The organism is Kitasatospora sp. NPDC033851, assembly GCF_055576085.1.
Genome location: NZ_JBVIRL010000009.1, coordinates 111,843 through 167,212 on the forward strand (window position 1 = coordinate 111,843; position 55,370 = coordinate 167,212).

A 55,370-nucleotide genomic window follows, 5' to 3' on the forward strand; every position below is an offset into this window, starting at 1 on the left:
CGAGGAGGACGAGCGTGCGCCGGTCGGCGAGCAGGGTGCGGTAGAGCGCGGAGCGCTCGTCGAGGGAGGCCGGGATCTCGCGGGGGTCGGCGCCGAGGGCGCGCAGGAAGGCGGCCAGGACGCGGGCGGGGTCGGCGGGCGACTCGTCCACCCCGCGCAGGTCCGCGTACAGCCGGCCGTCCGGGTAGTCGGCGGCGGCGCGGTGGGCGGCGCGGACGGCCAGCGCCGTCTTGCCGATGCCGCCCATGCCGGCGATCACCGGCACCCGGCCGGCCGCCAGGGCGTCCAGGACGAGCCGCACCTGATCGTCGCGGCCGGTGAAGTCGGTTACGTCTCGCGGTAGTTGGGAGGGCACCACGCGGGACCGCTCGGGGTCGGTACGGGCGCCGTCGCGGTCGTGGGCCAGCAGCGCCAGGAAGACGTTCTGAACCTGCTCGCCCGGCTCGATCCCGAGTTCCTCGGACAGGCGTCGGCGCAGCGACTGGAAGCGGCGCAGCGCCTCGGCCGCCCGACCGTCCGCCGCCAGGAGCTCCAGCAGGGCCGCGTGCACGGGCTCGTCGTACGGATACTCCTCGGCGAGCGCCGTCACGGGGGGAACGGCGGCCCGGGCCGCTCCGGCGGCTCCGGAGGCTCCCGCTGCTCCGGACGTTCCGGCGGCTCCGGACGTTCCGGCGGCCAAGGCGGCCCGGGCCAGGGCCAGGACCGTGGCGCGCACCGCGCCCTCCACGGACGTCACCAGCGGGTCGTCCCTGTTCACGCGCTCCAGCCCGGCCAGCACCGGGCCGCGCCGCAGATCGATCGCCGCGGCCGGGTCCCCGTCGGCGGCAAGCCCGCGGAACCGTCCGAGGTCGACCGCGTCCGGCCCGGTCACCAGCCGGTACCCCTGCGCGTCGGACTCCAGCGCCACCGCCTCGTCCCCGAACCGCCCGAGCCAGGTGCGCAGCCGCGACATCCCGGTGTGCACCGAGCCCCGGCCGATCCGGTCCGCCTGCTCCGCCCACACGAGTTCCAGCAGCCGCCCGACCGGCAGCCACTCCCCCTCCGCGAGCAGCAGGGCCCCCAGCAACCCGCGCAGGACGGTGGCCCTCGGCAGCGGCTGGGGCTCGGAGTCCACGGCGACCGTCAGAGGGCCCAGCACGCCGAACGTCATCGTCATCCGCTTCAGCCCCCAGAAGTCACGTCCGCGCCGGTCCCGGCTGTGCCGCCCGGTCGGGTGGGGACCGCGGCCGCGGCACGACCATGACACTAGTACGGGCACTGAGCGACGACGGCCACCGGCCCTGCACGGTGTCGTCCCGTCGGCGCTGTGGGCTCTCAGGATCGTCTCCCGGAGCGACTCCCCGGATGCCACCGGCACGTTCGGATCGCGTCGCGGCGGACCGCGTCGAGGTCGATGTGTTGATGGGGATGTGTCGAGGTGGATGTGTCGATCACTTTGGCTCGACCGAAGTGGCGGCCGGCGCGGTTGTCGCGGCCTCAGCTGCTCTGCACCTGGTAGCCCAGCACACGGGCCTGCGTGGCGACGGTGTCGAAGTTCGCGGTGGCCGACAGCGCGGCAACCGCACGGCGGTCGAGCGGGGCGCCCTTCAGCACGGCCGCCACCGCTTCCCCGTCGACGGAGCGCTGGTGGTCGTCCTCGGCGAAGCCGGCGAACGCTCGCGCGCCGTCGGCTTCGGTGAGGAGTTCGAACAGCCAGTCGGCGCCGTCCGTCTCGCCGTCGGCGAATTCGACCGGTCCGCACTGCCACGAGGTGGAACCGGTCTCGTACCAGGCGCACACGGTCGCGTCGAAGAAGTCGAGGAATTGGAACTCGGGCACCTGCGCGTAGTGCGCGAGCGAGGCGGGCAGACCGTCGAGCAGGCCGGGCCAGTGCGCGCGGTCCTCCTCCCGCCACGGGGTGGCGTCGCTCTCGTGGTCGAACCCGTAGAGAAACACGCCGGCCGGGTCGACGACGACCGCGTACTGGTCACCGGAGCCGTTCTCCATGAAGGCCAGCTCGACGCCCGGACGCCAGTCGGTCACGAAGGTGTGGCTCGGGGCGAAGGGAGCGGAGACGATCGAGTCCAGCAGCGCCAGCGCACGGCAGCGGGCCCGAAGTTCGCTGGGCGCGGGCAGGGAAGCGACGAGTTCGTGGACGGTCATGCCGCACACTCAACAACACGCCTCTGACAGTCCGGCCGCCGGTCACGGCTGACCTGGGCCGGGGAGAGGTTCGAAGGGTTCACCGTCCGGCCCCCGCAGACTGAGTTCGCGGGCCGGCCCGATCAATGCGCCTTGGTGGTTCCCAGGGCGGTCGGCGGAGGCGTACTCGTCCGCGACGGTGAACACGGCGGCGCAGCACGGGCATTCGGCCTTGCCGAAGAGATGGGAGATCCCGTCGGCGAGTCGCTCCTGCTCGTCGCGGACAGCGGTCTCGTACATCCACCGCCCCGTGCCGGCGAGTTCCTCGCTGGGCGCCGGCCGAGGGAACGCGGCGAAGCTCGCGAGGAAGACGAGGTCGCTCGCGAGGAGACAGCCGGAAGCCCAACTCCTGCCACGCCTCGGCGTTGTCCTCGTGTTCCACCTCTTCCTGAAGCCGAGGGACTCGGTGGACATCGCGGTAAATGACGGTCTGTGCCTCGGCGTTGTGGGTGTCGATGAACGAGGCGTGCCGTGGCCGTTGGCAGCGGCCACGGAAGAGACTCGATTTTCTGCGGAAAATCCGCGTCGCACTCCCACCCACGGCGCCGCGCGCTCCCGCAGCGAGAAGGGCATCCGTTGGGGCGGACGTCCCCTCGCCGATGCGGCTTGACCGGCCCGGCGACCTTGCCGGCCTGGTCCTAGTCCCGTGCTTCGCAGGTCGTTGATTCGGATGGATCGTGGCTCGTGGTGGTGTCCCCGGCGTGGGCATTGAGTGGGTGTGTCGATGACTTCCCGGTCCCCGCGGTTCCTGATGGTCGCGGACTCCAAGCTGGTGTCCTACCCGAACGTGTCCGCCTTCCTGAAGGCCGAGGTGCCGTTCATCGCGCCGGTCCCGGCCGCCCAGGTCAAGGACGAGGTCTACGCCGCCCTCGACCTCCAGCAGGCGCAGGCCGTGGACTGGGTGCCACAGCGGGATGCGGGCAAGCAGCCCGCCGAGCGAGACGTCTACCGGGTGCTCGAAGACGTCCACACCCTCAACAACCCTCGCAAGAGCGACCCCGTGCTGAGGCTGCGCCGGATCCTGGTGGCGGATGGTTGGTACGCACTGATCACCCCCTTGACCGCCGAGCAGGCCGACCCCGGGCAGGTCCTGATCCGGTACAAGGGCCAAGGCTCGGTGGAGCGCCGCCATGCGGACTTCAAGGGCCCGCTCGCGGTCGCCGCGGTGTTCGTCCAGCACAACCGCCGCGTCGCCGCTCTGATCCAGGTGATCTGCCTGGCCCTGCTCGTCTTCTGCCTGATCGAACGCCAGGCCGGACGCTCGCTCGGCCCGGAACGGCCCATGGTCGGCCTGTATCCCGACAACCGCAGCGTCCGACCCACCGGCCGCATGATCCTCTACCACCTCGGCGAACTCACCCTGCGCGTCGGCAGCATCGCCGACCGGCCGCCAGTGCAGATCGCCCGCTGCGTCCAACTTCACCTCCTCGAACTCCTCGGCGTCGACGTCACCCAAACCCGCTGGCCACAGACCTGAAACCGTGACCCCTGCAGTGCAGGTCCAGCACTCGGGGCCGGCCCCGTACGATCAGATGCCGTGATCACGACCAGGGCAGACGGCCTCACCCTTGATACCGACCCCGCGCGCATCGATCTCGACCGCGTGCACCACTGGCTTTCCACTGACGCCTTCTGGGCCCTGGGCCGCAGCCGAGAGACCGTGGCGCGATCGATCGAGCACTCACTCGTCTTCGGTGTCTACACCCCGGACACCGCCGAGCAAGTCGCATTCGCCCGAATCGTCACGGACTACGCCACCTTCGGCTGGCTCTGCGACGTCTACGTCGCCCGCGAGTCACGCGGCCGGGGCATCGGCACCTGGCTGGCGGAGTCGGTCGTCGCGGCGCTGGCTCCCTACCGGCTGAAGCGGTTGATGCTCTCCACCGCGGACGCGCACGAGGTCTACGCACGTGTCGGCTTCTCGGCCGTGTCCGAACCGGAGAAGCTGATGTTGATCACCGCGCCGGCCCCTTCGGCAGTTCCGACCGGCCCGGCAACCGGAGGCGTCAAGCCACTGGCCACAGACCTGAAACGGTGACCCGCGAAGTACGGGCCTAGCAGTAGCCGTCCACCCTGGCGCCGGCTGGAGCGAGGTTGGGCCAGGGATGCCCTGCGTCGACCTCGCGGCCGGCCCGCCTCGTGTTCTGCAAACCCGGAACTCCGGGGGTCAGCAGTCACGTGTCTTGTTCGGCGCTTGGCTACTGCTGCAGCGTCGGATCTCGGCAGGGCGGCCGATGCCTGTTCCCTTTGCTGTTCCCCTTACTGTTCCGGGCCGGTTGTCAGGGTCGGCGGCCAGGGTCTTGTCCGCGGCACCGGCCCGGGGGACCCCGTCGACGGCGACGCAGATACCGAAGACGCGGTCGTGATGGGTCCAGCCGTTGATGCGGCCCCGGTTGTTGCTGATCTGCACTCGTTTCCTGGCCGGATCGATGGACGACACCAGATGCAGGTACACGGTTCCGGCGACACGGGCGAGGACGATGTCCCCGGGCTCGAGCCTTGACGGGTCGACCGGGGCGACGACCACCGACTGCCGACTGCGTATCAGTGGGACCATCGACGAACCGCTGGGCCGGAACTCAACGGTGGCCCCTCCGGCGACCCCGGCCGACACCGCATCCAATGCTCCCATCCGGCGATCGTGGCAGATCCCGCTGGGCCGCCCCACCGATTTCCTGCCCCGCGTCCGTGACCGGGGTTGGAGTAGCCCATCAGGAAGACCGGCCCTCAGCTCGTCGCTGTGGCAGCGGATCGCAGCAGGCTACGGTCGCCAGATGACTACACCGTCACGTACCACCAGCGGCTCGGCCTGGCGTGATTCATGGAATCGGATCCATCCCAGGTCGACGCTGCCGTCGAAGCGACGGTGACAATCGCCGGCCTTGGTGGCGAGCCAGCCGAGTAGTTCACCACGTGTCCACCACGCCATGCTCGGCATCGGCCGCCTGCACAATCTCGTCCTCACCGGTTGGGACCAGGCGGGATGTACCTGGTCAGCCCAGCTTTATCATCCCGCCCAAGGGAGTTCGGCGTGGCGACACCTTGCGATGGCTGATCCGCCAGCCGTCAGCGGTGCGCACGACGGTGTCGTCGTAGGAGACGGAACCGCAGGAGCCGTCCGCTTTGATGCCAAGCCCTTTGGAACGGACCTGCACCCGGCCATCCGCCGACGCCGTGACGACGACGTTGGTGACGTGATGTGCGACAGGGTTGGCCGCTCCCAGTGCCCATGCCGCTTCTCGGATAGCTGCCACCCCGGACAGTGGCTCCTGGCCGAAGTCGGTGAGGTCGTAGACCACATCGGTGGTGAACAACTCCTCCAACCGGTCAAGGCTTCCGTCGTCAACGAGGTGGCCGTGCAACGAGACCAGTTCGGTGATGGCCAAGCGATCTTCAAGAGCGAGCGACACACGCGTCCTCTCCGGCCGGCGCGGAAAGCGCCAGACCGAGCATCGATCCGATGTCAGCACGGCACCACCACCGCGCAACGCATCCAGGCGCGTCCGGCAAGAGCAGGGCCATGCACGTCGTGATCGTCTCGTACCGACGGTCAGCCTGCCACCAATTTGTCGACCTGTGCCCTGTCACCGTCAGCCGAAGCACGGCCTACGGGACAGCCTTAGCTGGGTCTGCGCTACTGCATGATCGTGCGCGGTAGGTGGGACGGCGTGCTGACGCAGTTGTAGAACTGCAGGGTGTAGCCGCGTCCGATGGTCACCATCGTTGGTTCCCGCAGGGTCCGGTACGGATGCCCAGCCGGCTTCTCCGCGTCCTCGCCCGTCTCGATCGGACGCCAGCTGCCAGTGGCTCCGTCCCACTCGGTGCCGTCGATGGTGAGCAGCGCCTCCACCGGCCCGCCGCACTCGCCGCACGGCAGTTCGTCGGAGTCCGCCGGATCGCGGAAGGTGAAGTTCGCCGGCCACCCACCTGCCTTCCATCCGGGAGCGACGGACAGGTCGCTTCGGTAACTCACCGACTGCTGCGCGCACCAGTGGTCCAAGCGCTCCGCGAGTTTCTCGTCAAGGTTCTGATGGGGAGGGAACTCACGCACCGGCTCCGGGTGGAGTCGGCATGGCTCCGGCACGTGGTCACTGCACTCGACATAGGCGGGCTCAGGAGGACTGGTCAGGACTTCCCGGACCCCCGAAGCCAGCCGCCACCTCAGCTGCACGGCTTCGGAGCACCCTTCAATCTCCGCGGACGGCTCCCACAACACCTGCAGCAGGTCAGTCCCCTCCGGGAACGGCAATCCGGGCACGTCCCGGGCGTAGAGCTGCACGAGCGGAATCAGCGGCAGCGGCCCCGGAGGCAGCATCTCCGGGGCATGCTTGGCATGGATCCGGTCCACCGCTTCCTTCTCCTGCGCAGCCAGGAGGTTCTCCCGGGGCCCCCGAGGTCGGGACCATGCCTGGGTGAGCAGGGCCCGCAGCGCGCGAACATCCGCAAGCGTCGTCATCGGCCGGTAGGGCGGGTACTCCGACCCGTACTCCGGCCAGGGCTCGTCCGCCGGCCACAGCAGCGGCCCGCCCACCGAACTGTCATGGACGGTTGGTGCACCCGGGCTTGGGTGCAGACGGGTGGCCGTCTTTGCCAGGCTGGCCAGCTCCGGAAACGCCATCTCGACATCCAGCGGCCGCGGCGGTGTCGTACGCGTCATGTCTTCCCCTTTTCCGACGCCGGTGCCGTATCCAAGCACAGGGCACTGACAGCCTCCTCAGGAGCCTTCGCTACGACGGAGTGGCCCCCTGAAGAGGGCGGAGATGGCGGACGGATGCAGGCGGCTGCTGTTCCAGCATGAGCGCCTGAAGCTCGGCGATCCGTTCACGGAGTCCGGGAGGGCTGACAGCACGAATCCGCCGGTCTCTGGTGACCGTATGGGGCCAGGGACCAACGGGTTCGCGGGATTCCCGCCGGCGATCTGACGCCTGCTCAGCTGCCGCAGGCGCATGCTGCCGCGGCAGTGGCCGACTCGGCGGCGGCCACCGCGGCGGCGGCCGGCTCGGCATCCTGCCCGCTGCTGGTGCAGCAGGCGTGGCCGCCGGTGGTGGCGCTCTTGCCGAGGGTGCCGGCGTCGGCTTTAACGACGTAGACCTCCCAGGGCTCCTTGCCGGGGCCGTGCACCCAGGTCTTGTCCTGGAGGGCGTAGCAGCAGGACGTGTCGTTCTCCTCGAAGGTGGCCAGGCCGGCGTCCTGCAGTCGGGCGGTGGCGGCGGTGACCTGCTCGGTGTTCTCGACCTCGATGCCGAGGTGGTCCAGGCGGGTGTCCTCGCCGGCCTCGCCCTCGATGAGGACGAGCTTGAGCGGGGGCTCGGTGATGGCGAAGTTGGCGTAGCCGGGGCGGCGCTTGGCCGGCTCGGTGCCGAACAGTTTGGAGTAGAAGGCGATGGAGCCTTCGAGGTCGGCGACGCGCAGGGCGAGCTGAACGCGGGACATGGGCGGTTCTCCCCGATCCGGGTCCTTGATTCGACGGTTATCGATATGGATGACGTTGCCACTGGATTAGATGACTGTCAACATAGACACATGTCGAATCTGGAACTGCCGGTGCTCGGCCAGGACGACGCGGCCGCGTGCTGCTCGCCGATGGTCCGCGAGCCGCTGGGCGAGGAAGCCGCTGTTGATCTGGCCAGGATGTTCAAGGCCCTCTCCGACCCGGTGCGGCTGCGGCTGCTGTCACTGATCGCCTCGCACGAGGGCGGCGAGGCCTGCGTCTGCGACCTGACCGGCCCGTTCGACGTGTCCCAGCCGACGATCTCCCACCACCTGAAGGTGCTGCGTGAAGCCGGGCTGGTCGGTTCCGAGCGCCGGGGGACCTGGGTCTACTACTGGGTGCTGCCCGCAGCCCTGGCCCGTCTCTCCTCGCTCCTCGAGGCTCCGGCAGGCGCGAGATGACCGAGCTCGCCCCGCTGGGCCGCCGGACGGCCGTCGAGTTCGTCGGGACCGGCGCGCTGGTCGCGATCGTGGTCGGCTCCGGCATCCAGGCCACCAAACTGTCCCAGGACGTCGGCGTGCAGCTGCTGGCCAACTCCCTCGCGACCGTGTTCGGCCTCGGCGTACTGATCGCCCTGCTCGGCCCGGTCTCCGGCGCCCACTTCAACCCTGTGGTCACCCTGGCCGCCTGGTGGACCGGCCGCCGCAGCGGGGAAGGGCCCGGCCTGCGCGAGGTCGCGGCCTACGCCCTGGCCCAGGTCTCCGGCGCGATCGGCGGGGCGGTGCTCGCGGACGCGATGTTCGCCGAGCCGCTCGTGCACTGGTCGACCCATGCCCGGTGGGCACCGCACCTGTGGCTGGGCGAGGTCGTGGCGACCGCCGGTCTGGTCCTGCTGATCTTCGGCCTGGCCCGGGCCGGTCGCGCGCACTTCGCCCCGGTCGCGGTCGCCGCGTTCATCGGCTCGGCGTACTGGTTCACGTCCTCGACCAGCTTCGCCAACCCGGCGGTGACGATCGGCCGGGCCTTCACCGACACCTTCGCCGGGATCGCCCCCGCCTCGGTGCTGCCGTTCATCGCCGCCCAGCTGGTCGGCCTGGTGGCCGGCATCACACTGGTCGCGCTGCTGTTCGGCCGCCCGACCCCGGCCGCCGAGGACGTCGTCGTCCCGCATGGCGACCATCACCCGGCCGCCTCCGGCCGCTGAGCACTGCCCGCCCCGACGTTCCCGTCGTTCCGACATCCCCGCTGTTCCCGCTGTTCCCGACGTTCCCGATCAAGGACATCCTGTGAGTGATCCCGCCGTCCCCTCCGTGTTGTTCGTCTGCGTGCACAACGCCGGCCGCTCCCAGATGGCCGCCGCCTTCCTCACCCGCCTCGGCGGCGAGCGGGTCGAGGTCCGCTCGGCCGGCTCCGCCCCCGCCGGAACCGTGAACCCGGCCGTGGTCGAGGCCCTGCGCGAGGTCGGCATCGACATCTCCGCCGAGACCCCGAAGATCCTCACCACCGAGGCGGTGCAGGCCTCCGACGTGGTGATCACCATGGGCTGCGGCGACGCCTGCCCGTACTTCCCCGGCAAGAAGTACCTGGACTGGAAGCTGGAGGATCCGGCCGGCCAGGGCGTCGAGGCCGTCCGCCCGATCCGCGACGAGATCGAGCGCCGCATCCGCGGCCTGCTCAGCGACCTCGGCATCCAGGCCCAGCCGTGACGGCCGCCGGGCCGGTGCGGATCACCGGCATGCTGCCCGAGCACGCCGACCAGGTCCTGGCGATCTACCAGCTCGGCATCGACGGCGGCGACGCGACGTTCGAGACCACCGCCCCCACCTGGGAGACGTTCGACAGCGCCCGCCTGCCCGACCACCGCCTGGTCGCCCTCGACCAGGACGGCGGGGTACTGGGTTGGGCGGCGGTCGCGCCGGTCTCCGACCGATGCGCGTATGCCGGCGTGGTCGAGCACTCCGTCTATGTCCATCCCGACGCCCGCGGCCGAGGCGTCGGCGCCGCCCTCCTTCAGGCACTGATCGCCTCGACCGAGCAGGCGGGGATCTGGACCCTCCAATCCGGGATCTTCCCGGAGAACACCGCCAGCCTCGTCCTGCACGCCAAGGCCGGGTTCCGGGTCATCGGGACCCGCGAGCGACTCGGCCGACACCACGGCCTCTGGCGCGACGTCGTCCTCGTCGAGCGCCGCAGCCCGATCGTGCGCTGATCGCTGCAGTCCGACCACGAGCCGACCGGGTCGGGGCCGATGTTGGCGGCGCAAGCGGGATGCGCGCGGGATACGCGGGTGCGCGAGGTGCGCGTCGCCAACGGGGCCTGGCAAACGGGCGTCGACCGGGTGCCAGCCGGCTGCCAGCCAGGGGCCGACCGTGGGTCAGGGTGTGGGTCAGGGTGTGGGTGCGGCGGCTTCGAGGGCGTCGACGGTGCCGGACAGACGTCAGGAGTAGAGCGACGTCCCATGGTGTCTCGCACGCTGCCACCGTTCGACCGCTTCGCCCGGCCCGCACCGGGCGAAGCCGCAGCCCGCACGGGCTGCCTTTGGGGTGCCGGAACGGCCGGGTGAGGCCGCCGGTGTCGCCGCCCGTGCACCGGATTTTCGGCGGAAAATCCGAGCGCCTCCCCGAGACAGAGAGTGGGCTTACAGGATTCGGGCATCCGCCTGCGGTCGCCACTCCCCCGGTCTGTCAGCCCGCTGTCGGTACCGCCCGGCTGTGGTGCCCAGCTCTGATCAGGAGCCGGGCAGCGGGGACACAAGGTAGGGCCGGGTCGCGTGGATGTAGTAGGCGTTCAGCCCTGGGCCGGGTAATGCAGCTCTGGCTGGTCGTGGCCACCAAGGCAGGTGGTGACCTCCCCGGGCTTTAGTGGGGCGCTCGTGCCCAGACGTGGGACGTACCGGCGCCGAGTGTGTCGTCCTCGGCGCCGCCCCGGAAGCCGACCACACCGAGGCGGGACCCTGCTCGCAGGCTTCCCGGACCAAACGGAAGATGTCGGTGCGGGGCAGTAAGCCGTCACAGCATCGCTCTCCCGGGGGTCACCGAGTCCAGGAGCGCGGGACAGCTCCCGTTTTCGATCGCCCGTCGTCAGCACCACCACGCCCAGCATGACGCCCATCCGCAAAGCCCTTACCACCGAGGAAAGCGTTTGCCGTCGCCCCGGTCGGTCGGGGAGACGATCCATGCCCAGCAGATCCGCGTGAACAACGACTGTGGAACGGAAAGGTCACGCCTGTCCTGGGGCGGGCTTCGGTCGCTCTCCGGATGCCAGCGACCGAGAGCGACCGAGAGCGACCAAGAGCGACCGAAGGGCAACGGATCCGGGCTCACTGAGTTCGGTCGCTTCTTTCCTCGGCACGGTGAGGGGCACGTTTCCCCGGGTCAGACGCCTAGGGCCGCTACGCGGCCTGTCCCCCTGCAGGGCAAAAGCGCTCCTGCAGTGGGGCAGCAGTCCAACCCCGGGGCAGAGTCGCTTCGGTCGCTGCCGGCGTCAGGTGCCCGGCGCCGAGACGGTGGAAGCCTGGCGCCACGCGCGTTCCAGCCGATCTCCCCGCCCGGCTTGGGGGGAGCTACCGAAGCGACTCAAGCGACTCAAGGAAGGGACTTCTCCGCGCAGCAAGCGCGGGAGGGTCGAGAGGACTCCACGACAGGGCTCCGCCACTCCCCCATTGACCGGGAGCTACCGAAGCGACTCAAGCGACCGAACTCCGGACCTTCAGACAGTCCTGACACGCGCGACACGCCGAGCGACCGGGCGCGAGAGACTCGGTAGCTACGGTCGCTGGGCTTCAGTCGCTGGACAAAATCCCAGGTCAGAGGCGTTGTACCCACCCAAGAAGCGACTGAAGCGACTCAAGGTTGGGTATATGAAGACATTCCCGTGTGCGTGTGCGCGTTATAGACCCGAGCTACAGTCGCTTCAGTCGCTGTTTGGCTTGAAAACCGGTTTTGACCTGCGAAAACGTCGGCGGACCGAAAACAGCGACCAAAGCGACTCGGTCGCTGCCCCAGGGTTCGGTCGCTGAGTTTCCGCGTAAGGTCCGCCACTCCGGGTGCGTACGTCCTCGCTCCGATAGTCTGTGTGAGCTATCTTCTGGACTTCGGTCGCTTCAGTCGCTGATCCGGCGTTTGCCAGTGCCCTGACCTGGCTTTTTGCCCTCAGCTACTGAACGAGCGACCGAAAGTCGGGCAGCTACCGAGCGACTGAAGCAGCTGAAGCAGCTACTGAACCAAGGGGGAGGGACCAGCGTGACGGCGCCGCAGGCCGTGGGGAGCGACCGAACGGGCCGCCAGCCGGATGCGCTGGCCGTTGCCCGGTGGTGCGCTTCCCAGGGCTGGCCGGTCCATCCGCTGGCTCCGGGGCGCAAAACGCCGCCCGCCAACTGTCAGCCGTGCCAGGAATCCCCGCACTCTCCCGCCGAGTGCGCCTGTTCCCGGTTCGGTCGCTGGTGCCACGGCTTCCATGCCGCCACCCTCGACCAGGACGTCATCACCGCCTGGTGGCAGACCAACCCCGACTTCGGCATCGGTGTCGCCTGTGGCCCTGCGGGCCTGGTCGTCATCGACGTCGACAGTCACCCCGGTGCCGTGCCTGCCCGGGACCGGATCCTGCCGGGGATCCCGATCCACGAGCACGTCGACCTGGAGGGCCTGGAGAACGGCTACCACACGCTCGCGCTGCTCGCGGCCCTCCGTCGCTCCCCCGCCCCCGCCGAGGACACGTCCACGCTGCGTGTGCGCACGCCCTCCGGCGGCCTGCACATCTGGTACCTGGATGACGCCAACCACCGCTTCACCTGCTCAACCGGCTCCTCCACCGGGCGGGCCCTGGCCTGGCAGGTCGACGTCCGTGCCCACGGCGGCTACATCGTCGCTCCCGGCACCACGACGAGCGCCGGCACCTACACGGTCCTGCCCGGAGCCAGAACCCCCGCCCCGCTCCCCCGGTGGCTCGGCGAGGAACTAGTCCGCACCGGGCACCTCAAGGACAAGCAGGAGCCCAAGCCGGCGGCCGTCCCGGCCCCCGTACCCGACCGTGCCCGCCAGGCCGTCGTGGCCGCCGGCGGCGGTAAGCGCGGAGCCGAACGCGTCCTCGACACCGTTCTGCAGGACGTCACCGACTGCGCCACCACCCCCGAGGGCGCAGGCTTCACCGGCAAGCTCAACCGCGCCGCCTACACCGTCGGAGGCCTCGTCTCCGCCGGGCACCTGACGCACACCACCGCCGAGCGGCTCCTCCTCGACGCCGCCCGCACCGCCCGTCCCACCCAGGACCGGCAAAGCTCCGCCGTCATCCGTTCCGGCCTCGCCGCCGGCGCCCGGCAGCCCCTGCACATCGGGAAGGCCCGCGGATGACCGACAGCACCCGCAAGAGGACGGTCTTCGACCCCGTGGCCGCAGCCCAGCAGATCCTGGAATACCCGCCGGTCCCCGGCCCCTCGCAGGCCCCCTGGCACGGCGCCGCCGTCCAGGAAAGCCTCCTGGACGCCCCCGCCGAGGCCTCCCAGGCGCCCGCCCAGCCGACCCAGCCCTTCCACACCACACACACCACACACACCACACAGAGCGCAGCGGTAGCCCAGCCCGTCCAGCCCGTCCAGCCCGCCGAGGCCCTCATGGGCCCCCAAGCGGGCTCCCAGACGGGCCCCCATGCGGGACCGCAGGCGAGTGCCCACGGCCTGCTGCCCGACTCGCTTTCCGACCGCGGCAACGCCAAGCTCTTCGTCCACCTCTACGGGCGCGACTACCGTCACGTCCCCGGCATCGGCTGGTACCGCTGGTCCACCCACCGCTGGCAGCTCGACGAGGACGACACCGTCCTGTGGGCCGCCGGCGAGATGGCGGAGAGCGTCGCGACCCACGACCCGCGCGGCGTCTACACCAACACCGACCTGCGCCGGCACCGCCGCCGCGCCCTGTCCACCTCCGGCATGAACGCCATGCTCGCCCAGGCCAAGTCCGCCCCCGGCATGGTCCTCAACGCCGCCCTCCTCGACGCCGACGCCTACGCCCTGTGCACCCCCGGCGGCGTGGTCGACCTGCGCACCGGTGCCATCGCGCCGCCCGACCCGCAGGTCCACCACCACTCCCGCTCCACCACCCTCGCCCCCGCCCGGATGCCCACCCCGCGCTGGAACCGCTTCCTCACCGACACCTTCGGTGACGACCAGGAAGGCCGCCAGACCCGCGACTTCCTCCACCTGCTGCTCGGCTACTCCATCAGCGGCGACGTCGGCGCCCAGGTCATGCCCTTCCTCTACGGCCAGGGCAAGAACGGCAAGTCCGTCCTCCTCGACGTCATGATCCAGCTCCTCGGCGACTACGCGGACGCGGCCCCGCCCGGCTTCCTCATGGCCAAGACCTTCGACGGCCACCCCACCGACCTTGCCGAGCTCCACGGCCGCCGCATCATCGTCTGCTCCGAGCTCAAGCCCGGCGACCGCTTCGACGAGGCCCGGGTCAAGCTCCTCACCGGCGGCGACAAGATCAAGGCCCGCCGGATGCGCCAGGACTTCTTCTCCTTCGAGCCCACCCACAAGCTCTGGCTGCTCGGCAACCACCGCCCCGAGGTCGGTACCGGCGGCTTCGCCTTCTGGCGGCGCATGCGCCTGATCCCGTTCGAACGGGTCGTCCCCGAGGAACGCAAGATCGACAACCTGGCGCACGTCCTCGTCGCCGAGGAGGGCCCCGGCATCCTCGCCTGGCTCATCGACGGCGCCCGCCGCTACTTCGCCGGTGAGAAGGACCTCGCCGGCCCCCAACGCGTCCAGGTCGCCACCACCGCCTACGCGGAGACCGAGGACCACGTCGGCCGCTTCCTCAAGGAGGCGTGCGTCACCGGCGAGGGCATGCGCGCCGAACAATCCCAGCTCTTCGGCGCCTACACCCGTTGGTGCGGGTTCGAGGGCGCCAATCCCGTATCCGGGCGTGCCTTCGCCGCACGAGTCCGCGAGACACTGGGTATGACCTCTCCCAAGGAGATGGTCCTGTCCAACAGCCGCAAGTACTACCCGGGCATCGGCCTGATCACCGACGACACAGAGGAGCAGAACGCGTGAGCGCGCTGATCGACCCGGCCGAGCTCGCCCACGAAACCGACCTCGTCTGGCTGGAGGACACCTCCGACCTCGACTACGTCCGTCAGTCGCTGGACCGCCTCACGACCCGCCGCGGCCGCCCCGCGTACCACCGCGACGGCCGCATGGTCGGCTACGCCATCCTCGGCCCCGACGCGAAGTCCTCCCGCGCCTCCGGCACCTTCCGCCGGCGCGTCTTCTGGCTCCTCCCCCACGACCGCGACCAGGACCCGGACGGCCTGTACTCCACCGGCGCCCCCTCCGAGGCCGTCGACCCGCGTACCGTCGCCCCGGGCGTCAAGGGCTACAAGACCGAGCGCTCCGAGGGCGGCCCGGCCTCCCCGGCGATGCTCGAGTTGGGGATAACGCTTCCGAAGGCCTGAGTCCTGCCGAGCGGCGGTGGGGGCTGCCCGTGTTTTCGGGTAGCCCCCACCGCCGTAGTGCTCAGCGGCCCTCCGGGCGCCGTTCCTCCTGGAGGACCGCCTGGCCTGCCAGGAGGCTCTCCAGGAACCGGCTGTGCTGGACGAGCGTGCTGCTCCGGCTTTCCGGAGTCCGGGCGTGGGCCCGCAGCACCCGGGTCTGCTCGGGGTCTTGCTCGGGTTTTTGCTCGCGGGTCTGCTCGGCCTGGTCGGAGACCATGACGCCGACGGCGTCGGCGAGGCAGGTCATCGACTGGCGCGGCTCGATCCGGTCCGTGGAGACGACGTCCGGCACCCGGGTGCGGTCGTTCGCGGAGGAGCCGTCAGCCGCAGTGGAGCGGGCCTCCGTACCGTCCTGGCCGGGCGCCGCTGTCGCCGTTGGTGTCGCGGTCGTCACTGTCGTCGCTGTCTCTGCCGGCGACGTTGTCGTCGTCGCGCGCCTCGTCTTCGCAGGCCTCGTCTTCGTGTGCGTTGCCGCAGACTCCTCGCGCAGACGCCCGACCTCCGCCTCCAGCGCCGCCACCCGCGCCCGCAGCTCCTCCAGCTCGCCCATCGTCTCCACTGCCCATAACCTCCCCCGGCCGCCGCTCACGGCCATTGACGTGCGGCTTTAGCCTAGCCGGGGGACTGCCCGCGCCCGAGGGCGTCCACCTGCTCGGCGCCACGCGCGACGAACCGCCACATCGGCGAGACCGGCGCCCCTGGTCCGGGCCAACCAAGACGTACGGCGGCTTCTCCACGTCCGGGTCGTGCGCGACGGCGACGACCACGACCACCCCCCGCATGACGGCGCCCTCGTGCCCCGTCCCGGCCCACGACGCGGGGCTGGGAGCGCCTTGCTCAGCTCGACGACCCAGGCTTCAAGCGACTCGACGTGCATCGCTGGAAGCAACAGACGTCACCCTCGTCGATGCGCTGGGACTACCGCCTCGGAGGGCCTGCGGTGGCTGAATCAGGTTGCCGGTCAGGTGGGAGAAGCAGAGCCTGTGAAGGGCCGGCACCGAGGTTCCGTTGCTGGGCATCTGCGACAGCGCGGCGGCCAACCCTGCCCCCGGGATTCCGTCGCGGAGTGACGGGCCCCGGCTGTCCGATCCGGCCACTACGATCCCCCGGTGACCGATGACGAGATCGTCGAAGCCTGCCGGAGGATCGCACGAGACCGGCAGGCTCCCCCGCCCGCCCCGCACGAGGCGGTTGCCGAGGCGGAACGTGTCATCGGATTCGTCTGTCCCCCGCTTCTGCGGCGCCTGTACACCGAGGTGTCCAACGGCGGCTTCGGCCCCCTGGACGGGGTACTGCCGGTCGACGTGGGGCAGCGGGACGAGCACATTGCGGAGTCCTATGAGCACGGACCGGACCCCACCGGTGGAGTGCCTGCCGGAGTGGTGCCGCTCTACGACTGGGGCTGCACGATGTGGTCGATGATCGACTTCCGCGACCCGGACGGCGCGATGTGGTCCAACGCCGAAGGTGACTGCCGGCCCCAGGGCGTCAACCTGGCCCAGTGGTTGGCTGCCGCGATGGACGGCGAACTGCGCTTCGCCTGGCCGGACGGTGTGCCCTCGGACAGCGAATGGCCTCGGCCCCGGACACATTGATCAGCAGTCAGAAATCGACGGTTCGGATCGCCAATGGGACGGGACGTGGTGCCCACCGCGGTGAACCTGAGAGGCGGGTACGGCGACTTCGCCGAGCCGCAGGAAGCCTTGCGAGACCTTCATGCCCGAGGTCACGGCCGGGTCTACCGCGAGACCCGCCGGATCCCAGCCGAGCTGCTGGCCGAGGAGAGACTGCGGCTGCCACCGGTGCCCGAGCAGCCGTTCACCGCCGCGTTCGGCGAAAGCCGACGGGTGGGCAAGGACTCCACGATCTCGGTCAACTCGGTGCGCTACTCGGTGCCACACAAGCTTGTCGAGGACAGCGTCCGGGTCCGTTTTCACGGCGAGGACCTGATCGTGACCGCCGTGGTCGCGGGGCAGCGTGGTCCGGGTCGCCCGCCACGCCCGACCCACCCCGGGCAACCCGCGGATCGCCGACGAGCACTACCCTGACGCCCCGCGCGGCGAGCGCACGCCGAAGCCGACCAACCCGGCCGCGGCTCAGTTCCTGGCCATCGGCCCGGGAGCGGCGTGACTGATCGAGGTCGCGGGGGCTGACACCCGCCGGATCGGGCGAAGATGGCCAACGCCATCGCGCTGGTCATACGGCACGGCAGCGCCGACGTCGACCGAGCGCTCGGTATGGCGGCGACTCTGCCGCTTCGCCGAGGGCAACCTCCTGTCGATCCTGGGCCACCGGGGCGAGCACGCCACAGCGAGACACCCAGCCAGCAGCCGGGCACCTCCGCCTGGTCCGGGTTCGGGGCGAACGGAGCCGCGGCTGGCTCGACCCGACCAGGTTCAGACCTCGTCCGCGACCAGGCCGCAGGCGGAGGGGAATGACTCCAGGAACTCCCGCCGCTGCGGGTTCGGCTCGGCTTCGGCGAGGTTCGTGAGCGTCCGTAGGAACCGGTCGCGTTGGTCGTGCGGAAGTTGCTGCAGCACTCCGGCCACGCTCTCCATCGTCTTCACCGCGGAGTCGGGGTCCACCTCGTCGTCCTCGCAGCTGTCGAGGAACCAGACGGTGTCGATGACCAGCCCGGCGAGGATGGGCACCAGCGGGTCCATGGCAGTCATCCAGGCAACCTATCCGACCCCCATGACAGCACGAACACCCACTCGGTCGGCGCGGGAATCCGCGCGGGCTGCGATCAGGAAGAGCACCACCGTCATGAATGACAGCGCCACCGACCATGCGTCGGCACGGCACAGATCGCAGGCCCCGGCCGGCGGTCGCCGCGACCTCGGGCGCCGCGTTTGACGAGGCACCGTGGGGTCATCAGGGGTGCGTCTCGTAGCCTTCGGGACGCCGGTATGGCTTCGCCGCATTCGGTATCAACGGCCCATCCACGTCCACCAGCAGTATCGGCGGCACCAGATCGCCCCCGAAGATCGTCCCCGTACGGTACTGGCTGGTCTGGTGCCGACCCAGGGGTGTCTGGCCTGCGCCCGCCGGTTCCCGAGCAGCGGAGCCGAACCATGCTGTGCTCGGCGTTGGACGCCCTGGGGTTGCTTCCCCGGGCCACTCCCCCGTCGTCTACCGGGATCGTTCTAGGATCTGGCCGGACGATTTTCCGCGGAAAATTCCGTGGCCTGGGACGGTCGGCATCACCGGTGTCCAGGCCGTCCAACCGGCCGCCCGAGGAGAGGAAGCCGCACCCCGCGGACTCACTCGGCTCCTGGTACGGCCCGTGTGGACTACGGGCCGTACGGACTTCGGGTTGTCAGGGGCTAGGGGGATGATCTCGGGATGCTTGTGATGCGAAGTGGCGCGGTCGTGCTGGTCGAGCGCCCGTCGGAGTCAGCGATCAGCTCGACGGTGGCCAACCTTCAACGTGGCGGTTCCTTGATTCTTGAGCGCCTCGATGAGGAGTCCGGCGACTGGTATGTCCAGGTCTGGATGCGTGAGGACAACACGTTCCAGCTGGAGTACCGGGACGGGATTCCAGCAGAGCACCATCAGACCCGAACGGTCTCGCGTGACAGGGTCATCGCGGCCATGCTCGGCTGGGCGAAGAGGGAGCCCAGCTGGAAGAACGACTTCATGTTGAACAACATCGGGTCGTGGTTCGAGGCGGACGGCTGAGCAATCGACCAAACCGCTGATCACGACCCGGTGCTCTCAGGATTCGGGGCAGGTGAACATGGAGGTGCTCGACCTCGGCCTGGGGGCGCGACGGCTTTGGCACAACGCTGAGTACGTCGTCGGCAAGACCGTGGACGGTTTCGAGCAGGACGAGCACAAGGTCGTCGCGCACTTCTCCGACGGGTCGTCCGGCGAGTTCGACCTCCTGGTCGGCGCCGACGGACAGGGATCACGCATCCGCCGGGCGACCCTCCCCGAGGGCTTCGACCCGTACTGGCGGGTCGGCATCCACATGGCGTACTGGTTCGTCCCGCGCACCGATTCCGACAGCAACATCCGGAACACCTCTATGGTCCCGGGCGGCCGTCAGATCATTCGCCGCAGCCACAATCCGACCGAACTCGGCGGGCAGCCACCCATCAGCCGTGTCAACAACCCGGCGGGTCAATACATGCGTGGGTGGCCGGATGTGTGGTCCCTGTGCGCTGGCAGGACTCCGAGCGCTTGCCGGCGTCGACGAGTTCCGGCTGTCGGACTGCGGCAGTGGTGTGTGGGGGAGCCTGGCCTTCGACCCGGCGCATGTCGGGACCGGCTTCCCGTTTCCCGCAGATCTCGCTGATCTGAATCCGCGTGACGCGGACTGCCTTGTGCCTCTCGGGACGGGGCAGATCCTGGTCCGGGAGCACCGCGGCGGCTCGGAGGAGGGGGACGTTCTGCACCGCTGACCCTGCCGGAGCGGGCGCGCCCGGCCATGGCAGCGGCCTCCGGATTTTCCGCAGAAAATTCCGAGACTCGGAGATCCATGGGCGGCTCAGCGGTTCGGACTGTCTGCAGCACGTTGTCGCGCCGTCGGACACCTGCCCTCGGAAGCAGCTCTGGCGGACCCGGATTTTCTGCGGAAAATCGGAGCCGGGGAAGCCTGGAGGAGCCTGGCTTGTCCGGCTCGCGGGACCGGTTTCCTACGCCATTGGACCGTGGCCGGCAGTAGGTTGTCACGATGACCGACTCACTGCCGCCCGGTGGCGTTGTGCTCGATGCGGATGAACTGGATGCCAGATGGGCGGACGCATGGCGGCCGGAACAGATCGCGAAGCGCTTGGACGGGGTCAGCGTGACCTGGTGTGTCGCAGCAGGTTGGGCGCTGGACCTGTTCCGCGGGAGGCAATCGAGGCCACACGGCGATCTGGAGATTGCGGTGCCGGCGGCGGGATACCCGGAGATTCGGGACCGCTTCCCCGAGTACGTGTTTGACGCGGCGGGTTCGGGGCGGGTCTGGCCGGCTGCGGGAGCCGAGGCGCTGGCGGCCACACACCAGACCTGGGTGCGGGATCCGGCAACCGATCAGTTCCTGTTCGACGTCTTCCGCGAGCCGCACGAGGGCGGGACCTGGATCTGCCGACGGGACGAGAGTCTGCGGCTGCCGTACGAAACGATCATCGAGTGGACAGCCGAGGGGATCCCCTACCTGGTGCCGGAGCTGGTGCTGCTGTTCAAGGCGAAGGCGGCGCGGTCCAAGGATCAGGCGGACTTCGACGGCGTCCTGCCGCTGCTGAGCCCGGCACGGCGGGACATCCTCAGCGGGTGGCTGAAGCGTGTGCACCCCGGTCACCCATGGCTGGCGGAGCTGGCGGGGTAGTACGTGTCGGACGGTCAGGCGTAGCTGTCCGGATTGATCCGGACGCCAGGGATCGAGCGTCCGCGGTGTCCGGCCGAGTTCGGCCTCCTGGCCGGACACTCTTGATCACGTCGCAGGCTCAGCCGAACTCGGGTCCGGCTACGTCTCAGATCGTCAGCGGACGCTCCACTCGCTGCTCGGAACGCAGTCGCGCGTCGTGCCCGTGGCCCTGCTCGGTCACGTAGTCGAAGAGCCGGTGGGTGAGCTCGGGCCGTACCTGCCGGACCAACCGCAGGGTGTCCAGCCATATCTGCGGACTCTGCAGGGCGTTGACAGCCACACAGGCCAGGGTGCCGGTTCCCGGTAGTAGAGCGTCACAGCTGGCGGCCACCGTCTGCTGGTGGCGCATGCCGAAGCGCAACGGCACCACGCTCACGAACGACGGGTAGTTCCCATGAGCCCATTCGGCATCGTCGGCAACCTCCCACAGGTGGCATCAGCCCCCTTCGTCAGAGTCCGTCTCCGCCGGGCTTCGGATTTTCTGCAGAAAATTCTCCGCGCGGCCTGCTGTCACGCCGGGCGGACGCGGACCGGGAGCGAGAGGTACGCCAGGTGATCCGGCTCTCCCGCGACCGCCCCTGCTGAAGAGCCGAGCCGCAGAGTTCGTTGTGTGCGCGGCCCGGTTCGGCCGGTTCATGAGTAGCCGTACTCGACTCCGAGCCCCTTACCCACTCCCCGGCTGGAGCTGGCGTCCTCCGTCGGCGACGTCAGGCGAGCATGCGACGTGCCGTCTTGCGCAGCTGCTCGTCCAGGTGCTGGGCGCTGTCCGCGAGCTGGAGCTCCAGCAGGCGCAGGGCGGCGTCCGGACCTCCGCCGGAGGACGAGGACTTCGGCGTCCTGGAAGGCTCAGTCGGCGAAGCGGTGGATGAGGGACTGGGCGGGGTGGTGGCGAAGCAGGTGCGCTGGGTTGGGCGGAGGGGTGTGGGCGTCCTCGGGGGAGAAGCCTTGCGTAGAGCCCGTTCCGGCCCGGGCCGGAACGGGTGGGCTGCCGTAGGGCGAGGCATTGGTATCGGCGTGGAGGAGCGAGGGTACGGCCGGCGAGCGCGGCCAGTGCCTCGCGGCGATCGGGTCAGGAGGGTCGGTCGCGAGGTGTGGATCGCCGAGTGACCGAGATCGTCTGGGTGCGGTGGCCCGCGAGGGTGGCGGTGGGGACGTGGGGGAGGAGGTCGCCGGCGAGCGCGGGGTCGGGGCGGGTGGTGCTCGGCAGCGAAAGGGAGAGGGCGACGAGCAGGATGCCGAGGTCCCAGCGCGACCGCTCGTGTGGCAGGACGTCGACGCCTCGGCCGGTTCCAGCAGGGCCAAGGGCGGCGGCAGCGCGGATGGCGGGCACCGGGTCCGTGAGAGTCGACCGGAGACCGCGGTGGACGGAGGCCGCATCCGGCCGGAGCTGCGAGCAGGCCGCCCGCTCGTGGACGGTGTGTACCGCCGTGTGTGCGCGGAAGGGGACACGGCGGACGACGACACCGAAGCTTGGTGCAGTGCCTGACAGAAGAACATGAACACGGTCGTGCGGGGGCCTGGTCCCGGTCGTCGGAGTACACGGCGCGTATCGAGCCCGGGATGTTGCTGCCATCGCCGTAGGCGGCTCCGAGGGACGGTCAGTCGGTCGTTCCCAGCTCTTCAGGTGATCTCACGTCTGCGACCCTTGGGATCGGCTGACACCGCTCGCAGGATGCGCTGGGGGACCCAGCCCGGACTGGAGGGACGCGATCCCGCTCCCGGAGCCGGGCGTCATTCCTTCTGTTCCGCCCTCCGATTTTCCGCGGAAAATCCTGCGGATCCTGGTGGCTGCATTGCTGTGGGGGCCCCGGGCTGCCGGGCAGGGACTCAGGCTGCGTTGAACGATCACTCTGCCCAGGCGGCTCTTGGTGGGCAGGAATTTTCTGCGGAAAACTTCCGTGCCAGGGCCATGGCCGATCCGGCGCATGGAGGGCGAGATGTCAGTGCTGTCGGGGATGCTGAGGGCCTGTTGTCATCCAGCAAGGGGGCCGCCAGGTGTCGATCCGAATTGCCAGCCGTCGTCGTTCGATGGCCTCACTGACCGCTGCGTTCCCCGGTGCCGAGATCATCGACGTTACCTCCAAGGGACCGGACCCGTGGGTGCGGTTGAGCCCGTTCTATCCTCACGGCGGCATCCCGGTCCCCTATAGCGACGGTGTGACCAGCCAGTCGGTGGAGGGAATCTGGCAAGCCCTCAAGGTCTTCCAGAACTCCGATGTCGACCCCACGAAGCTCGCGGTCACCACGATGATGGGGCTGAAGCGGACGGTGAGCCGATACGGCCCGGTTCAAGGCCACCGAGCCGGTCTGCACGGCGAGCGGCTGCTGCCCTACGAAACGGCTCGGCGCCGGATCTACCTGCCGGCCTACCGGTGGATCCTCGAGCACTGCGTCGGCGACCTGGTCGAGCTGCTCAGGAGCAAGGAGAACGTCGTACTCCTGGACTACACCACCAACGGGGACGTCAACGATCCCACCAGCCCGCTCTCCCACGCCGCGCTCATCCAGTTGCACATCGAGGGGCACTGGCCCAGTGAAGACGAGACTGAGGCTTCCGGCGGGATCACCGATCGCATGCCGTAAGTGGTCCCGCGTCGGACATGCCGGGTGCGCGGAGGATGCTGAGGGCTCGCAGCCATGGGCAGGACTGACCCACTGATTTTCCGCAGAAAATTCTGAAGGGACTTCGGGTAGCTGAGGTTGGGGCCGCGATCCGCCCCAGTCGGCCAACGGTCCCGCCTCGCGGAGTCGGGCACGATGGCTGACAGCATTGGGCGAGGGGCGCCGGCGACACTGATTGCCTGGCACTCCCGGTACTCCCAGGTTCGGGGAGCCGACTCCCTGCCCTCGCGAATTTTCTGCGGAAAATCCCGGACGTCGAGCAGAGCCAGTGCCGATTCGTCTGGACGTCGACAGATCCTGCGCCACCGACCCGCAGTCGCCTCGGCTTGACGGCCACCGTTGCGTCGGCTGCCGGGGACAAGTTCGCTCCCCTGACGACTCCGGATTTTCTGCGGAAAATTTCGGAGCGCCGGTCGGCCGAGCTTCTCGACAACGCCACGTCCGATGCCGAGCAGGCGGCACGGCAGTTCCTGGCCTGGCTCGAACCGGGGACCGGGGCGGCCGTCCTGCCGATGACTCATCGTCCTGGACGAGGTGGCCGATCCCGCTGACCTCACTGGGTCGTGGCCGCCCGCCAGCCCGCAGGGGGCGGACCCTAGTCACCAGCCCCACACCGGCGCTGCCGCCTGGGACCTGTCCACCGAACGCGCCGACTCCCTCTACCCTCCTGGTCTGGCCCGCCCCATGCTCAGGGATGGCCGTCTTCCTCTCGTCCACGGCATCGCCGAAGCCGTTCTCGACAGCCCTCCCGTCCTCGCTCACCTCTGGGTCGGCCGGGCCCCAGCGCCCGGGCACGCACCCGGCGCCCAGGTCATCGCACGGGCCAACCTCGCGGTCGCCGCGCGCCAGGCCGGACAGCTCGCCGCCGCCGCCGTCGCCCGACGGCGGACGGCGACGGGCGGAGGCCGACGTGAGCGCAGCCTGGGCGGTACCCACGAGGCCGCGCTCCTGGTGCGCGGCAACCTCATCAGCACGTACTCGGACAGCGGATTTCCGTCTCGAGGCGCTCGCGAACGCCTCCCGGCGCGCTGCCGATGTCCTGGATTCGGACGGACAGCCCCAGGCAGCCACCACCTACTGCGCTTGCTCCGCGACCGTCAGGGTGATCGGCATTGCGGCACCGACCAGTCCCATGGGCGGCGCCGGATCGTGAGCGGATCAGCAGGCTCTCGGATTTTCCGCGGAAAATTTCTCGTGTCCAGTGTGGCCGCAGGGCACCGTGTGGAGGTTCAGGGCGGACAGCCGGGGCCTCCAGCCGTCCTCGGTTCCAGGGGTGGGCCCGGTGCACTCCTGGCGCGTGACGGCCTCAGGTTTTTTTCAGACGTCACGGCGCCAGCGATCGGCGGCGAAGCGGGACAGCGCGACCTCCAGGTCGAGCGGCATCACCTCGGTGAAGCCCAGGTCCCACACCCTCACCCAGCCGTCCGAGTCGGTGAGGGATCGCGGCGTCTCCCGTCCGGCCACCGGCTTCATCGCGAGACAGTACGAGACGTTCAGAGTGGGGGAGCCGGTCTCCACGTTCCTGCGGGATCGGACCCTGAGCACCCGTACCTCCGCCACGTCATCCCACCGCAGCCGTAGCCTGCGGCCGTCGTTGAGCTCCACGCACTCGCTGTCGATGCGCAGCCGCGTCGCCACCGCCCGCAGGGCCATTGCCCCCAGGGCGAGGACGCCGAGCACAGCCAGCAGTAAGGGCCACCACCGCACCAGTAGCAGCCAGGTCTGGCGCAGGTCGGTACGGAAGCCGGGGCCCGAGGACATCGGGGAGACCACCAGGAGGAACACGGAGATCAGCGCCAACAGGTCGAATGTGAACGCTCGCAGGACCCCGATGCTCCGCATACTGCTCTTGAGCACCACCTCGTGTGGCCCTGCGGAACTGCCGGGCCTCCCGCCGACTGCCTCGCCCGCGAGCCGCTCTCTGAGCCCGGCGTGCCGAAACTGGTAGATCCCGCCGACCCGTCGCAGCACGCCCAGCTGGTGGCCGTCCTCGAGGAAGCCCAGAACGTCCCGTGGCAGATGCCGACGCCCCGCCAGGATGAGGCGCGTGGCGGTCCAGCGGCCCCATCGGCTGAGGGCTATCAGCACTGCGGCCGAGCACGACCAGCCGATGAGGAGACCGCCGCCGATGAGCAGTGGATCGCCGTTGAGCCAGTGGAAGATCGCCAGTGAGGTCCCCGCGATGGTCGGCGCGACCACTGCGGATTCGACCAGAGCGATCCTGCGCTCGTCGCGCAGCAACTGCCTCGGCTTGGCCGCGATCTCGGAGTCGGCCGACCGGGTCAGGAGCACACCGGCGAGCAGGGGAAGAGCGAAGAGGCACAGGTTCGCCGTCATGCTGCCGGGCAGGGCCACGCCGACGGCTGCCGTAGCGACGGCCGACACTGCCAGGAGGAGGCGGCCACTGATTCCGGGCGCCGGCCGTCGTGGGCGATCGTCGAAGCCACTGAACAGGTGCCGCGTGATGATCCTTCCGAACGCCGTGGCGATGATGGCGACCGCGGCGACGGCCCCGAGCACCTGGCCCATGCCCGGGATCCCGAGCCCAGGCCGCGGGGGAGAAGCCCCCAGGAGGGCGGCCAGGCCCGCGATCGCATAGCTCGCAGACGTGCCGCAGACGGCTACGGCGATGATGACGACGGCGCCCCAGACGCCAGGCTCGGTCAGCGGGCTCCGCACCTGCCACCAGGCGATGTCCTGCGTGCGTCGGCGGTGGAGTTCGCCGGCCAGGTAGCGGACGTACGCGGGCGCGCTGCCGGACCTCCAGCGGCGCACCGGTCCGGGGAGGTAGGACGGCCGTGGTCCCTGCGCGCAGACGGCCGGAATCAGCCCGTCCAGGAGATGGCTCTCGATGTCGGTCTGCGTGGGCAGCCGTGTCGCGTCGAGCAGCTCACGAGGATCGGCGTCCTTCGGCGCGTACACCGTCCCCGCGAGCCAGAGCATCAGGGGCGAGGAGAGGGTGGTGGCGACCGGCCCTTCGGGGTCGCTGTCCATCGCATCGAAGAGCGACTGCCAGGATCCGATGCGGTCCCGATGGCACATCTGGGCGAGGTAGGCCCTACCGGCCTCGGGCGGGACCGGGCAGGCGCGCAGCACCGGAACACCTCGCAGGAAAGGCGCCGCGTCGACGGCCTCCTGGTAGGCCTCTGGTCTGGATGCCAGGACCAGAGGATCTCTCGTCCCGAACGCTTGTTTCAGCGCCTTCACGGCTTTCTTGCGGGCCAGCGGGGGTAGTTCGTCGAAGCCGTCCAGCACCGGAACGATCCGTCGGTTCTGCACCAGCGACTTCACCATGTACTGGTCGAAGCCTCGGACGAGTCCTCCGTAGTCCTCGTTCATCCGCCTGATGACCCAGTCCTGGAGACTGACTTCGGGCTCCCAACCTGACAACGACAGGACGACCGGAACGGCCTCCCCGGAACCCGGCTCCCTGCCCTCCAGCAGCTCGACGACGAGAAGGACAGCCAGGGAGGACTTACCTGCCCCGGGCGGCCCGGTGATCACCAACTGGTGTAGTGAGAGCGTCTTGACCCGGTCGACCAGACCCTCGAGCCCGACCCGCTCAGAGTGCTCCTCGCCGGGCCCGCTCTGGTGTCCCTGGTCCAGCTTCCACGGAATCACCATCGGAACCCGTTCTCGCAGACCGCGGACGTTGGCCTCGTCACGCCACTGGTCCAGGACCTCGCGGGCCAGCCCGTCCAGCGCATCGTTCTCGGCGTTGACAGCGAAGGCAGACCGTCCGCCAGCGGGGGCGGAGCCCACATAGATGTCGCGGACGCTTCCCGCCTGGATCACGTTCCGAGGCGAACCCTCGCTGTGGTTGTGCACCTCTTCAGTCATCCCGACATGCTGCCAGGCCGGCGTCTGCGGGCGACGGGCTTCTGGCGGACCGGGACGGCGGCTCTTTGATGGCTCGTCCGGACGGATAGACGCTCATAGCTGCGGGCGGTCGTGGATTTCGCGTTGAGCGGTGTCTGCATTCAACGCCGAGAACATAAAAGACGTAGTAAACGGTCAGTAGACATCGCGGGTCAGAAATGACCTGCTCACGCCAGCCTGGCCTGGTGGACCGTCAGCCGGGCTGGCGTGCTGGCACTCCGCAGGATCGGAAGGACGGCAACGTCGTCAGAGTCGGGCCGGGCCGCTCGCATGATCCGACGGTCGCTCTTCGTCGGAGCCTGGGTGGGGGAGGAGTTCGGCGATGATCTCGGTGCCGAGTGCGTATGCCGGCACGCCGGCGGTGATGAGTGCGGTCTCGGCGACGCCGATGAGATCGGCGATGCAGGCTCCGGCGTGGAGTGCGCCCTGGGCGTGGATCCGAGCGGGGTGTGGGCGGCCGAGGGCCAGCAGCTGCCCGAAGTGGACGAGTTGCTGGACGCGTGCTCCCAGCGGGCTGTCGGTCAGCACGATGTGGCGCAGTGCCGCGATCGCCTCTTCGGTCGGCAGCCGGCCGAACTCCTGGGCCAGGCGCAGCCGGTCCTGGACCCCGCCGGGAACGGTGCCGAGGGTGGAGCGGTAGCGGTCGCGTACGGCTTCCGTGCGGGAGGCGAGGGTGTCGTCCGTCATGACGCGACCCGCGCGATCGCGGCGCGCACGGCCTCCTGGGCGCCCGGGGGGAAGTCGACGGCCCCGCCGATCGCCGCGGCGGCGATCTCGGCTTGGGCGCTCTCCTCGATCGCCACCACGAGGTGGGCGGTGGCCGCCGAGTCCGGGCCGAACACCAGGAGGCCGTGGTTGGCCAGCAGGACGGCGGCCGTCGTCGGGCGCTGCTGCAGCACGTCGGCGATGCCGCGCACGGATACGTCCGATCCGCGCGGTCCCCAGGGAACCACGGGGACGTCCTCGGCCTGTCCGAAGCGCAGCATCGGCTCCGTGCGGCAGGGCAGTGGCCGGTGGGCCACGGCGAAGGCGGTCGCGGAGGGCGAGTGGGTGTGGATGATCGCGCCCACGTGGGGGCGGGCCCGGTACACGGCGCTGTGCATGGCGATGATCTCGGCGCTGACGGACTGCAGCTCGCCTTCGAGGACCTGCCCGTCGAAGCCGACGGTCGCCAGCTGTTCGGGCCTCAGGCCGCGGACGAATCCCGGTGTCAGCAGGAGGCGCTCACCGTCGAGCCTGGCGCTCAGGTTGGCGTGCCCGGAGTGGGACATCACCCCGGCCGCGAAGAGCTTCTCCGCGGCTTCCACCAGCTGGTCGGCCCGTTCGTTCCGTACGTTTCTGTCGCTCATGGCGGTGTCTCCAAGTGTGTTGCCAGCGGCTCTCGTTCGCCGCTGTCCTCGTGCCGGCCACTCTTCTCCTTGAACTAAGGTTCAAGTCAAGTGCCCGATCGACGAGGAGCAGGAGGAGCAGAACGTGCGCATGACGATCGGCCGACTCGCCGAGATCACCAAAGTGCCCGCTTCGGCCATCCGGTACTGGGAGCGCCACGGCCTGCTGCCCACGCCCGAGCGCGAAAGCGGGCAGCGGCGCTACCCGCCCGAGGCCGCCGAGCGGATCACGGTCCTGCGCACGTGCCAGCAGGCCGGGCTGAGCCTGGCCGAGATCGGCGAGTTCCAGCAGGAGCAGCCACGCCGAGAGGCCATGATCCGCGCCAAGATCACCGAGATCCAGCAGCGCATGGTCGATCTCGACCACGCCCATCAGCTCCTGACCCACGCCCTCAGGTGCAGCGAAGAGGACATCGTCAGATGCCCGAAGTTCCGAGAGCAGATGGCGGCGTGGCAGACGCCGGATCCGGCGCCGTGAACCGCGTGTGGTGCCGACCCCGCCGGTGATCCGCTCACCAGCGGATCACCGGCGGATCACCGGCGGTTCGGTCCGCGTGCATACCCTCTGGCTTCCCACCTGTACCCGGGCGCTACCGTGCCACCATGTGCATCTCGACCAGTGAGGCCGCGTTCTCCGGCACGATCGTCTATTGCGGTCGGCAGCAGCACCCGCTGCACGGTCTCGTTCATGTCCTGGGCTACCAGAACACTGCCGTCAACCTCGCTGATGGCCCGAACGCGATGCTGCTGCACGTGCCGACCAGCCGGCTCACCCCCGGGCACTTCCTCACCGTCGGACGCAGCGGTGATGTTCTTGAGCGCATGGTGGCCGCCGTTCGACCCATCGCGGTGGCGGTCGACGAGATCACGTGGATGAGCTGGGAGCCAGAGACCGTCAAGATCTTCGAGCATGACGTCTACACAGTGCTCCTGGCCGCTGACCCCACCGCGATCCCCACCGCACTGCAGCTGGTGCCGTCACACCGGCGGCCGGACCTCAACCCGGACCTCATGCGTTTCTACGCCGACCACTTCCCCGACCACACCATCGCCGTCTGCTGCTTCGACAACGCTGACGCACAGCGCGCCAAGCCCCTGCTGCTGTGGTATGAGCCGCTCGACCCCGACCGGCTGACCGTGCCCGCGCTGGACTGCCACACAGGAGCAGCCCCGGACCTCGACGCCGCCGTCCCCGTGGATCATTGGGTCCTGTTCTCCACCGACCAGGCTCCCTCCGAGTGGGGCGAACCTGTTGACTACCCCGGGGACATGCGCCACAGCCTGCGTTCCTTCCTGCCCACCGCTGTCGTGGGCCAGCACTACGGCGGAGGAGATGCCCTGCTCAACGGAGACTTCACCATCAGCCACAGCGACCTTCTCGCCGGCGACCTCGACCGCATCGAGCGCTGCCAGCCGACTCGCCGCTGACCCGGCGCAGCAGCGCTCCGAGTAGTTCCGCACCGGTATCCCTGCCCGATGCCCAGCAGTGCGACCGGGAGGACGTGGACGCCCACCCCCTCACAGGGCTGTTCGGCCGAGACGACCCGCCTACACCTCCTCGACGGCGGCTCGTTCGGGACTACGGGCGCCACCCGAAGTCTCACGGCAGTGCCTGCCGGATGCTCCACCGGTGCGGATGTTCCGGCCCGGCGGGGCAGGTGAAGACGTTCAGCAGCCCGTACCGGCCGAAGACCAGCCGGACGGGGCGGGGGGTGGGTGGGTGGCAGGCGGGCTGAAGCAGTGCCAGGCTGCGGGAGGCCGTGGCAGGCCGTGGGAAAAGCAGCGTGTAACGGTTCGGGGCGTCGGAGCCAAGTAGAGACGTAAGGCAGTGCTCGTCGTCCCAAGGAGTCATCCGTGTCAGCGGAGCATCCGATAGCGCCACCCTCGCGTGACCCGGCGGCGTTCGCCGTGTTCTACCAGCAGCAGTTCGACACCGTGCTCGGCTTCGTCACCCGGCGCACCGACAGCGTGCACCTGGCAGCCGATCTGACGGCCGACATCTTCCTGACGGCGCTGGAGCAGGCCGACAGTTACGACGCCCGCCGCGGCGCGCCCGTCGCCTGGCTGTACGGCATCTCCCGCAACGTGATCGCTGCGCACTTCCGCGGCAGTGTCCGCGAGCTCAACGCGGTGGCCAGGATCGCCGGCCAGCGGATGCTGGACGAGCAGGACGTGTCCGCGATCGAGGGACGCATCGACGCGGCCCGCGAGGCCCGCGGGCTGGCTGCCCAGCACGCCGCCCTGTCCGAGCCGCTGCGCGCGGTGCTGGACCTGGTGGCCGTCGACGGGCTGGCCGTCCGTGAGGCTGCCAAGGCGCTGGGCATCAGCGCGGCCACCGCCCGGGTGCGGCTGCACCGGGCCCGCAAGGCTCTGCAGAAGGCCGCCCCGCAGGCCACCAGTACCGCCGGCATCAGCGGCGCTACCGGCACGTCCAGTGCTACCGGCACGTTCAGCGCTACCAGCATGTCCAGGACCACCAGTACGTCCAGCACCACCAGCACGTCCGTGAACGCACTCCTGGAGGCCGCCTCGTGACCACGCCCCTGCACTTCCGGCAGCAGCTCGGCGCCGAACTCGCCGCCCGTGCAGCGGACTTGCCCGCCACCGGCGCCACGGCTCGGATCCGGCCGCGCCACACCCGCAGGCTGGTGGCGACCGGCCTCGGGCTGGCCGCCGCGGTCACCGCGGTCGTCCTGGTGCCGCACAGCGGCTCCACCGGCGGGACCGCCGCGCCACAGGCCGGCCCCGCCACCTCCCGGACGGACGGCGGCGGCTCGACCGCGGTGCAGCTCACCACCGCCTCCTACTCGGTGACCCCCAACAAGGACGGCACCGTCTCCTTCCAGCTGATCGGCGCCGACTGGTCCGGGCTCCAGGGCGCCCTTCGCTCGGTGGGCGTGCCCGCGCTGGTCATGACGCCCTCGGACTCCTGCCACACCCCGGTGGCCACCGACGGCAGCCGACTGGAGTCGGTGATGTCGCTGGATCCCGCCAACGGGCGCATCGCGGTCCTGCACCCCGCCGCCATCCCGCCCGGTGAGAGCCTGCTGCTGCTCGACAAGGACCCGAAGGGCGCGGTCCACCCGAGCACCGTCGGGAACCTGGAGATCTCGCTGACCAGGCAGACTCCCGCTTGCTTCCCGCTCTCCCAGACGAACGAGGTCGGCGTGGGCTGATCCGTCCGTAGGCCCACCCTGCGGCCGTGACGGGCTGTGGCACGGCCTTCCGGCAGTCTCGGCGGGCGCCCCGACGATCGTCGGGGCGCCCGCGCAGGTCAGCGGCGGCGCAGTGACGGGTCGAGCAGCGCGGGCGGGGTGTCGGACTTCTCGTGTGCGGCGAGGTCGACACCGGGTGTCACGATGGCGTCGATCGCGTCCAGCACGTCGGCGGAGAGCACGGTGTCGGCGGCGGCGAGCTGCGCGTGCAGGTGCTCCCGTGTGCGGGGACCGATGAGCGCGCCGGTGACGGCGGGGTGCGCGGTCACGAAGCCGAGCGCGAGCTGGATCATCGTCAGACCGGCGTCGTCGGCGACCTTGGCCAGTTGCTCGACCGCGTCGAGCCTGGCCCGGTTGGACGGGATGGTGGTGTCGAAGCGCTGCGGCATGAGCGTGGAGCGGTTGGTGGTGACCTCCCGGCCCTCGCGGATCGCGCCGGACAGCCAGCCCGAGGCCAGCGGGCTCCACGCCAGCACGCCGAGGCCGTACTCCTCGGCCACGGGCAGTACGTGGGTCTCGATCCCGCGCTGCAGGATCGAGTAGCTGGGCTGTTCGGTGACGTAACGGCTCAGGTGGTGTTCGCGGGCGGCCCACTGGGCCTGCACGATGCGGTAGGCGGGGAAGGTCGAGGAGCCGAAGTAGCGGATCTTCCCGGCGCGTTGGAGGTCGGTCAGGGCGGACAGGGTCTCCTCGTCGCCGGTGCTCGGGTCCCACCGGTGGATCTGGTAGAGATCGACGTGGTTGACGCCGAGGCGGCGCAGGCTGTTGTCCAGCGCGGTGACCAGCCAGCGGCGCGAGCCGCCCCGGTGGTTGCGCTCCTCGCTGACGGGCAGGCCGGCTTTCGTGGCCAGCACGATGTCGTCGCGGCGGCCGGCGATGGCCCTGCCGACCATCTCCTCCGACTCGCCGCCGCCGTACACGTCGGCGGTGTCGATGAGGTTGATCCCGGCATCGAGGGCGGCGTCGACGATGGCGGTGGCCTCGTCCTGGGTGGTGTGCCCGATCCTGCCGAAGTTCATCGCGCCGAGTGCGAGGGAGCCGACCTGCACACCGGTGCGGCCCAAGGTGCGGTACTGCATGGCTGTGTTCCTCCATGACGGATTGGATGGGTCGGACGGGTCGGACGGGTCGGACGGGTCGGACGGGTCGAAGCGTGGTGGCGATGCGTGGCGCCGGCGGGCTACTTGGACTCGACCCGTCCGAGCGGGTCGGGTCCGGCTGCGAGCAGCTCACGCGCCGTGCGCCAGGCGGGATCCCCGGGGTAGAGCGCGCTGCGGAGGTAGGCCCAGGTGAGCCGCCGGACGGCGGCGACCCGCTCGGGGTTCTCGTCGGTGGTCTCGGCGACGTCGTATCCGGAGATCCCGCCGAGGCCGTGCTCCGCGCCGAACAGCGTGAGCAGGGATTTGGGGCCGGGGGAGAGGACGTACGGGTCGGTGTGCCAGGCCGCGCCGCGAACCGTGAGGTGGGCGGAGAGGTCGCGGTCGCCGGCGACGACGAGTGCGGGCGTCGTCATCCGGGAGAAGTCGGTGGTCAGGAAGAACGGGTAGTTCTCGGCGGTGGACCGGGTGAGGGCGTCGCCGCCTCTGCCCGGTGCGGCGAGCAGCACGCCCGCCGTGATCCGGGGCTCGGCCAGGTCCACCTCGGTGCCGTGGTCGGGGTCGGTGAGCCGGGCGCCCAGCAGCAGGCTCGCGGTGTGCCCGCCCATCGAGTGCCCGGCCACGGCCACCTTGCTCGGGTCCAGGCGTCCGAGGAGCTGCGGGACGGCGGTCTCGATCGCGTCGAGGCGGTCGAGGATGCGCGTCATGTCCTCGGCCCGTGACCGCCAGTACAGCGGTGCCCCGGGGGTGTGGGGATCCAGGCGCAGCGTCCTCGAGCTGAGATGGGTGGGCTGGATGACGACGAAGCCGTGCGCCGCCCAGTAGTCGGCGAGTGGGGCGTAGCCGTTCAGTGAGGAGAGGTTGTTCGAGGGCCCCTGGCCGTGCGAGAGGAGGATGACCGGCAGGTCGCCTCCGGTCATGGGGGCGGTGACTCGCAGGTTCAGGTCCACGGCGCGGCCGGGAGCCGGCAGGACCACCGGGTGGACGGAAAGGACGGGGGCGGGCTCGCTGACGGTGTCGGCGGCGTGAGTCGGTGCAGTCGTCTGTGCAGTCGTCGCTGCACGCATCGGTGCGGTCATGAGGTGCCTTTCCCTTCCTGCGGCTCTGCTGCCGGTCTCGCTCGGCTGGCGGGTGCGGCGGACGGGAGGGCCCCGCTCCGGCTAAGCTCAAAGCGGAACCTTGTTCCAGTTACGATACGGAACAACGTTCCGCTTAGTCAACCATCGTCCGGACGGAGAACGTGGTGTCCACCGCAGACCGGTCCGCGCAGGCGCCGACCCGAAGCAAGCGGGCCGACGCGCTGCGCAACCAGCAGGCGCTCCTCACTGCCGCCGCCGAGGTGTTCGCCACCTCCGGCATCGACGCGCCGATCCGCGCGATCGCGGCCAGGGCCGGCGTCGGTGTCGGGACCATCTACCGTCACTTCCCAGCCCGGGCCGACCTCGTCGTCGCCGTCTACCGCCACCAGGTCGAGGCCTGTGCCGAGGCCGGCCCGACCCTGCTGGCCGACACCGACTCCCCCCTCACGGCGCTGCGCCGGTGGGTCGACTTCTTCGTCGACTTCCTGGTCACCAAGCACGGGCTCGCCAACACCCTGGAATCAGACAGCGGCTTCGACGCGCTGCACTCCTACTTCCTCGACCGCCTGGTGCCCGTCTGCGCGCAGCTGCTCGATGCCGCGGTCGACGCCGGCGAGATCACACCCGGCACGCACGCCTACGAACTGATGCGCGGCATCGGCAACCTCTGCATCGGACGCGACAGCGACCCCCGCTACGACCCCCGCCGACTGATCGAACTGCTCCTCCAGGGACTGCAGCGACCACCGTCACCCTGACGCCGACGGCCCCGGACGGCCCCGGACCGCCCTCGACCGCCCTCGACCGGACCCTTCGGCGTATGCGAGGGGCCTACCAGAGGGGAGCCGCCGCTTGGGATAGTGTTTGAAGCTAGCTGTAGACGCGTGGAGGTCTGGGTGTGTTCGTGACGACCGGGCAGGCCGGGTCGGCGCTCGGGTGCTCGATCCCGACGGTGAAGAAGCTGATGGCCACCGGCGTGGTGCCCGGGGTGCGCGAGACGGGTCGGCAGGTGTTCCCGTTGACCGCACTGCAGGCGTTGCAGGCCCGGCCGGTCGCCGACCTGAGCGTGCTCGGTGCGGCGGAGGTGGCGGTGCTGCGCTCGGACGCCCTCCGGCGAGTGGACGGGCCTGGCCGGGAGTGGGTCGGCTTCGGGACGGCGCTCGACGAGGAGCAGTTGCTGGCCTCGCTGTCCGGCTGGTGGCGGTGCGATCCGGCCCGGGTCGCGGCCGGCGGGGTGCTGCCGGTGACGGTGACCGGGTTCGTCGTGGCGGTGCTGAGCGGCCTGACGGAGTGGGAGTCCGACGGCGCCGCCGGCACCGCAGCCCGCTTCCGGTTCCCGAAGGCCCGGCTGGCCGGCCGTCTGACCGACCTCACCGCACCGGCCAACGCCGCCACTCCCGCCGACCCGCAGGACGCCCGCCTGGCCGACCTGCTGCTCGGCACCCGCCTGCCGTCGGTGTCCGGCGGCCCGATTGCCTACGTCCCCACGGTCGGCGCGGCCGCCGCGGCTGTCGACGTGGTCGCTGCGGCCGTCGCCGTGGAAGGGGAGTGACCCGCTGATGGACCGTAGGACGTACACCGCCGAGCTCGCCGGTCTGCGGGAGCTGCGCGCCGAGATCGCCGCCGCGGAGAAGATCGTCGCGGCCGCGCGCAAGGAGCTGGACAAGCTCACCGTCCAACGCGCGCGCCGGGTGACCGGGCTCGCGGGGTTCGAGGGCGCGAGGGCCGACGCCATCGCCAAGGCCGCCGGCCTGACGCTCGGCGACGTGGTGCGGCTTGCTCCGGTGCTGGACCCGACCCCGTCCGCCGTTCGCGCCGCCACGGCGGAGGAGCGGGTCGCCGCCGGGCCCGTGCCCGCGTCCGTGCCCGCGTCCGTGCCCGCGTCCGTGCCCGCGCCCGTTCAGGCGCCCGTACAGGCGTCGGCGCCCGTGGCAGAGACAGAGACAGAGGCAGAGGCGGCGCCGCAGCCGGAGCCACAGCCGGAGCCCGTAGTGGCGGTCGCGGTTGCCCCGGCGCTGACCCGCTCCGCCGCTGCCGTCACCGAGCCGGCCACCGCCGAGAACCTCGTCGCCGAGAACCTTGCCACCGAGCACCTCGCCGCCGAGAACCTTGCCACCGAAAACCTCGCCGCCGCTTCGTCAGTCGAACCGGCGGCCTCGGTCGCTCCAGTCGCTCCGGTCGCTGCTGCGGAGCACCCGGCAGTCGCCGCCGTCCCGCGCCCGGCGGCCGTCGCCGGGCCGCGTGACCTGCCCACCATCCCCGAGGGGCCGGCGGGCGCCCGCTTCGAGGCCGTGACCACCGGCCTGGTCTCCAAGCGACCGAACTTCACCCAGCAGGCCCGCGCCACGGTGTTCCTGGACGCCGCGACCGGTGATCTCGCGGTGCGCGACCGCGTCGTGCGCCTCGCGCTCGGTGCCCGGACGCCCGGCGAGATCCTGGACGCCGTCCTCTCCGCCGCCCCGGGCACCGAACGCGTCTACATCACCGCCGGCGCCCCCTGGCACGACGGCGCCGAGCGTTACAGCACGCTCAAGGACGCCGTCGCCGCCTGGCTGAACACCCCCTGCGAGCGGTGGACCACCGCCGTCGGCGCGGGCCGCGACAAGCTCGCCGGGCACTTCGTCCACCAGCGCCAGCCCGTCGGCCGCTACGCCCCCGCCGCCGCCCCCGACGGCGAAAGCACCGAGATCCGCTCGGTGGGGGAGTGGTTCGACCCGGACGGCGCCGACGTGGTGACGGTGCGCGAGGCGTTCAAGCTGCTGTGGCAGGCGCTGCGCCGGCACTGGGACGACGTCGTCCTGATGGGCTCGCCGTCGCAGACCGGACGGGACCTGTGGTCGCGCACCGTCCCGGTCAAGGGCCGGTTCGCCGGCGGCTACCCGGTGCTGTCCGAGGAACTGCGCGGCCTGCTGCACGCGACCGGCGGCCAGGGCCGCACCGAGCTGGTCCTGCCCCCGCGCGTCCCGGCCGAGCTGCCCGCCCTGGTGGAGTACGACCGCACCTTCGCCTACGCCAAGCACCTGTGGAAGTCCCCGGTCGGCACCCCGCAGCGGATCACCGCGCGGGCCTTCGCCGCCATGACGGAAGCCGAGCAGACCAAGGCCCTGATGTCCTGCTCCCACTGGAACGTCCGCGTCACCGTTCCCGCCGGGTGGAAGCACGTCGGCCTGCTTCCGGCGCCCGTCACCGGCGACCGCGCCTGGGTCTACCCGTCCGAGCCGGGCGCCACGTTCACGACCTGGGCGGGCGGCGCCGAGATCCACCTCGCCCTCGCCAACCACCTCGCGCCGTGGCGGATCGAGGTCCTCGGCGGCCTGGTGTGGGAGGACGGCAAGCCGCTCGACGAATGGGGCAAACGCCTCAAGGCCGCCTGGGCGGACCTGACCAACCTCTCGAAGGCGCACACCGACGCCCGGCAGCGCACCGCCGCCTACCTGGCCTCGCGCGCCGTACGCGCCGTCCTGCTGTTCGGCCTCGGCGGCTTCGCGCAGCGCCCCCGCCTGGTCTCGGGCACCACACCGGTCGGCGAGACCCTGCCGGCCGGCGTGGAGATCCTCGGCCAGGACGACGCCGTGGTGACCTGGCAGCGCCAGGCCGGGTTCTCCCGCGACCCCTACGCCCACCCCGAATGGGCCGCCTACGTGTGGTCCGGAGCGCGGGCCGCCCTGCTGGACATGAAGTACCGCCAGGGCAAGGATGTCGTCGGCAGCGCCGGCGCCCTGCACGCCCGGCCCGGCACCGTCGTCTACTTCGGTACTGACGGCATCGCCCTGACCGAACGCCAACCCTGGCCCTACCGGGGCGAACCCGGCGACTACCTCCTCAAGGGCCACCTCACCGGGCCCGTCCCGCACCCCACCAGCCAGGAGCAGTACCTCGCCCTGCGCGCCCGCGGCCGCGTCGAACTCGCCTCCGGAGTCGCCGCCGGACTCGCCGTTGAAAACGCCGCTGCCGGTGCCGCCACGGGCGCGGACGGAAGTGAGCCGCAGTGAGCCCCGCCGACCCGAACAACCCCAACGAGGCCGCCCGCCTCACCCAGCAGCTGATCGACCAGGGCTACACCAAGCGCCAGATCGCCGCCATGCTCGGCCGTGACGCCTCGCTGGTCTCCCAGTTCTTCACCAAGGGCAAGGGTGCGGCCTTCGTCAACGCGCTGCGCCAGGTCCTCCGCGCGGTGCGCGGCGGCGAACGCGACACCGAGACCCTGACCGCGATCGCCCAGGAGAACGTGGAGCGCCGTCGCACCAAGACCGGACAGAAAGCCCGGGTCCGGGGCAAGGACGTCGTCGGCGAGGCGGGCGGATCGATGGCCGGACGCGCCGGACGCCAGGCCATCCGCTCCGGCGCCTCCCACCTCGCCCCCGTCGTCCACGAGACCGGCCGGGCCGGCGGCCGCCTCGCCTTCACCGTCCGCATGCGCGCCGACCAGTACGTCTACTCCGCCGGGTCGGAGAAGGACTCCGGCGGCCTACGCCGCGGCTTCGTCCCCCGCTCCGACGGCACCGAGGAACGCACCTACGGCTCCGCCTCCACCGGCGGCTTCGACGCCGCCGAATGGTCCCGCCGCGTCGCCGCCCACCACGGCGACGTCACCGAGGCCATGCGGACCTGGCTCGTCGAAACCGGCCGCGCCGTCGAGGACGCCGACATCCAGTACCTCGAAGTCCGCGCCTGGATCCCCGGATGACGGACCGACACCCCGACCGCCCGGCCTGGTTCACCGGCTCCGACGACTCCCTCGCGCTGCTGCGCCGCGCCGCCGGGGCAGTCGGCGTCCCCCTCGACCCGGACACCCCGCCCGGCGAGGAGGACGCCCAGCAGCTGACCGATGAACTCGGCGACATCCTCCTGACCGAACACTGCTTCGACGCCGACCGCGACTGGGAGATCACACCGTTCGGCGACCTGGTCGAAACTCTCATCGACACCCTCAACCGCTACGCCTACCCGGACTGAACCCACCCACCGGTCCGCACCCACAATCGGTCCGCAGCCATGATCGGCAGTACCGGCAGTACCGGCAGTACCGGCAGTACCGGCAGTACCGGCAGAACAGGAGACACCGCGCCGTGGACACCACGACGACCACCGCCACCGCCACCACCACCGAGACCACGGTCCCGGCGCAGGCGCCCGGTGTCGCGGCGGTGAACCCGTTGCCGTTGCACTGGTTCCAGAAGGACGCCGTCGCCGCCGCCGTGAAGGCCGTGAAGACGGGCGGCCGGGCGACGGTGGTGGCGGCGACCGGCTCCGGCAAGACGCTGATCGCCGCCGGGTGCGCGCGCCGACTGGCGCCCCGGGGACGGGTGTTGGTGCTGGTGCCGACGATCGAGCTGCTGGAGCAGACGGCCGAGGCGTGGTCGCTGCGGGGCGGTCGCAGGGGCCTGGCGGTGGCGGCCTGCTCGCGGGAGGAGGCGCTGGAGAGCGCAGAGGCCGGCGGCCGGGTCAGGGCGGAGGTGTCGACACACGCTGCGCGGATCGCTGACCTGGTCGCCTCGGTGCGGCCGGGGGAGGCGGTCACCGTGTACGCGACCTACGCCTCGCTGGAGCGCATCGTCCAGGCCCACCAGCAGTTCGGCCTCCCGGCCTGGGACCTGGTCGTGGTCGACGAGGCCCACCGTACGGCCGGCTCCGAGGGCAAGGCGTGGGCGGCCGTCCACGACGACGACCAGGTCCCCGCCGTGCGGCGGCTTTACTGCACCGCGACCCCCAGGATCGCGGACGACCGGACGGCGACGGCGGGCCTGGACGACCTCACCGGCGACACCGACACCGACACCGACACCAACGCAGACGCCGACGCCCAGGCCCAGGCCCTGCCCGCGCTGTGCTCGATGGACGACGAGCGGATCTACGGCCCCATCGTCTACACCTGGACCCTCGGCCAGGGCATCGAGCACGGCTACCTCGCCGACTACCGCGTCCTGGTGCCCGTCGTCACCGACGAGGACCTGCGGGACCTCCTCAACCTCCCCGCCATCGCGGACCTGCGCTCCCAGCGCTCCAACGAGGAACTGCTGCGCCTGGCCCTGCAGATCGCCGTGCTGCGCGCAGTCGCCGACCTCCAGCTACGGCGTGTGATCACCTTCCACTCGCGGGTGGCGGCGGCGCGGGAGTTCGCCGCCGGCCTGCCGGAGGCGGCCGGGTTGCTCGCGGACGAGGACCGTCCGGAGCGGATCTGGGCGAAGGCGGTGGCAGGCACCGACCGGCTGCGCGAACGCCGGGCCGCGTTCGCCGAGTTCAGGGCCCACACCGGCGAGCGGCCCGGCGAGGAGGGCGAGGAGTGCGGCATCCTCGCGAACTCCCGACTGCTGTCCGAGGGCATCGACATCGCCGCGGTCGACGCGGTCTGTTTCGCCGACCCCAAGTCGTCGGTGATCGACATCGTGCAGGCGGTGGGCCGGGCGCTGCGCCAGTCCTACCGGCAGGGCAAGGTCAGCTGGGTCGTCATCCCGGTCTACCTGCCGACCCCGGAGGTCGGTGACGACACCGCCGACGCCGACCCCGCCGAGGTCCGCGAGGCCGGGGAGGCGGTGAAGGCCGAGGCCGACAGCGAGATCGAAGCCTCGTCGTTCCGGACGATCTGGCGCGTCCTGCGCGCCCTGGCGGCGCACGACGCCCGGGTGGTCGGCCGCATCACCGAGCTGCGCGCCCACCGCGCCCAGCCCCAGCACGTCACCACGGCGGAGGCCACCACGACGGAGACCCCGGAGAACGCGGTCACCCAGGCCGGCGAGGGGGAGCAGCGCCCCACGGCGCCGCAGTCGCCGATCGACTGGTTGCGGATCGACGCCCGGCACCACGCCGGCGCGATCCTGCAAGCCGTGAAACTACGGGTGTTCAACCCGCGGGCCACCGAGTGGCAGCGCATGCACGCGGTCGCGGCCGTGTTCCACCTGGAGCACGGCCACCTCGACCCCACCGACCGGACGACGCACGCCGAGCTGGTCTCCTGGCTCGCCCGTCAGCGCCACCTGAACGGCCAGGGCCTGCTCGACCCCGCCCGCGTCTCCGAACTGGAGGCGCTCGGCATGATCTGGTCGAAGAACGCCAACGCGTGGGAGCGCGGCCACGCCTACGCGAGGGCCTATCAGCGGCAGCACGGCCATCTGGCGATCCCGGCGACCGCGAAGCTGGACGACTACGCGGTGGGCGCGTGGATGCGCCGCCAGCGCAGGGCGGAGAACCTGACCGAGGAGCAGGCCGCCAAGCTCGACGCGCTGGACGAGCTGTGGCGCCTGGAACCGGACTGGAACCGCTCCTACCGCCGCCTGCTCGCCTACCTCACCGCCGGCGGCACCCTCACCGGCCCCGTCAACCGCACCGGCGGCGAGGCCGACCCGGCGTTCCGGCCCGGCACGTGGCTGCGCAAGCAGGACAAGGCCCGCACCGAGGGCAAACTGACCGATCAGCAGACCGCCCTGCTGGACGCCCTTCAACCGCGCCGCGCCGCCGGCCCGGTGTTCCGGCTCGGCGGCGCGGCGCGCCGGGGACGGCCGGCGGGTCAGCCGTGGGAGAGGGCGACCGCCGAGTAGTACGAGCCGGCGATCCGGTGGCACGCCTCGCGCTCGGCGGTGGTGTGAACGCGCGGCCGGCTCGGGGCCTCGCAGGCCTCGGTCAGGTCCTGGAGGAAGACGCCGTCGACACGGGCCTTGGGGGAGGGGCCGGTCAGGCTGTTGCGGAAGCCATCTTCTCCGTACAGGTCCTTGGAGTCGTGGTACCCGAAGTCGTGGCGGATGCAGGCGAGACTGAAGTCGAAGCCGTCGATCCTGTCCGGTGCGGGGGAGTTGCAGACGTCGGTGTCCCAGTTGAAGTTCGGGCGAGCCGTCGATCAAGTCGACTTCGAGATGCCCGATGGACGGAAGGAGGAGTTCTACCTCAAGCGCGAGCGGCCCGTTGGCGCCGTGCTCGCCCTCACTCCCGACCGGCACGTCATCCTCGCCCGCCAGTACCGGCCCGGCCCCGAGCGCGTCCTGCATGAACTCCCCGGCGGCTTCATCGAGCCGGGCGAGCAGGCCGCGGTCGCCATCGCCCGGGAACTGCTGGAGGAGACCGGCTACCAGGGCACGATCGCCGAGATCGGCTCCTACTGGCACGACGCCTACTCCAACGTCCGCCGCACCGTCTTCCTCGCCACCGACTGCGTCAGGGTCGCTGAACCGACCCCCGAGCGCACCGAGTTCATCGACGTCGTCACCCTCCCCCTGCACGAGTTCCGCGACCGCGTGCTGCGCCTGGGAGCGATGACCGACACCGCAGCGGCCTACCTCGCCCTCGACCACCTCCAGCTCCTGTAGCCGGAGGTCAGCGGCACGGGGGCCGGGCCGACCACACCACGCCCACCCGCTACCTGGGAGGACCCCCCCGTGACCGAATGGAGCACCACCCCCGCCGCCACCACCACCGCCGTCCAGTACTACAGCAGCACCCTGCTCTGCTTGCCCGAGCGAACCGTCGCCCTGGTCCTGGCCGGCGGCCGGGGCACCCGGCTGCGCGTAGCCGCCGACCCCGAGCTGCAGTCCACGCCGAAGGTGCTCGTGCCGATCGACACCACCAACGGCCCGACCCCGATGCTCGGTCACGCCCTAACCCAGCTCACCGCTATCGGCATGCGCCGCATTGCGGTGCTCACCAGCACCGACCCTGCGACCGGCGCCCAGGACGTCGAGGCCTACGCCCTCACCCACTGCGCCCGGCAGGTGGAGCTGACCATCCACCGCGAGCACCAGCCGCTAGGCACCGCCGGAGCCGCCTACGCCGCCCTGGCCAACCTGCCCGACACCCCGCTCGCGGTGCTCCTGCCTGCCGACACCCTCGTCCCGGTCAACCGGCTGCTCGCCGCCGTCGCCGCACACCGCGCCCGCCCGGCTGCCGTCACCTGGACCGTCACCACCGACCCCGGGCCCGGAGCACAGAACACCGGCCGCCTCTTCCTGTCGCCCGTCGCCGCCGGTCGCCCGGCACATCCCAGGCTGCCCCACCGGTCCTTCCACCCTCATGTCATCATATGAAGACATCAACTGATGACTAAAGCGGGGAGAGTGGTGGGTCGTGTACGCAGCAGGCTTGCGACAAAAGGCGTTGGTGCCCGTTCTGGTGTTCCTCGGCATGGTGGTGGCTGTCATCAGCAGCCTCGGTGCGCCCCTGGTGCCGACGATCGCGGCCGTCGATCACGTCTCGCTCACCGACGCGCAGTGGTCTTTGACCGTCACCATGCTGGTCGGCGCGGTGGCCACCCCGGTCATGGGACGGCTGGGCGACGGGCCCCGGCGGCGGGCGGTGATGCTCATCGCCGTCGCCACCGTGCTGGTGGGCAGCGTGCTCGGCGCGCTCCCGCTGGGCTTCGGGTGTCTGGTGGTGGGCCGCGCCCTGCAAGGCGTCGGCCTCGGGCTGACGCCGCTCGCCATCGCCACCGCCCGCGACTGCCTGACCGGTGAGCGTGCCCGCTCCGCCGTGGCGATGCTCTCCATCACCACGGTGGCCGGCGTGGGCCTGGGCTATCCGCTCACCGGGCTGCTCGCCCAGTCCTTCGGCCTGCACGCCGGCTTCTGGTTCGGCGCGGCCATCAGCGCCGCCGCCCTGGCCGCCGGGGCACTGGTGCTGCCGGCGGCCGCCGCGAACCGTCGGCCCGAGCCGCTGGACACGCTCGGCGCCGTCCTGCTCGGCCTGGGCCTGAGCGGCGTGCTGCTCGTCCTCAGCGAGGGCGAGAACCGGGGCTGGACCGCGCCCGGCCTGCTCGCCCTGGCCGCCGGCGCCGTGCTGCTGCTGGCCTGGTGGGCCCGCCACGAGTTGCGCACCGCCCACCCGCTCGTCGACCTGCGCTCGCTGCGTCACCGCGTGGTGCTGACGGCCGACGTGGCCGCGCTGGTCGCGGGCGTCGGGATGTACCTGCTGATGTCCCTGCTGACGCGATTCGTGCAGACCCCGGGCTCCGCCGGCTACGGCTTCGGCGCCTCGGTCACCGTCGCGGGCCTGGTCCTGCTGCCGTTCTCGGTGGCCAGTGTGCTCTCCAGCAAGGTCGTCCCGGTGCTGGCCCGGCGCACCTCCCCGGCACTGGTGCTCCCCATCGGATGCGGACTGTCGCTGCTGTCGATGCTGGTGTTCCTGGTCGCCCGCGACCGGCTCTGGGAAGCGTTCGCGGTCATGGCGATCGCCGGGCTGGGCGTCGGCTGCACCTTCGCCGTCATGCCCGGACTCATCGTCGGCGCGGTACCGGCCGACCAGACCGGCAGCGCCGTCGCCTTCAACCAGGTGCTGCGCTACGTCGGTTACTCCACCGGCAGCGCGCTCAGCGCCGCCGTGCTGCAGGCCCACACCGCGCCCGGGCACGCGCTGCCCTCCGGCGACGGCTACCGCGTCGCCGCCCTGATCGGCTGTGCGGTGTGGATCCTCGTCGCGGTGATTACCATCGTCTTGCCGCGGCGCCGTGCCGCGACGGACCCCGGCGCGACCGCCGGAGCGGGCGGAAGGCCGTCGGTGCGGTCCGCGAACGAGGAGTTGCCGGTGAAGGAGTTGCCGGTGAACGAGTTGCCGGTGAAGGAGTTGCTGGTGAACGAGAGCACGACCAGGGCGACCTCGGGTCGCGACCGCGGAGCGCGCGGGTGAGCCAGACCCCCGCCAGGGCGCGCCGACGGGACGCGGCCCGCAGCCGCGAGGAACTGCTGAACGCGGCCGGCGAACTCTTCGCCGAGCGCGGATTCGAGCGCACCACCACCCGCGAGATCGGCGAACGCGCCGGTGTGGACCCGGCCCTGATCGCCCGCTACTTCGGCGGCAAGACCCAGCTCTACCTCGCCCTGGTCCAAGCCGAGCACGGCGACGAAACCCCCGCCGACCTGCTCGACACACAGCGGCTCGGCGACCTGTTCGAACTCTTCGAACGCCGCACCAGCCCGATCCTGCAGATCGTCATGCAGCCCTCCGGCGACCCTTCCGTCCAGGAGGCCGCGCAGGCACACCTGGACCGGCGGCTGGTCGACCCGCTGCGCGAGCGCTTCGAGCGCGACGGCCTGGACCGCCCCGAACTGCGGGCGGAACTCGCCGCCGCGGCCTTCAGCGGGGTGATCCTCGCCCGCTCGGCCGGCACCCTCGGCCACCTCGCCGGGGCGCAGCCCACCGAGGTGCTCGACCTGCTCCACCAGTTGCTGAGCGGAGCCGGCGGACACCTTCCGCCCGCCGACGCACCCGCTGACGAACCCGCCGACGCACCGTAGTTCACCCACAGTGGCCGGCGCTCCGGCGCTGTTCGCAGCCGGCTCCCGGCGGCGACGCCCCCTGCGAACAGGGCGTCGACACGGTCGCTGCCGAACCGCGCCCGATGTCCGGCGCGCCGACCGACAACCTCCGGCCCGGCGACGCCGTCCACTCGCCCGGCGACGCCGTCCACTCGCCCGGCGACGCCGTCCACTCGCCCGGCGACGCCGTCAGCCCGCCCGGCGGGCCTGCCGCCGTCGCACCAGGACGTCCTCCCTCACAGCGGGGTGAGGATGTCCTGGTGCGCCCCGTCGAGGACGAAGCCGTTGTCCAGCCGGACCCGGACCGTCACCTGCTTCCCCCGCTCCCGGTGCGCGGCCCACTCCGGCTCCAGTACGGCGATCTCCGCCTCCAGCCGTTCACGGCTCGCCACCGGCATGGTGTGCCCGTAGTCCTCGAACAGGGCCTTGAGCCGCTGGTACTCGCGGATCTCATGGCTCTCCGGGAGCTCCCCGTCCACCCGCTCGACGGTGCCCTCGAGCCCGGCTCCCAGCGAGAAGAACCCGACGACGGCCCCGGGCTCCCCGGCGACCGCCTCGCCGATCCCGAGGTCCTCGGCCAACCTGACGCGCCGGCCTTCCGTGAGGGTCATCCGTCCTCCGCCTCTCCATCGATCCGTGCCGCCGGCGCAGCCGGCCTGCGGTCCCGGCCATTATCCGCCGGGCGCGTCACGGCGCCGGACTCCCGGCGACAGGGTTCCTGGCCGCGGTCCCCGTCCTGCTGCCGCTCACCCGCCCCGGTCCGCCCCGTCCGGGCCGCCACTCCAGGAATATTCCGGGCGGCGTCGGCCCGCCGCCCTCTAGGCTTTGCGATCATGCTTCCCAGACGACTGGCCGGGCTGCTCGTCGGCGCCCTCGCCCTCACCGCGGCCTGCACCGGCTCACCGGCCTCCGGCCCCGCCGCATCGGACCGGGCCGCCTCCGGCCCGACCGCCTCCGACCGGGCCGCCTCCAGCCCCGCCGCCGCCAAGGCTCCTTCGCCCAGCGCCCCGGCGACGCAGGACCCCCCGCCCGACGCCAACCCCGCCTACACGGCCAGGGTGCGGGCCATGCTCCCGTACGACGTCCAGTCGAGCTGGTGGAGCTGGGCCGCCTCGATCGAGCAGGCCCGCAATCCCGTCCTCGACCGCGACGGCCACCTCTGCGGCCAGGGGCAGAAGGCCGACCTCTGGTTCCTCGCCGGCACCACGGGCGGAGCCGTCACACGCTCCTGCACCGTCCCCGCCGACATGCCGATCATCTTCCCCGTGGTGAACCTGATCGGCGTCCGCAGCGACTGCCTGGACTTCATGACCGCCGCCGAGGGCAGCGCCACCCTGGACGGCCACGCACTCACCGTCGAAACGATCGACCCGACCCCGATCGGGTTCGACGCGGTCAAGGGCAACCCCTTCACCGCCGGCTCCGGGAAGCTCTACCGGTACGCGTGCGGCCTGTGGGTGCGGCTGGAACCGCTCACCCCCGGCCGCCACGAGCTGAGCCTGCGAGGCAGCGCGGGCGGTTTCGCCACCGCCGCGGACTACCACCTGCAAGTCGGCCGCCCCACGCCGACCCCCGGCACCTGACCACCCCGGCCTCACCCCCGCCCCCACACCCCGGCCGCCCAGCCGTCCAGCCGGCGCACCATGTGCGGCCTGAGGCGGCGCGGATCCATGGTTCCCGCCTCTCCCGGAAGCCGGTCCGATGCCTGGGGCTGATAGTCCGATCGGCAGCCCGCCATCTGCTCGGAGGTGTGATGGCTCAGCGTTGGGTGTGACCTGTTGGCCGTGGCGGGCCGGTGGTTCGTTGAGCGGCTGGGTTTCGGGGTGGGGTTTGAAGGACGGTTCAGAAGGACCGAGCCGTGGTGGATCGGGTTCGGGGGTTGTGGGCGGTTCGGGTGAACGTGCCGGACGGCCCGGGTGAGCTGCTCGCCCTCCAGCGACTCCGTCAGCGGAGGGCGAGGGCGATGGCGCGGGCGATGGGTTGGCCGGTGTGGGACTCGAAGTAGCTGAAGGCCGGGCTGGGGTTGACCTCGAAGCAGTAGACGTCGCCGTCGTCGGCGAGCATCAGGTCGATGCCGGCCAGGGCCAGTCCCAGTTCCTCGGCGAGGTGCAGGCATCGCGTACAAGAGCCAGAACATCGGCGTGGCGAAGACGGCCACGATCAGGCCGACGCCCAGGGCAGCCGACCAGAAACTGACCCGGGCAGGCGTTGTTGCCGGCCTCGACGGGCGACACGGCTGCTGTCGGGCGAGAACTGCTGGTCATGGGCGGTCTCCCTGTCGGGCTCGGTGCGTACGCCACCCTAGGAGAGGGGCTGCCCCCGGTCCGACGGGGGGCCGGGCCCGGACGCGTTCTCGGGCCGTTCGTCGCTCGTCGGAGACCCCGTCCTTCGTGGCGGACCGGCCGGGCGCAAGTGTCGGGCGAACGTCGGGTCAACGTCGTGGCCGCAGGTGTCCCGCCGCGGCGAGGATGTGTCGTGTCAGCCGGTCGGCTGGCACGACAAGCGCCACGGAGCCCGGCACCGGATCGGCCCGGTCGTGGTCAGGCAGGGTCAGTGCGGTGAATCCCCGTGCGGACGGACACCTGCGGGACGGGTCTCCGGTCGGCATTGCTTCCGGATCGTGCACATGCTCCGTACGCTCACTCATTCTGCGAGGAGAGTTCATGCGCAAGCAGATCTGCACCGGCCTCGGAATCCTGGCCCTGGCCGCGGCCGCCCTCGGCGCGGGCATCGGGTCGGCTTCGGCTGCCGACGGCGGCGCGGCCGCCGACCGGGCGTCCGGTACGAACGCGAAGCCCGGTGCGGTCCGCGCCGTGGCGGCGTTGAACTACGTGGGCCAGTACCGGATCCACAGCAACTACAACGGCAAGTGCCTGGACGCGGACCTGAACACGATCGGCGCCAACGGCACCAAGGTGCAGCTCTGGGACTGCAACGGCTGGACCAACCAGAACTGGACCCTGTGGACCGACGGCAACATCGACTACATCCAGAACAACTACAGCGGCCGCTACCTGGACGCGGACCTGAACACGATCGGCGCCAACGGCACCAAGGTGCAGCTCTGGGACTACAACGGCTGGACCAACCAGCGGTGGAACGCGGCCAGCTACGGATGGGTCAACGGCTACAACGGCCGTGTGCTGGACGCGGACCTGAACACGATCGGCGCCAACGGCACCAAGGTCCAGCTCTGGGACAGCAACGGCTGGAGCAACCAGGGCTGGTGGCTTGAGTCGATCTGACCCTCCCCGGGTCGACCCCGGGCAGCCTGTCCCACCAGGAACCGCCCGGAACGGTGGCGCCGGCCTCATCCGAGCCGGCGCCGTCATCCCTGATGCGCAGTCAGAGGTCATAGGGATGGAGCGTGATGTTGCCGCGACTCCGTTCGGCGGCTCTGCAACCCAGCCGTGGTCCCGCCGTGTCGGCCGTATCGGCCGTGCCGGAAACGCGAGAGGACCCGGGAGCGTAGCCAGCTCCCGGGCCCCTGTTTGCCGCCCAATTGCGCACACCGGCACGTTTAAGGGTCGCGGATCAGATTGAAATCGACGCGTTCTGCCATTGAACTACCGTGCCACGGAGCGGCACAGACAGGACTTGAACCTGCATTCGTCGATATTCGTCCGCACCCGGTCGATCCGGTGTTCGGCGGCGAATGCTGAGACTGGAGCGAGAGTCTGAGATTCAAGGGGCCTGCCTCTGCCTGGCTTGGGCTACCCCGGCCGGTGGTGCCGGGGGGAGGAATCGAACCTCCACTGTGACCCCTGGTCAGCTTCAACATCAGTGTCAGCTTTTCGCACCGCGCAGCGCCCCCCGCCCGGTCTCCCGGGACGGGGTTCTTGGCGCGCTCGGCGCACCCGCCCGGCTCCCCGGGCGGGTGATCGTGAGGCTACCGGAACAGGTAGCCGAAGACGGCGTCGCCCACCCGCCGGTCGGTGACCTCGACCGCGTTGGCCTCCTCGCGGGCGAACTTGACGGCCTGCTGGAGCTTCTCCACCCGCTCGGCGAGCTCGTTCACCCGGCGGGCCGGCAGCGCGCCGGAGAACTTGACCGTGGTCCAGTAGCCGACCGCGATGTCCTCGTAGTAGACCTCGACCTGGGCCGGGTGCTTCTCGGTGGCCTCGGCCTTGACGTGGTTGCGCGGCACCTTCTTGGTCCGGATGGTGCGCACCGGCTCGGTCTTCCAGGAGTCGGTGGACGGGTCGAGGTTCCAGGACTCGGAGGCGTCCAGCACCGGGAGCTTCTTCACGAAGGTGAACAGGTCGGTGAGCTGCTTCTCCAGGAAGAGCAGGTACGGCACCGGCACCTGGGCCAGGAGCACCTGGCCGTCCACCACCACGTCGGCACTGGCGTCGATGTTGGCCCAGTCCTTGGTGGCCGTCACGTCGAACAGCCGGGTGAGGGTGTTCGCGGTGGACCGGAGGATGTCCTCGGCCTTCAGCTGCACACGGGTCGACTCCGGCGGCAGCTGCTCGCCCTCCTCGTCCTTGGGCTGGTAGGTGCGGGAGATCCCGGCCAGCAGCGCGGGCTTCTGCAGGTCCTGGTGGGCCTGCGTCAGCTCCTGGAAGGACTTGGACTTGACGCCCTTTTCAACGGCGATGATCTGGTTCAGCTTTGCCACGTCGAGGACGCTATCAGCCCCGAACAGACCGCGAAACTCAATTGTTGATCGAGCAGCTGTCCCGGTAAGTCTCGCAGTACGGCAGCGGGTTGAGGTCCGGATGGTTCTCCTTGAGGGAGCCTGCTCGGCGCCCTCCCTGAGTAGCTGGTGTCTTACCTGCGCCGGCGCAACGCCGACGCCCGCCACCCGACGTCCTCGCAGCCCAACGCCGAGAACGCGCCCGCATCCGCAGCGAGAAAAGACTGCGCTGGGGCGGGCGGCCCCTGGCTGACGTGGCCTGAACGCGTTCCCTCGGGTGAGCGGGACTTCAGCGGCGCCGTCGCCCCGGGATCAGGGCGCTGAGCATCGCACAGATGATCGCCCCGAAGAGCAGCCCGCCCCACGGCATCCCGTCGACCGGGCGATGCCGAATCACCCCATAGCCGAAGGAGCCAAGCCCGCCACACACGAAGAAGAGCAGGAAGCCTCGAAGCGCGGACCACCATCTCGGGCGGCCTATATCTGAAGTCACGGGAGGGCATTATCCACACGCGACGGTGCCCGACCACGGCCACAGGACTGATCACTGGCGCTGCCAGGGCTCGCGGGCGGGCGGGCGGCGGAAAATGAGTTGCCTGCGGGCCGTGGCCTCGATCACGATCGCCCGCATGGACCTGTAACGGCTGCCACGTAGCACCAGCCAACCTGTCGCGCGGTTGACCTCGGAGTCTGACGACTCGGCCCCGAGGCGATGACTCGCGCCCTCGTGTGCATCCGTCAGATCCCAGGAGCCGCAGCCCGGCCTGCGAGAGCTCCTGCTGAGTCCTGAAAGCAACCACATCCATGAATACCGACCGCAAGGCCCTGTGGGCCGTGCGTCAGTCCGCCTTGCCCACCGTCGTACGACCCTGCCCGGACTGCTCCGGCACGCGTCACCGTCCCTCGGGCAAGATCCGCGTCAACGCGAACGGCAAGCTCCTCGACGTCTGGCTTCTCCTGAGCTGTGCAGCGTGCGACCGTACGTCGAAGGTGCCCGTCCACGAACGCGTCCACGTCTCGTCGCTGGAGCCCGCTCGCCGGGTGGCGTACGAGAGCAATGACCCGGCCGTGGTACGGGAGCTGACGATGAGTGCGTCGCTCGCCGCGAAGAACGGCTACCGCCTCGACTGGACCGGCACCTGGGAACTGGAGACCCGCACGCCCCTCTACGCACTCGACGACCCGACACCGCTCAAGGTACTGGTCAGCTTCGAGCTGCCCGCGCCGGTCCGCGTCGAACGACTGCTCATGATCGGGCTCGGTCTCAGCCGCACCGAGATACGACGCATGGTCGGGGACGGGCGTATCCACCTGCCGCCGGCTCTGGACGCCAAGGTGCGTCAGGACTTCGAGCTCACCATCCACGGACCCGGATCCGTCGACGTCGCGAAACACTCGAAGCTCCTCGGCGCTCCGACCGACGTGCGCACTGAGCTGAGCAACGTCGGGTTGCACGACACGCTGCAGCAATCATCGCGCTCGGCGACGGCGGGAGCGTAGAAGAGGGACAGCAGGGCCTCCTGGACAGCCTGTTGGCGTAGACAGCCTTCGAACTGCCAAGAGGCCCTGCTCTGTCCGGCACCCGCCACAGTCACCCGATCCCACAGTCACCCGATCGAGACTCCTGCTCGACCAACACCCAAAAGATCGGAACGACAACAGCCGCTGAGGGAGCCTGTTCGACCTTCGGGTGACGTCACTGTGCTCGGCTGGCCAGCCGTCCGATAGGGGACTCGGCGCGGATCCGGGCGGCCTGGAAGGACACCTGCTTGCCCCGGCCGCCGAGTACGACCGTCTTCCCCGTGAGGGTGGCGGTGGTCGTGGGCCAGCCGGACCAGGCGTCCACCTCGAGGTTCGTCACGCCGAGGCAGAGCAGGACGAACTCGACCGCGTTGTGGCCTCGCTCCTGCCACAGCTGCGCGGCGCCGGCCGGGACGGCGAAGGCGAAGAACCTCAGCGTGACCGACGCCTCGCGTTCGTCGATGAGGACGGAGGTCAGCTCGTAGTCGCTCAGTGGTGGCGGCGGGGAGCCGAGGACCATGCGGACCGTCTCGGGGCTGGTCAACTCGGCAGACCAGTCATGGGCACCGTTCATAGAACACCTTCGCCGTTGTGGGAGGCAGCACCTGGTTCGGGTGCCGGCGCTGGTCGAGCCGGCTCTCGAACCACCGCGGGGCCGCATAGGGATCGGCGTCGCCGGAGCGGTAGGCGTTGAGATGGCCGGCCTTGAGCTCCGCATGCGCGGTGAAGTCCAGGGTGAGCCCCGGCCCGCTCACCGCGACCGTGATCCGGCGTACTCGGCCCTCGACGAAGGGGGTGAGCCCGATGTCGACCACGGTGTGGTGGGGGACACCCCGCATCCGGAGGTCCTCGTCCACACCCATGAACTCGATCTGGGCCTCGAACCGGTCGCATCCGGCGTCGGTCCACGCCGCGGGAGCGAGGTCCGGGAAGCGCGGGAACTCGACCCGCAACGTCACGGCGGCGCCGTACGGACTCAGGTGCACCGATCTGAGAACCAGGTGCTCCAGGGGCGGCAGCTCGGAGTAGAGCGCGGTCAACCGCTCGGAGTGGATCAGGAGTTCCGGCCAGGTGTCGGCTGACACGGGTGGGTCCCTTCGCTCCGGGTGCTTTCGCGCCCTGCTGGCCGATCCTCGTCCCCGGTGCAGTCGGAGATCGAATAACGGGCGCCTGAGCTGGGATGATACTGCTCCCTCGGTCCGGGCCCGGATCACCGACGCCGACGGCAGGCGGATCGGAACGATCCTCGAGCGCTCCCAGGAAGCTCCCAGAAAACGGCAACCGAACGGCCGTTCCATGCCGTCTCCGCTGGCCAACCGCCCTGAGAAGGGCAGTTGGCGACCGGACGGCCGCCCCGTCCTGCGGCTGCGTGCCTACCGGAAGCCGAGGTGCTCGTCGGCGCCGACCAGCTCACCGCTGGCGGCCCACAGGCCGGCGGCGACGGCCGGGTCGGCCATGTGAGCGGGGACGGGCTCACGCCGTGGTGTGCCGCGCAGGCCGAAGACCCTCGGCCCCCACAGCTGCCCTCCCTGCACCTCCGGGTCGAGGACGGCACGGACGACGGGCCATGCCCCGGCGTCCTTGCCCTGCACCAGGAGCCCGGCGGGCAGGCCGCGCAGCCGCTCGCCGGGGGTTGTCACGCGCACCGGCGGGCGGGACGGGGTGAGGGAGTCCAGTGCGCCGCCGGGGTGGGCCACCACGCTGAGCACGGTGCTGCCGCCGGCGCGCAGACGGCGGTCGAGTTCGAAGCCGAAGCACATCTGCGCCAGCTTCGACCGGCCGTAGGTGCGCTTGGGCCGGTAGTCCCGGGTCGACTGCAGATCGCCCAGGTCCAGTCGCTCTGACCTTGCCGCGAAGCTTCCCACCGTCACGATGCGGCCCCTCGGCGCCGCGGACAGCAGGGGGGCCAGCCACTGGGTGAGCGCGAAGTGGCCGAGGTGGTTGGTGGCGAACATCAGCTCATGGCCGTCCGCGGTCTCTCGACGCGGCGGGTCGTCGAGCGCGACCCCCGCGTTGTGGACCACCGCGTCGAGGTGATCGAGGTCCAGCCTGTCCACGGCGGCCTTCAGGGACGACAGGTCGGCGAGGTCCAGCCGAAGGTGGCGCACGTGCGCGCCGGTGACGCGCGAGCGGATCGAGGCCATGGCGGCCTCGGCCTTCGCGGCGTCCCGGCTGCCGAGCACGACGACGGCGCCGGTCGCGGCGAGCTGCTCCGCGACGAAGTAGCCGATCCCGGCATTACCGCCGGTGACCAGGACGGTCCTGCCCTCGGCGGACGGCAGGCGGTGAACATTCCACGGTCGGCCCTGGGATGAGGAAGACACGGTGACCGACTCCTTGTACTCGGGGGGCTGCGTGCTCACGGCGAGCACCAGCCCGCCCAAGGTCGCACCCCCCACCGGCATACGGTCGGCATACGGTCGGCATACGGCCGACATGCCGCCGACATGCCGCCGACAGATCACCGTCACCGCCGACAGGCTTCCGACCACCTGGGGGCACCGTCTCCGCAGACGGTGTGCTGGAGAGGGCCCGTGCCGACGGGGCCGACACCTCACGCCGCGTGCCGCGTGCCGCCCGTGTCTGCCGGCTCGGGCCGGGGGGTCACGCCGGTTCGAGCCGGTTAAGGCCGGTCCGAGCCGGGTTCACCGTTGGAGGACGCGCCGCAGCCAGTGGGTGCGGGCGTCGTGGGCGTCCTGGGTGAGGGCCGCGTTCGGGGCGATGGTGTCGAAACCGTGGCAGGCGCCGGGCCACACGTGCAGTTCGGCTTCGCCGCCCGCCTGCCAGATCGCGTTGGCGTAGCCGACGGCCTCGTCCCGGAAGGTCTCGGCGGACCCCACGTCGACGTACGCCGGGGGCAGCCGGGACAGGTCGGTGGCCCGGGCCGGGGCCGCGTACGGCGAAAGGTCGGCGGCGCCGTACCGGTCGCCGAGCAGGGCCTGCCAGGCGGTGGCGTTGGAGGTGCGGTCCCAGGTGTCGTGGCCGGCCATCTGGTGGCTGGAGAAGGTGTCGCCGCGGTCGTCGAGCATCGGGCTCAGCAGCAGCTGGCCGACCGGCGACGGACCGCCGCGGTCGCGGGCCAGCAGGGCCAGGGCCGCGGCGAGCCCGCCCCCGGCGCTCTTGCCGCCGATGATCACGCGCCGCGGGTCCACGCCCAGTACGTCCGCGTGCTCGGCCGCCCAGGCGAGTCCGGCGTAGCAGTCCTCGACGGCCCCGGGGAAGCGGGTGCGCGGCGCCAGCCGGTACTCGACGGACACGACCGCCAGCCCCAGTGGCAGCGCCCACGCGCGCAGCAGCCGAGGCAGGACGGACCACGCGTTGCCCGTCACCATCCCGCCGCCGTGCAGGTAGTACAGCAGCGGCAGCGCCTGGCGAACCCCGGCGGGCCGCGCGCTGACGAGCGTGACGTCGCTGCCGTCGGCCCGCGGCACCCGCAGCTCCTCCACCTCGAACCGGCCCCCATCGCGCAACCGGTCGAGCGTCGGGCGGGGCCGGGCGGCGACGTCCCGCTCCTGCCACGCCGTCAGGCGCTCCGGGGTGAGCACCTCCCGCGCCCGCTCACCAGCGGCCGCCACCGCCGCCCGCACCTGCCGGTCAAGAGGGGGCACGCGCCGACCCCCCGGCTCACCCGCCACCAGTACCCCCTCGCCGAGGGGCACCCGGCAGCGCCCCGACCGGCACAGCCTGCCAGCCCCACCCGCGCCGCCCCGCAGCGCCCCCGGCCGGGGAGGTCCCCCGAGCGCCGACGGATGGCTCGACTTCACCGCGGGACCGCGGGGACCGCGGGCCGGCGGGCACGACCGGTCCGCTCGACGAGTGGCCGTGGCCGGCACGTTCACCGGGCGCGCGGGCCGTCAGCGATGGCCCAGCACGTTGACCACCCGTCCGCTGGGGTCGCGGACGAAGAATCGCCGTACGCCCCATTCCTCGTCCTGCAAGGGGTGGATGATCTCCGCACCGCTCTCCCGCATGACCGCGTAGGCCGCATCCACGTCGTCCACCTCGACGCTCATGTCGGGGGCGACGGGCGCGGTCTTGTCACTGGTCATGACGCTGATCTGCGCGGCCGGGCTGGACGGGGAGGCGAGGGTCATGATCCAGCCGTGGTTCATGACCTCCTCGAAGCCCAGGAGGCCGTAGAACTCCCGGCTCTCCTGCGCGGCCTCGGAGCGGATGTTGGGCACGACACGGCGAACGGCCATCGACGACTCCAAACGGGGAACGAACCTGACGTTGT

General features: G+C 70.8%; 57 protein-coding genes (1 of these 57 only partly in view). 32 read left to right on the plus strand and 25 right to left on the minus strand.

Annotated elements, in window-relative coordinates:
• The 3 genes from ACZ51D_RS19355 to ACZ51D_RS19365 form a co-directional block, all read right to left on the minus strand.
• Positions 1-1,156, minus strand: partial view of an ATP-binding protein gene (locus ACZ51D_RS19355; RefSeq protein WP_465662986.1) — the 5' end (the start) only. The gene continues 1,994 nt to the left of window position 1, outside the view; only the first 1,156 of its 3,150 coding nucleotides appear in the window; its start codon is at positions 1,154-1,156; its stop codon lies beyond the left edge, outside the window.
• Between the two features lie 320 nt (positions 1,157-1,476).
• Complete coding sequence (locus ACZ51D_RS19360) at positions 1,477-2,142, minus strand: hypothetical protein (protein WP_465662988.1); 666 nt, start codon at positions 2,140-2,142, stop codon at positions 1,477-1,479.
• A 42-nt stretch (positions 2,143-2,184) separates the two neighbouring features.
• Positions 2,185-2,421, minus strand: a complete 237-nt coding sequence (locus ACZ51D_RS19365) for a hypothetical protein (protein WP_465662990.1) — start codon at positions 2,419-2,421, stop codon at positions 2,185-2,187.
• 484 nt (positions 2,422-2,905) lie between these two features.
• Between ACZ51D_RS19365 and ACZ51D_RS19370 the strand changes: the two genes are divergently transcribed.
• Positions 2,906-3,658, plus strand: a complete 753-nt coding sequence (locus tag ACZ51D_RS19370; protein WP_465662992.1) for a transposase — start codon at positions 2,906-2,908, stop codon at positions 3,656-3,658.
• 60 nt (positions 3,659-3,718) lie between these two features.
• Positions 3,719-4,219, plus strand: coding sequence for a GNAT family N-acetyltransferase (locus ACZ51D_RS19375; RefSeq protein WP_465624130.1), 501 nt, complete (start codon positions 3,719-3,721; stop codon positions 4,217-4,219).
• Between the two features lie 129 nt (positions 4,220-4,348).
• On the opposite strand, the gene ACZ51D_RS19380 is transcribed toward ACZ51D_RS19375, so the two are convergent.
• The 4 genes from ACZ51D_RS19380 to ACZ51D_RS19395 all read right to left on the minus strand — a co-directional run bounded on the left by ACZ51D_RS19380 (position 4,349) and on the right by ACZ51D_RS19395 (position 7,614).
• Positions 4,349-4,813: a S24/S26 family peptidase gene (locus ACZ51D_RS19380; RefSeq protein ID WP_465624132.1), complete on the minus strand. Its 465-nt coding sequence runs from the start codon at positions 4,811-4,813 to the stop codon at positions 4,349-4,351.
• 361 nt (positions 4,814-5,174) lie between these two features.
• Complete coding sequence (locus tag ACZ51D_RS19385; RefSeq protein ID WP_465624134.1) at positions 5,175-5,567, minus strand: nuclear transport factor 2 family protein; 393 nt, start codon at positions 5,565-5,567, stop codon at positions 5,175-5,177.
• A gap of 248 nt (positions 5,568-5,815) precedes the next feature.
• Complete coding sequence (locus ACZ51D_RS19390; RefSeq protein WP_465662994.1) at positions 5,816-6,838, minus strand: hypothetical protein; 1,023 nt, start codon at positions 6,836-6,838, stop codon at positions 5,816-5,818.
• 272 nt (positions 6,839-7,110) lie between these two features.
• Complete coding sequence (locus ACZ51D_RS19395) at positions 7,111-7,614, minus strand: ArsI/CadI family heavy metal resistance metalloenzyme (RefSeq protein WP_465662996.1); 504 nt, start codon at positions 7,612-7,614, stop codon at positions 7,111-7,113.
• Positions 7,615-7,704: 90 nt separating this feature from the next.
• Here ACZ51D_RS19395 and ACZ51D_RS19400 point away from each other — a divergent pair, with 90 nt between their 5' ends.
• From ACZ51D_RS19400 to ACZ51D_RS19430, 7 genes are all read left to right on the plus strand, one after another.
• Complete coding sequence (locus ACZ51D_RS19400) at positions 7,705-8,073, plus strand: ArsR/SmtB family transcription factor (protein ID WP_360503774.1); 369 nt, start codon at positions 7,705-7,707, stop codon at positions 8,071-8,073.
• The gene (locus ACZ51D_RS19405) at positions 8,070-8,816 is read left to right on the plus strand and encodes an aquaporin (protein ID WP_465624139.1); all 747 of its coding nucleotides are present in this window, start codon (positions 8,070-8,072) and stop codon (positions 8,814-8,816) included. The genes ACZ51D_RS19400 and ACZ51D_RS19405 overlap by 4 nt, the downstream gene beginning before the upstream one ends.
• 82 nt (positions 8,817-8,898) lie before the next feature.
• The gene (locus ACZ51D_RS19410) at positions 8,899-9,318 is read left to right on the plus strand and encodes an arsenate reductase ArsC (protein WP_360503769.1); all 420 of its coding nucleotides are present in this window, start codon (positions 8,899-8,901) and stop codon (positions 9,316-9,318) included.
• Between the two features lie 29 nt (positions 9,319-9,347).
• Positions 9,348-9,821, plus strand: coding sequence for a GNAT family N-acetyltransferase (locus ACZ51D_RS19415; protein WP_465663111.1), 474 nt, complete (start codon positions 9,348-9,350; stop codon positions 9,819-9,821).
• A gap of 2,032 nt (positions 9,822-11,853) precedes the next feature.
• Entirely contained in the window at positions 11,854-12,960 is a 1,107-nt protein-coding gene (locus ACZ51D_RS19420; protein ID WP_360503766.1) for a bifunctional DNA primase/polymerase, read from the plus strand.
• Between the two features lie 260 nt (positions 12,961-13,220).
• A complete protein-coding gene (locus ACZ51D_RS19425; RefSeq protein ID WP_465624218.1) occupies positions 13,221-14,663 on the plus strand; it encodes a DNA primase family protein in 1,443 nt (480 codons plus the stop codon).
• The gene (locus ACZ51D_RS19430) at positions 14,660-15,064 is read left to right on the plus strand and encodes a DUF6009 family protein (RefSeq protein ID WP_030240262.1); all 405 of its coding nucleotides are present in this window, start codon (positions 14,660-14,662) and stop codon (positions 15,062-15,064) included. Before ACZ51D_RS19425 ends, ACZ51D_RS19430 begins: the two co-directional genes overlap by 4 nt.
• 61 nt (positions 15,065-15,125) lie before the next feature.
• On the opposite strand, the gene ACZ51D_RS19435 is transcribed toward ACZ51D_RS19430, so the two are convergent.
• Positions 15,126-15,497 (minus strand): hypothetical protein, encoded by a 372-nt coding sequence (locus ACZ51D_RS19435; RefSeq protein WP_465662998.1) that lies wholly within the window; start codon positions 15,495-15,497, stop codon positions 15,126-15,128.
• Between the two features lie 715 nt (positions 15,498-16,212).
• On the opposite strand from ACZ51D_RS19435, the gene ACZ51D_RS19440 reads away from it, so the two are divergent.
• Both ACZ51D_RS19440 and ACZ51D_RS19445 read left to right on the plus strand, forming a co-directional pair.
• Positions 16,213-16,698, plus strand: coding sequence for an SMI1/KNR4 family protein (locus tag ACZ51D_RS19440; RefSeq protein WP_465624143.1), 486 nt, complete (start codon positions 16,213-16,215; stop codon positions 16,696-16,698).
• Between the two features lie 60 nt (positions 16,699-16,758).
• A complete protein-coding gene (locus ACZ51D_RS19445; RefSeq protein ID WP_465663000.1) occupies positions 16,759-17,151 on the plus strand; it encodes a Mu transposase domain-containing protein in 393 nt (130 codons plus the stop codon).
• 348 nt (positions 17,152-17,499) lie between these two features.
• Here ACZ51D_RS19445 and ACZ51D_RS19450 read toward each other — a convergent pair whose 3' ends face one another.
• Entirely contained in the window at positions 17,500-17,775 is a 276-nt protein-coding gene (locus ACZ51D_RS19450) for a hypothetical protein (RefSeq protein ID WP_465624146.1), read from the minus strand.
• 673 nt (positions 17,776-18,448) lie between these two features.
• On the opposite strand from ACZ51D_RS19450, the gene ACZ51D_RS19455 reads away from it, so the two are divergent.
• From ACZ51D_RS19455 to ACZ51D_RS19465, 3 genes are all read left to right on the plus strand, one after another.
• Positions 18,449-18,784: a hypothetical protein gene (locus ACZ51D_RS19455; RefSeq protein WP_465624148.1), complete on the plus strand. Its 336-nt coding sequence runs from the start codon at positions 18,449-18,451 to the stop codon at positions 18,782-18,784.
• A gap of 52 nt (positions 18,785-18,836) precedes the next feature.
• Positions 18,837-19,403, plus strand: a complete 567-nt coding sequence (locus tag ACZ51D_RS19460) for a hypothetical protein (RefSeq protein ID WP_465663002.1) — start codon at positions 18,837-18,839, stop codon at positions 19,401-19,403.
• Positions 19,404-19,781: 378 nt separating this feature from the next.
• Positions 19,782-20,420 (plus strand): nucleotidyltransferase domain-containing protein, encoded by a 639-nt coding sequence (locus ACZ51D_RS19465; protein ID WP_465624149.1) that lies wholly within the window; start codon positions 19,782-19,784, stop codon positions 20,418-20,420.
• Positions 20,421-20,565: 145 nt separating this feature from the next.
• On the opposite strand, the gene ACZ51D_RS19470 is transcribed toward ACZ51D_RS19465, so the two are convergent.
• Entirely contained in the window at positions 20,566-20,835 is a 270-nt protein-coding gene (locus tag ACZ51D_RS19470; RefSeq protein ID WP_465624150.1) for a hypothetical protein, read from the minus strand.
• A 693-nt stretch (positions 20,836-21,528) separates the two neighbouring features.
• Positions 21,529-21,789 (minus strand): hypothetical protein, encoded by a 261-nt coding sequence (locus ACZ51D_RS19475; protein WP_465624151.1) that lies wholly within the window; start codon positions 21,787-21,789, stop codon positions 21,529-21,531.
• Positions 21,790-22,454: 665 nt separating this feature from the next.
• Here ACZ51D_RS19475 and ACZ51D_RS19480 point away from each other — a divergent pair.
• Positions 22,455-23,042, plus strand: a complete 588-nt coding sequence (locus tag ACZ51D_RS19480; RefSeq protein WP_465663004.1) for a DUF6939 family protein — start codon at positions 22,455-22,457, stop codon at positions 23,040-23,042.
• Positions 23,043-24,398: 1,356 nt separating this feature from the next.
• On the opposite strand, the gene ACZ51D_RS19485 is transcribed toward ACZ51D_RS19480, so the two are convergent.
• The 3 genes from ACZ51D_RS19485 to ACZ51D_RS19495 form a co-directional block, all read right to left on the minus strand.
• On the minus strand, positions 24,399-26,921 hold the full coding sequence (locus tag ACZ51D_RS19485) for a hypothetical protein (protein WP_465663006.1): 2,523 nt from the start codon (positions 26,919-26,921) through the stop codon (positions 24,399-24,401).
• Between the two features lie 285 nt (positions 26,922-27,206).
• Positions 27,207-27,647, minus strand: coding sequence for a carboxymuconolactone decarboxylase family protein (locus ACZ51D_RS19490; RefSeq protein ID WP_360503727.1), 441 nt, complete (start codon positions 27,645-27,647; stop codon positions 27,207-27,209).
• Positions 27,644-28,309 (minus strand): class II aldolase/adducin family protein, encoded by a 666-nt coding sequence (locus tag ACZ51D_RS19495; protein WP_360503724.1) that lies wholly within the window; start codon positions 28,307-28,309, stop codon positions 27,644-27,646. The genes ACZ51D_RS19490 and ACZ51D_RS19495 overlap by 4 nt, the downstream gene beginning before the upstream one ends.
• Positions 28,310-28,439: 130 nt before the next feature.
• Here ACZ51D_RS19495 and ACZ51D_RS19500 point away from each other — a divergent pair, with 130 nt between their 5' ends.
• The 4 genes from ACZ51D_RS19500 (at position 28,440) to ACZ51D_RS19515 (ending at position 31,524) form a co-directional block, all read left to right on the plus strand.
• Positions 28,440-28,826, plus strand: coding sequence for a MerR family transcriptional regulator (locus ACZ51D_RS19500; protein ID WP_465624220.1), 387 nt, complete (start codon positions 28,440-28,442; stop codon positions 28,824-28,826).
• A 125-nt stretch (positions 28,827-28,951) separates the two neighbouring features.
• Positions 28,952-29,776 carry a hypothetical protein gene (locus tag ACZ51D_RS19505; protein ID WP_465663008.1) on the plus strand — a complete coding sequence of 275 codons (825 nt, stop codon included), beginning with the start codon at positions 28,952-28,954 and terminating at the stop codon, positions 29,774-29,776.
• Positions 29,777-30,202: 426 nt separating this feature from the next.
• Entirely contained in the window at positions 30,203-30,883 is a 681-nt protein-coding gene (locus ACZ51D_RS19510; RefSeq protein WP_465663009.1) for an RNA polymerase sigma factor, read from the plus strand.
• A complete protein-coding gene (locus tag ACZ51D_RS19515) occupies positions 30,880-31,524 on the plus strand; it encodes a hypothetical protein (protein ID WP_465624161.1) in 645 nt (214 codons plus the stop codon). The genes ACZ51D_RS19510 and ACZ51D_RS19515 overlap by 4 nt, the downstream gene beginning before the upstream one ends.
• A 98-nt stretch (positions 31,525-31,622) precedes the next feature.
• On the opposite strand, the gene ACZ51D_RS19520 is transcribed toward ACZ51D_RS19515, so the two are convergent.
• Together ACZ51D_RS19520 and ACZ51D_RS19525 are read right to left on the minus strand one after the other, a co-directional pair.
• Entirely contained in the window at positions 31,623-32,642 is a 1,020-nt protein-coding gene (locus tag ACZ51D_RS19520) for an aldo/keto reductase (RefSeq protein ID WP_465663011.1), read from the minus strand.
• 101 nt (positions 32,643-32,743) lie between these two features.
• A complete protein-coding gene (locus ACZ51D_RS19525) occupies positions 32,744-33,739 on the minus strand; it encodes an alpha/beta hydrolase family protein (protein ID WP_465663013.1) in 996 nt (331 codons plus the stop codon).
• A gap of 164 nt (positions 33,740-33,903) precedes the next feature.
• Here ACZ51D_RS19525 and ACZ51D_RS19530 point away from each other — a divergent pair, with 164 nt between their 5' ends.
• The 6 genes from ACZ51D_RS19530 (at position 33,904) to ACZ51D_RS19555 (ending at position 41,274) form a co-directional block, all read left to right on the plus strand.
• Positions 33,904-34,497, plus strand: coding sequence for a TetR/AcrR family transcriptional regulator (locus ACZ51D_RS19530; RefSeq protein ID WP_465663015.1), 594 nt, complete (start codon positions 33,904-33,906; stop codon positions 34,495-34,497).
• Between the two features lie 140 nt (positions 34,498-34,637).
• Complete coding sequence (locus ACZ51D_RS19535) at positions 34,638-35,291, plus strand: DNA-binding protein (RefSeq protein ID WP_465663017.1); 654 nt, start codon at positions 34,638-34,640, stop codon at positions 35,289-35,291.
• 7 nt (positions 35,292-35,298) lie between these two features.
• Complete coding sequence (locus tag ACZ51D_RS19540) at positions 35,299-37,731, plus strand: hypothetical protein (protein ID WP_465663019.1); 2,433 nt, start codon at positions 35,299-35,301, stop codon at positions 37,729-37,731.
• A complete protein-coding gene (locus tag ACZ51D_RS19545; protein ID WP_465663021.1) occupies positions 37,728-38,426 on the plus strand; it encodes a helix-turn-helix domain containing protein in 699 nt (232 codons plus the stop codon). The genes ACZ51D_RS19540 and ACZ51D_RS19545 overlap by 4 nt, the downstream gene beginning before the upstream one ends.
• Complete coding sequence (locus ACZ51D_RS19550) at positions 38,423-38,695, plus strand: hypothetical protein (protein ID WP_360503697.1); 273 nt, start codon at positions 38,423-38,425, stop codon at positions 38,693-38,695. Before ACZ51D_RS19545 ends, ACZ51D_RS19550 begins: the two co-directional genes overlap by 4 nt.
• Before the next feature lie 113 nt (positions 38,696-38,808).
• Positions 38,809-41,274 carry a helicase associated domain-containing protein gene (locus ACZ51D_RS19555; RefSeq protein ID WP_465663023.1) on the plus strand — a complete coding sequence of 822 codons (2,466 nt, stop codon included), beginning with the start codon at positions 38,809-38,811 and terminating at the stop codon, positions 41,272-41,274.
• Here the strand turns inward: ACZ51D_RS19555 and ACZ51D_RS19560 are convergent.
• Positions 41,244-41,507: a phospholipase A2 gene (locus tag ACZ51D_RS19560; RefSeq protein ID WP_465663112.1), complete on the minus strand. Its 264-nt coding sequence runs from the start codon at positions 41,505-41,507 to the stop codon at positions 41,244-41,246. The two genes, ACZ51D_RS19555 and ACZ51D_RS19560, sit on opposite strands and share 31 nt — an antisense overlap.
• Here ACZ51D_RS19560 and ACZ51D_RS19565 point away from each other — a divergent pair.
• From ACZ51D_RS19565 to ACZ51D_RS19580, 4 genes are all read left to right on the plus strand, one after another.
• A complete protein-coding gene (locus tag ACZ51D_RS19565) occupies positions 41,476-42,036 on the plus strand; it encodes an NUDIX hydrolase (protein WP_465624174.1) in 561 nt (186 codons plus the stop codon). The two genes, ACZ51D_RS19560 and ACZ51D_RS19565, sit on opposite strands and share 32 nt — an antisense overlap.
• Before the next feature lie 69 nt (positions 42,037-42,105).
• The gene (locus ACZ51D_RS19570) at positions 42,106-42,750 is read left to right on the plus strand and encodes an NTP transferase domain-containing protein (protein WP_465663025.1); all 645 of its coding nucleotides are present in this window, start codon (positions 42,106-42,108) and stop codon (positions 42,748-42,750) included.
• 73 nt (positions 42,751-42,823) lie between these two features.
• Complete coding sequence (locus ACZ51D_RS19575) at positions 42,824-44,344, plus strand: MFS transporter (protein ID WP_465663027.1); 1,521 nt, start codon at positions 42,824-42,826, stop codon at positions 44,342-44,344.
• Positions 44,341-44,952: a TetR/AcrR family transcriptional regulator gene (locus ACZ51D_RS19580; protein WP_465663029.1), complete on the plus strand. Its 612-nt coding sequence runs from the start codon at positions 44,341-44,343 to the stop codon at positions 44,950-44,952. The genes ACZ51D_RS19575 and ACZ51D_RS19580 overlap by 4 nt, the downstream gene beginning before the upstream one ends.
• A 257-nt stretch (positions 44,953-45,209) precedes the next feature.
• Here the strand turns inward: ACZ51D_RS19580 and ACZ51D_RS19585 are convergent, their stop codons facing one another.
• On the minus strand, positions 45,210-45,584 hold the full coding sequence (locus ACZ51D_RS19585) for a hypothetical protein (RefSeq protein WP_360503676.1): 375 nt from the start codon (positions 45,582-45,584) through the stop codon (positions 45,210-45,212).
• A gap of 222 nt (positions 45,585-45,806) precedes the next feature.
• On the opposite strand from ACZ51D_RS19585, the gene ACZ51D_RS19590 reads away from it, so the two are divergent.
• Positions 45,807-46,556 carry a hypothetical protein gene (locus tag ACZ51D_RS19590; RefSeq protein ID WP_465663031.1) on the plus strand — a complete coding sequence of 250 codons (750 nt, stop codon included), beginning with the start codon at positions 45,807-45,809 and terminating at the stop codon, positions 46,554-46,556.
• A gap of 361 nt (positions 46,557-46,917) precedes the next feature.
• Here the strand turns inward: ACZ51D_RS19590 and ACZ51D_RS19595 are convergent, their stop codons facing one another.
• Positions 46,918-47,085, minus strand: a complete 168-nt coding sequence (locus ACZ51D_RS19595) for a hypothetical protein (protein WP_465663114.1) — start codon at positions 47,083-47,085, stop codon at positions 46,918-46,920.
• Between the two features lie 551 nt (positions 47,086-47,636).
• On the opposite strand from ACZ51D_RS19595, the gene ACZ51D_RS19600 reads away from it, so the two are divergent.
• The gene (locus tag ACZ51D_RS19600; RefSeq protein WP_465624190.1) at positions 47,637-48,218 is read left to right on the plus strand and encodes an RICIN domain-containing protein; all 582 of its coding nucleotides are present in this window, start codon (positions 47,637-47,639) and stop codon (positions 48,216-48,218) included.
• A gap of 644 nt (positions 48,219-48,862) precedes the next feature.
• Here the strand turns inward: ACZ51D_RS19600 and ACZ51D_RS19605 are convergent.
• Positions 48,863-49,594, minus strand: coding sequence for a DUF7873 family protein (locus tag ACZ51D_RS19605; RefSeq protein WP_360503656.1), 732 nt, complete (start codon positions 49,592-49,594; stop codon positions 48,863-48,865).
• An 822-nt stretch (positions 49,595-50,416) separates the two neighbouring features.
• Here ACZ51D_RS19605 and ACZ51D_RS19610 point away from each other — a divergent pair.
• Positions 50,417-51,112, plus strand: a complete 696-nt coding sequence (locus ACZ51D_RS19610; protein WP_465663033.1) for a DUF1062 domain-containing protein — start codon at positions 50,417-50,419, stop codon at positions 51,110-51,112.
• A gap of 196 nt (positions 51,113-51,308) precedes the next feature.
• Here the strand turns inward: ACZ51D_RS19610 and ACZ51D_RS19615 are convergent, their stop codons facing one another.
• The 5 genes from ACZ51D_RS19615 to ACZ51D_RS19635 all read right to left on the minus strand — a co-directional run bounded on the left by ACZ51D_RS19615 (position 51,309) and on the right by ACZ51D_RS19635 (position 55,335).
• The gene (locus ACZ51D_RS19615; protein WP_465624194.1) at positions 51,309-51,707 is read right to left on the minus strand and encodes an Imm50 family immunity protein; all 399 of its coding nucleotides are present in this window, start codon (positions 51,705-51,707) and stop codon (positions 51,309-51,311) included.
• A complete protein-coding gene (locus ACZ51D_RS19620; RefSeq protein WP_360503649.1) occupies positions 51,691-52,218 on the minus strand; it encodes an Imm50 family immunity protein in 528 nt (175 codons plus the stop codon). The genes ACZ51D_RS19615 and ACZ51D_RS19620 overlap by 17 nt, the downstream gene beginning before the upstream one ends.
• Before the next feature lie 288 nt (positions 52,219-52,506).
• On the minus strand, positions 52,507-53,457 hold the full coding sequence (locus ACZ51D_RS19625; protein ID WP_465624223.1) for an SDR family NAD(P)-dependent oxidoreductase: 951 nt from the start codon (positions 53,455-53,457) through the stop codon (positions 52,507-52,509).
• 321 nt (positions 53,458-53,778) lie between these two features.
• Complete coding sequence (locus tag ACZ51D_RS19630) at positions 53,779-54,741, minus strand: alpha/beta hydrolase (RefSeq protein ID WP_465624196.1); 963 nt, start codon at positions 54,739-54,741, stop codon at positions 53,779-53,781.
• A gap of 246 nt (positions 54,742-54,987) precedes the next feature.
• The gene (locus ACZ51D_RS19635; RefSeq protein WP_384379104.1) at positions 54,988-55,335 is read right to left on the minus strand and encodes a VOC family protein; all 348 of its coding nucleotides are present in this window, start codon (positions 55,333-55,335) and stop codon (positions 54,988-54,990) included.
• Positions 55,336-55,370: the final 35 nt, after the last annotated feature.

Excerpts from the sequence above, each read along its gene's own strand:
- ACZ51D_RS19360 (WP_465662988.1), bottom strand. The coding sequence starts at position 2,142 with ATGACCGTCCACGAACTCGTCGCTTCCCTGCCCGCGCCCAGCGAACTT.
- ACZ51D_RS19365 (WP_465662990.1), bottom strand. The coding sequence starts at position 2,421 with ATGTACGAGACCGCTGTCCGCGACGAGCAGGAGCGACTCGCCGACGGG.
- ACZ51D_RS19370 (WP_465662992.1), top strand. The coding sequence starts at position 2,906 with ATGACTTCCCGGTCCCCGCGGTTCCTGATGGTCGCGGACTCCAAGCTG.
- ACZ51D_RS19380 (WP_465624132.1), bottom strand. The coding sequence starts at position 4,813 with ATGGGAGCATTGGATGCGGTGTCGGCCGGGGTCGCCGGAGGGGCCACC.
- ACZ51D_RS19390 (WP_465662994.1), bottom strand. The coding sequence starts at position 6,838 with ATGACGCGTACGACACCGCCGCGGCCGCTGGATGTCGAGATGGCGTTT.
- ACZ51D_RS19395 (WP_465662996.1), bottom strand. The coding sequence starts at position 7,614 with ATGTCCCGCGTTCAGCTCGCCCTGCGCGTCGCCGACCTCGAAGGCTCC.
- ACZ51D_RS19400 (WP_360503774.1), top strand. The coding sequence starts at position 7,705 with ATGTCGAATCTGGAACTGCCGGTGCTCGGCCAGGACGACGCGGCCGCG.
- ACZ51D_RS19405 (WP_465624139.1), top strand. The coding sequence starts at position 8,070 with ATGACCGAGCTCGCCCCGCTGGGCCGCCGGACGGCCGTCGAGTTCGTC.
- ACZ51D_RS19415 (WP_465663111.1), top strand. The coding sequence starts at position 9,348 with ATGCTGCCCGAGCACGCCGACCAGGTCCTGGCGATCTACCAGCTCGGC.
- ACZ51D_RS19425 (WP_465624218.1), top strand. The coding sequence starts at position 13,221 with ATGGGCCCCCAAGCGGGCTCCCAGACGGGCCCCCATGCGGGACCGCAG.
- ACZ51D_RS19450 (WP_465624146.1), bottom strand. The coding sequence starts at position 17,775 with ATGACTGCCATGGACCCGCTGGTGCCCATCCTCGCCGGGCTGGTCATC.
- ACZ51D_RS19455 (WP_465624148.1), top strand. The coding sequence starts at position 18,449 with ATGCTTGTGATGCGAAGTGGCGCGGTCGTGCTGGTCGAGCGCCCGTCG.
- ACZ51D_RS19465 (WP_465624149.1), top strand. The coding sequence starts at position 19,782 with ATGACCGACTCACTGCCGCCCGGTGGCGTTGTGCTCGATGCGGATGAA.
- ACZ51D_RS19485 (WP_465663006.1), bottom strand. The coding sequence starts at position 26,921 with ATGACTGAAGAGGTGCACAACCACAGCGAGGGTTCGCCTCGGAACGTG.
- ACZ51D_RS19490 (WP_360503727.1), bottom strand. The coding sequence starts at position 27,647 with ATGACGGACGACACCCTCGCCTCCCGCACGGAAGCCGTACGCGACCGC.
- ACZ51D_RS19495 (WP_360503724.1), bottom strand. The coding sequence starts at position 28,309 with ATGAGCGACAGAAACGTACGGAACGAACGGGCCGACCAGCTGGTGGAA.
- ACZ51D_RS19500 (WP_465624220.1), top strand. The coding sequence starts at position 28,440 with ATGACGATCGGCCGACTCGCCGAGATCACCAAAGTGCCCGCTTCGGCC.
- ACZ51D_RS19505 (WP_465663008.1), top strand. The coding sequence starts at position 28,952 with ATGTGCATCTCGACCAGTGAGGCCGCGTTCTCCGGCACGATCGTCTAT.
- ACZ51D_RS19520 (WP_465663011.1), bottom strand. The coding sequence starts at position 32,642 with ATGCAGTACCGCACCTTGGGCCGCACCGGTGTGCAGGTCGGCTCCCTC.
- ACZ51D_RS19525 (WP_465663013.1), bottom strand. The coding sequence starts at position 33,739 with ATGACCGCACCGATGCGTGCAGCGACGACTGCACAGACGACTGCACCG.
- ACZ51D_RS19540 (WP_465663019.1), top strand. The coding sequence starts at position 35,299 with ATGGACCGTAGGACGTACACCGCCGAGCTCGCCGGTCTGCGGGAGCTG.
- ACZ51D_RS19550 (WP_360503697.1), top strand. The coding sequence starts at position 38,423 with ATGACGGACCGACACCCCGACCGCCCGGCCTGGTTCACCGGCTCCGAC.
- ACZ51D_RS19565 (WP_465624174.1), top strand. The coding sequence starts at position 41,476 with ATGCAGGCGAGACTGAAGTCGAAGCCGTCGATCCTGTCCGGTGCGGGG.
- ACZ51D_RS19585 (WP_360503676.1), bottom strand. The coding sequence starts at position 45,584 with ATGACCCTCACGGAAGGCCGGCGCGTCAGGTTGGCCGAGGACCTCGGG.
- ACZ51D_RS19590 (WP_465663031.1), top strand. The coding sequence starts at position 45,807 with ATGCTTCCCAGACGACTGGCCGGGCTGCTCGTCGGCGCCCTCGCCCTC.
- ACZ51D_RS19600 (WP_465624190.1), top strand. The coding sequence starts at position 47,637 with ATGCGCAAGCAGATCTGCACCGGCCTCGGAATCCTGGCCCTGGCCGCG.
- ACZ51D_RS19610 (WP_465663033.1), top strand. The coding sequence starts at position 50,417 with ATGAATACCGACCGCAAGGCCCTGTGGGCCGTGCGTCAGTCCGCCTTG.
- ACZ51D_RS19615 (WP_465624194.1), bottom strand. The coding sequence starts at position 51,707 with ATGAACGGTGCCCATGACTGGTCTGCCGAGTTGACCAGCCCCGAGACG.
- ACZ51D_RS19635 (WP_384379104.1), bottom strand. The coding sequence starts at position 55,335 with ATGGCCGTTCGCCGTGTCGTGCCCAACATCCGCTCCGAGGCCGCGCAG.